Here is a 53,231-nt window from a genome sequence, read left to right as displayed (position 1 = left end):
TGCGTCTTCTTCAGCTCGCGGAATCGTGGTGATTCCTCGACAGCGATGTAGTCGATCGCTCCCGGCGAATCTGCCGTCGGATGGTCGGTCATGGGGCCTCCTTGCCTCATGTTCTGCGGCTCGCCCCGCATTGCCAGGCGAATGATAGGGTCGACGCTACGAAACGGGGACACAGCGCCGTCACCCCCGAAAGTAGGTAGTCGTGAGCACATCGACCGAGATGGAATCAGAGACCGAGCTCGTCGCCAGAGCAGTGCGCGAGCTCGCGCAGCGCACCCGGTTCCCGGTCGCCTTCGGCGGCCTGATCGACGAGGGCGTGGTCAGCGTCACCAGCATCGTCGGAAACCGCACGCACAGCCTCGACGGGTTGCGCGTCAGACCCGAACGCGGTCTCGGCGGACGGGCGATGATGGAGCTGCGCCCTCGCATGACGAGCGACTACGGGTCATCGCAGCAGATCACGCACGACTATGACGTGTTCGTGCTCGGCGAGGGCCTCAGGACTCTACTGGCCCTGCCGATCGTCGTGAGCGGCCGTCCCCGAGGAGTCCTGTACGCGGGGGCCTGGGACCGGACACCCGTCGGCGGCGTGACCACGGCGCCGGCGATGCAGGTCGCACAGTCCGTCGCAGAGGAGCTCCGAGTTCGCGACGAGGTGGAACGTCGCCTTCGCTCGGTCACGCCGTCGTCCGCATCCGTCCCCCCGCGCCATCGCGAAGAGCTGCGGGAGAGCTTCGCCGAGCTTCGCAGCATCGCGGCATCCGTCGATGATGCGGATCTTCGGGCGCGCATCGCACAGGTGGAGCAGCGCCTCGTGATGCTCGCGGACGACGCGGTCTCCACCGGCACCGGGCCGATCCCGACGGTTCATCTCTCCCGCCGCGAGACCGATGTGCTCGCCTGCGCCGCCCTCGGCGCGACGAATGCGGAGATCGGCGGGCAGCTCGGCCTTCGCGAGGGCACCGTCAAGGCGTATCTCGGCACGGCGATGTCCAAGCTCGACGCCTCGACCCGCCATGCGGCCGTGGCCAAGGCGCGGCGGGCCGGACTGCTCCCCTGAGTCACGCGCGGCGCTCCGCGGCACAGCGTTGCACAGGCCCTGCCCAGCGCTCAGGGCTATCGTGGATACTGGTCGGTGAACCCCGGCCCCGGACGAGGCAGACCAGTACCCGGTGAGCGAAAAGACTGGTCCGAAAGGACCGTCATGTCGTGGATCGTGCTTATCGTCTCCGGAGTCCTCGAAGCTGTATGGGCGACTGCGCTCGGCAAATCCGAGGGATTCACCAAGCTGTGGCCGAGCATCATATTCGCGGGCGGTCTGATCCTCTCGATGCTCGGGCTCGCATTCGCCATGCGTGATATCGCCACCGGCACCGCCTATGCGGTGTGGGTCGGCATCGGCGCGACTCTGACAGTGGTGTGGGCGATGATCACCGGCGACAGCGACATCTCCTGGCCGCGGATTCTGCTGCTCCTCGGCCTCGTCGGGTGCATCGTCGGCCTGAAATTGATCGACCCTGGTCACGAATAGCACTGCGGGCTCGGATATTCGGCAGTACTGTATTCCCATGGCAAGAAGAATTGTGCACCAGCTGGTTGACGACATCGACGGAAGCATCCTGGAAGTGGGCGAAGGCGAAACGGTCCATTTCTCGCTGAATGGCACTTCTTACGAGATCGATCTGAATTCCGCGCACGCAGAAGAACTGCGCGCGGCATTGGAACCGTATATCTCGGCTGGACGACGGGCCGGCTCGGCGGCCTCGTCGCGGTCAGCAGCACCCCGGAAGCGCGCGGGTCGCAATCCCGAGGTCGCGGCGATCCGCGCCTGGGCGAACGACAACGGCTACACGCTCTCAGAGCGGGGCCGCATTCCCGCCCCGGTCGTCGAGGCGTACAACGCCGCGCACTGACTCAGTCTGAGGTCGCGACTCCGGGTTGAGCCCACGGCTCATCCCGGAGCGTGATCTCCTGGGCCATGTCGGACAGGAACCGGATGACGACGTCACGCTCGTCCGGAGTGAGTCGCGCCGCCGAGTAGAAGCGCTTGGCCTGCTGACGACCCACCGTCTCCATGGCCGCCTGCCGCGTCTCCGGCGTGATGGTGATCGCGAGAGCGCGCCGGTCCGTCGGATGCGGCGCCCGCCGGATATGTCCGCCCTTCTCGAGGCGGTCGAGCAGCTTCGTCGTCGACGCCGTCGATATGCCGAGGTGCGTCGCGATCCCCCCGGGAGTGGCCGTGGCCCCGCGGTTCGCGCACACGATCAGGTAATGCAGTGCGCGCATGTCCGTGTCGTTCAGGCGCATGTAGCGCCGTGAGGCGAGTGACAGCTTCTGCTCCGCGTCGCGGAGCTCACCGAGGGCGCCCATGACGAGCGCGATCTGGCGCAGGTCCTCGGGGTCGACACCTGATCGATCGATCAGAGTGCTCCGCGGATCCGCCGACTCGACGTCGTAGATCGCCGCGTGCGCGAGGCCATCCGGAGAGATCGGGTCCTTGCGAGACAGCACATCGGACGCACCGCTTCCGCGGGGGGTGGCGTCCGGTCCGTCGTGCATGCCATCATGCTACACACGATTGTTTCGTGTTATGTTGATTATTAGCTAAGCTAGCGAAAATCGAGGAGGTTCCCCGTTGGATGAGGTCACCCTCCTCTCTGCAGACGGAGTCGCGATAGGCGTGTTCGCGAAAGACGCGGTACACACCACCGATACTCCTCTTCACCTGGCCTTCTCCTGCCATGTCTTCGACCGGCAGGGGCGTCTTCTCGTGACGCGGCGAGCGCTGACGAAGCGCACCTGGCCCGGCGTCTGGACCAACAGCTTCTGCGGTCACCCCCGCCCGGGTGAGGACATGACACAGGCAGTGCATCGACGCGCGCAGGACGAGCTCGGACTCCGTCTCACCGACATCTCCCTGGTGCTGCCTGACTACCGCTATCGCGCGGTCGACGCGAGCGGGATCGTCGAGAACGAGATCTGCCCCGTGCACGTCGCCATCGCAGACGGCCCCCTCTCCCCCGATCCCGACGAGGTCGCCGAGTGGGCCTGGGTCGATCCGGCCGAGTTCGCCGACGCCGTCATCGGCGCCCCCTTCGCGTACAGCCCCTGGCTCGTGGAGCAGCTGCCCCGGCTGCGCGACCTCGGGGTGGTGTGATCATGACCGCGACCGTGACGCAGACCGCGCCGCGAGAGGACATGAGCACCCGTGTCGAAGAGGTGCTCCGACAGCGCTTCGCCATTCACTGCGAGAACGCCGAGGTGTACGGAGCCGAGTTCGCCGCCCTCTGGCGCGCGACCGCCGACCACGCTCTCGGCGGCAAGCTCGTGCGCCCGCGGCTGCTGCTCGACATCCACCGCGCGCTCGTCCCGACCGCAGGCGAGGACGCGATGATCGGGGCCGTCGACATAGCGACCCATATCGAGCTCCTTCACTATGCCTTCCTCCTTCACGACGACGTCATCGACGGAGACCTGACCCGCCGCAAGCGACCCAACCTGATCGGGCAGCTCGCCGCCGGCACACCCGGCGCCTCCGAGCAGGACGCGCTGCACTGGGCCAGGTCCAGCGCGATCCTGATGGGCGATCTGATGCTCTCGGCCGCGATCATGGGCTTCGCCCGGGCGGATGTGCCGGCGCACACACGAGGACGCCTCCTCGACCTGGTCGAGCAGACGATCCTCGAGACGGTGGCCGGCGAGCACACCGACGTCGCATTGAGCCACGGGATCATCGCCTCCGACGTCGACACCGTCCTGTCGATGAGCGTCTACAAGACGGCCACCTATTCGTTCTCGCTCCCGCTGCGCGCCGCGGCGCTCCTCGCCGACTCCTCCACCTCGGCCGAGAAGACGCTGCAGGCCGTCGGCCGCCACCTGGGTCTCGCCTATCAGCTTCAGGACGACCTGCTCTGCATCTTCGGCGACCACCGGACGCACGGCAAGGACCCCTTCTCCGACCTGAGAGAGGGCAAGGAGACGGCCATCATCGCCTTCGCACGGTCGACGAGCGCCTGGCACGACATCGAACCGCGATTCGGTTCGGCGGATCTCAGCCTGGAGGACGCCACCTCGATGCGCGATCTGCTGCGCGAGTGCGGAGCGGAGCGATTCGTGATCGGCCTCATCGGCGGTCAGCTCGACGCGGTCTACGCGCTGCTGTCCGAGGCGGAGCTCGCCGGCGAGATCAGCTCGGATGCCGCACGGTCGATCCTCGTCTCCACCTCCCGCCTCGAAGGGCGTCACGCATGACCCCGAACCCTCACGACGCATCGGGTGCGAGTCTGGGGCGGTTCAACCGCGCCGCCGACACCGCATCCACCGAGGTCATCCGCACATATTCGACATCCTTCGGACTCGCGACGCGCCTGCTCGGCGAGAGACACCGTCAGCACGTGCGCAACATCTACGCGATGGTGCGCATCGCAGACGAGATCGTCGACGGAGTCGCCGCCCAGGCGGGGCTCGACGAGTCGGCGCAGAGCGGAGCGCTCGCGTCGTACGTCTCGGAGACGCACCGGGCGATGCGCGTGGGGTACAGCACGGACCTCGTCCTGCACGCCTTCGCGCGAACGGCGAGGGAGTGCGGGATCGGCGAAGATCTCACGCAGCCGTTCTTCGACTCGATGGCCGCCGACATCGCTGCGGAGTCGCACTTCACGTCCTACGACGCGGCGGCTCATGAGCGCTACGTCTACGGCTCTGCCGAGGTGGTCGGCTTGATGTGCCTGCGCGTCTTCCTGCGGGACGAGCGGCGCACCGACAGAGAGCTCGAGACCCTGACGCACGGAGCACGGCAGCTCGGTGCGGCATTTCAGAACGTGAACTTCCTGCGCGACCTCGCGGATGACACGGATCGCCTGCAGCGCGGTTACCTCGGCGACGGCGGCCGTCTCACCGACGGCGATCGGGACGAGTGGGTGCGCACGATCACGGCGCAGCTCGATGATGCGGCACGCTCGATCCCGCTGCTGCCCAAGGACTCTCGCGCCGCGGTCCGCAGCGCACTCGCGCTGTTCGCCGCTCTCACGCGCCGGGTCGCGAAGACTCCGGCCTCGAGTCTCTACGAGCAGCGGGTGCGCGTACCCGATCCGGTGAAGGCGATGCTGGCCGCGCGCTCGGTGCTCGTGACCGCGATGGAGCGGAGCCGATGAGCCGGGTAGCGGTCATCGGCGCAGGCGTCGCCGGTCTCGCCGTCGCCGGCCTGCTCGCCCGTGACGGCCACGATGTGACCGTCTACGAGAAGAACGGCCGTGTCGGTGGTCGTGCAGGCACCATCGAACGCGACGGCTTCCGCTTCGACTCCGGGCCCTCGTGGTACCTCATGCCCGAGGTGTTCGATCACTTCTTCGAGATGATGGGCACCTCGACCCAGGAGCAGCTCGATCTGACCCTCCTCGATCCCGGGTATCGCGTATTCCGGGCGCCGCTCGCGGACGGGCGCACGGCGCCGTCCGTCACGGTTCCCACCGGTCGTGACGCGGTCTCGCGCCTCTTCGAGTCGCGCGAGCCCGGCGCCGCACAGGCCCTGGATGCCTACCTCGACTCGGCGCACGACGCCCGTGTGATGGCCGAGCGCTATTTCCTCTACAACCCGTTCACGAGGCTGCGCACGCTGATGACGCCGGAGGTGCTGCGTGCACTCCCCCGTCTCTTCAGCCTGCTGGGCACGCGCCTGCAGTCGTTCGCGGCGCGGCGTTTCCGTGACCCGGTCATCCGGCAGCTGCTCGGGTACCCCGCCGTGTTCCTCGGCACGGACCCCCGCACCGCACCGGCGATGTACCACCTCATGAGCGCTCTCGACCTCGATGAGGGCGTCAGCTACCCCCAGGGCGGATTCTGGCGCGTCGTCGAGCGCATCGCGGAGCTCGCGGAGGCGGCCGGAGCCGAGATCGTGCTGGATGCCGATGTCACGGCGATCAGCACCGGCGTCCGGTCGGGTGCTCCGACCGTCACGGGCATCGAGTGGCGCGACGCCGACGGAATCGCGCACCGGGCCGAGGCGGACATCGTGGTGTCCGGCGCCGATCTCCACCACACCGAGACGGCGCTGCTGCCGCCGCACCTGCGCACCTACCCCGATTCCTGGTGGCAGCAGCGCACGAGCGGTCCCGGCGCCGTGCTGGTGATGCTCGGCATCCGTGGTTCCGTGCCCGAGCTGCCGCATCATTCCCTGTTCTTCACGGAGGACTGGGATGCGAACTTCGACGCGATCTTCGGCGAGGACCCCGAGATCCCCGCACCCGCATCGATCTATGTCTGCCGCCCGAGCGCGACCGACCGCACCGTGGCCCCCGAGGGCCACGAGAACCTGTTCGTGCTCGTGCCGATCCCCGCCGACACGGCGTTGGGAGCGGGCGGCTCCGACGGTGCAGGCTCCGCCGCGATCGAGGAGGCCGCGGATGCGGCGATCGACCAGATCGCGAGCTGGGCCGGCATCCACGACCTGCGTGAGCGCATCGTGGTGCGCGAGACCAAGGGCCCCGCGGACTTCCTCGAGGACTACAACTCGTGGCGCGGCGGGATGCTGGGGCCGGCGCACATCCTGTCCCAGAGCGCGATGTTCCGTGCTCAGAACGAGTCGCGCCAGGTGTCGCGCCTGTACTACGCGGGTGCCACGACCGCGCCGGGCGTGGGGGTCCCGATGTGCCTCATCAGCGCGGAGATCGTCCTCAAGCGCATCCGCGGCGACCATTCCAGCGGCCCTCTCGATGTCGCGGCCCCGGCAGGGTCCACCCGCGGGGAATCCTGATGGGCTTCCTGTACCTCGCGCTCCTGCTCATCACGCTCGGCTGCATGCTGCTGCTCGACCGGCGGTTCCGGCTCTTCTTCTGGAGCGACGCGGTGACCGCGGCGATCGTCACGGCGATCGGATTCGCCTTCTTCCTCGCGTGGGACGTCGCCGGCATCGTCGGAGGGATCTTCTTCCGGGGCGAGGCCGCCGTCGCGACGGGGATCGTCCTCGCCCCCGAGCTCCCCATCGAAGAACCTGTCTTCCTGCTCTTCCTTGTCGTCTGCACCATGGTCGTCTACACCGGGGCTGTGCGGATCCTCACCCGACTGCGCCGACGCCCGGTGGAGGTCGCATCGTGACCTACATCGAGCTCTCCGCATGGTTCGTCGGCGTCGCCGTCGTGGCGGCCGTCGTTCTCTCCGTGGTCGCTGGTCGGAACAGAGCCCTTCTCGGCGCGATCGCCGCGACCGTCGTCGTGCTCTTCCTCCTCACCGCCGTCTTCGACACCGTCATGATCGCCACCGGACTGTTCCACTACTCCCCCGATCACCTCCTCGGGGTGCACATCGGTCTCGCACCGCTCGAGGACTTCGCCTATCCGCTCGCAGGGGCCGTGCTGCTGCCGACCCTGTGGGCAGCGCTGCGCGCACGTCGACGCGGGCGCGCCGGCCTCCGAGGCGCCGAGGAGGATCCCTCGTGAGCTCCTCGACCCGCGGATCCACCGGTCGCGACGCCCGGCAGATCGTCCTCTCCTCCCGCCCCATCAGCTGGATCAACACGGCATTCCCCTTCGCGGCCGCCTACCTCCTCAGCACGCGCGAGATCGACCTGACGCTGATCATCGGCACCCTCTACTTCCTCGTGCCGTACAACCTGGCCATGTACGGCATCAACGACGTGTTCGATTACGCGTCCGACCTCGCCAACCCGCGCAAGGGCGGGATCGAGGGCGCGCTTCTCGCCCCCCGCATACACCGCGCGACCCTGTGGGCGGCGGTCGTGACGAACGTCCCGTTCCTGGTCTACCTCGTGGCGGTCGGGAATCCCGCATCCTGGCTCTGGCTCGCGATCAGCGTGTTCGCGGTGATCGCCTACTCCGCACCCGGGCTCCGGTTCAAAGAGCGGCCGTTCCTGGATTCGACGACCTCGAGCCTGCACTTCGTCACTCCGGCGATCGTGGGGCTGACCCTCGCCGAGGGAGCCGTCACCTCGACAGCGGTCATCGTGCTGCTCGCGTTCTTCCTGTGGGGCATGGCGGCGCACGCCTTCGGAGCGGTGCAGGACATCGCACCCGACCGCGAAGGGGGCATCGGCTCGATCGCGACCGTGATCGGAGCACGGGCGACCGTTCGGCTGTCGATCGCACTGTGGGCACTCGCCGGCATCGCCATGCTGTTCACGTCCTGGCCGGCACCCTTGGGCGCCGCACTCGCGCTGCCGTACATCGTCAACGCCGCACCCTGGTGGAACGTCACCGACGACACATCGGCGGGGACCAACCGCGCGTGGCGGCGCTTCATCTTCCTCAACTACTTCGCCGGGTTCCTCGCGACGATGATCCTCATCCTCGCCTGGGTCTCCTGACGCACCCCGATCCCCTGCACCTTCCGAGAGGAATCTGATGTCCACCCCTGAGCACGCGCCCACCCCGCCGACCCGAGAGCGCACGCGTCGGCACTCCTGGGCGCGCGTCTTCATCCCCGTCGCCCTCATCCTCATCTGGCTGGTGGGCGCAGGGCTCGGCGGCCCGCTGTTCGGCAAGGTCGACGAGGTCTCATCGAACGATCAGACGAGCTACCTGCCTGAGTCGGCCGATGCGACGCAGGTGCAGAAGCTCCTCGGCGAGTTCAACGACAGCGATGCCATTCCGGCGATCGCGGTGTTCGTCGCCGATGACGAGCTGTCGGAGTCAGACCTCCAGACCATCTCGGATGCGGTGGCCGACGCGCCCTCCGTCGAGGGCGTCAGCGAAGACGTCTCTCCCGCTCTGACGTCGGACGACGGCAAGGCCGTCCAGGCGTTCATCCCGATCGAGGGCGACGCGGAACTCGCCGACGCGATCGATGCACTCGGCACTCAGCTGCGGGATGCCGCGCCTGACGGCGTCACCGTCTACATCACGGGTCCCGCAGGATTCAGCGCCGACCTCGTCGCCGGGTTCGCCGGCATCGACGGCCTCCTCCTGGGCGTGGCCCTGCTCGCGGTGCTCGTCATCCTCGTGCTGGTCTACCGCTCGTTCCTGCTGCCGATCGTCGTGCTCTCGACGAGCCTCTTCGCACTCTGCGTCGCGCTCCTCGTGGTCTGGTGGCTGGCGAAGTTCGAGGTGCTGCTGCTCAGCGGCCAGACCCAGGGCATCCTCTTCATCCTGGTCATCGGAGCGGCCACCGACTACGCGCTGCTCTTCGTGGCGCGGTTCCGCGAAGAGCTGCGCGTCACCCGAGACAAGGGGGCCGCCGTGCTGGCGGCCTGGAAGGGCTCCTTCGAGCCGATCGTGGCCTCCGGCGGGACTGTCATCGCCGGACTGCTCTGTCTGCTGCTCAGCGACCTCAAGTCGAACAGCACCCTCGGTCCGGTGGCCGCCATCGGCATCGTGTTCGCGATGCTCGCCGCGCTCACACTGCTGCCGGCTCTCCTGCTGTTGTTCGGCCGCGCGGTGTTCTGGCCCCGTCGCCCGAAGTTCGAGCCCGAGGTCGTCGCTGACGAGCACGGCATGCGCAAGACGGGCCTGTGGGCACGGCTCGCGAACCTCATCACCCGCCGCCCTCGCGTCATCTGGATCGTGACGACCCTGGTGCTGCTCGCCGGCGCTTCGGGCGTCCTGCAGCTGAACGCCGTCGGCGTGCCCCAGTCCGATCTCGTGCTCGGCGCGTCCGAGGCGCGCGACGGTCAGGTGGCTCTGGGCGAGCACTTCCCCGGCGGCTCCGGCAGTCCCGTGTACGTGGTCGTCGCGGAGGACGAGCTGCAGGATGCCGCCGACGTGCTGCTGGCCGACGATGGAATCGACGGGGTCTCTGTCACGGCCGCTGACTCGCCGAGCGGTTCGGCGCCGGTCACGGAAGACGGCCTGGTCGCCGTCGGCCCTCCCGGGACCCCGGTGCCCGAGCCCACCGTCGTCGACGGAGACGTTCTTCTTCAGGGCACTCTGACCGACGCGGCCGACTCTGACGCGGCTGCCGCGACGGTGCGGGATCTGCGCACCCAGCTGGACGAGCTCGATGCTCTGGTCGGCGGAGTGACGGCGACCGCGATCGACACGAACGACGCCTCGATCCATGACCGCAACCTGATCATCCCGGTCGTCCTGGTCGTGATCATGCTGATCCTGATGCTGCTGCTGCGGTCGATCCTCGCGCCGGTGCTGCTCATCATCACCACGGTGCTGTCGTTCGGCACGGCGATGGGCGTCTCGGCACTGGTCTTCAACGGAGTGTTCGACTTCCCCGGTGCCGATCCTGCGGTTCCGCTCTACGGATTCGTGTTCCTCGTGGCACTCGGCATCGACTACAACATCTTCCTGATGACGAGGGTGCGCGAGGAGTCGCTCGAGCACGGCACACGCGAAGGCGTGCTTCGCGGACTCTCGATCACCGGCGGCGTGATCACGTCTGCGGGTCTCGTGCTCGCAGCGACCTTCGCCGCCCTGTCGGTGATCCCGATCCTGTTCCTCGCGCAGCTCGCGTTCATCGTCGCGTTCGGAGTGCTGCTCGACACCTTCGTGGTGCGCTCGCTGCTCGTGCCGGCACTCGCCTACGACCTGGGTCGAGTGATCTGGTGGCCATCGAAGCTGTGGCGCAACGGCCGTGACTGAGATGTGCCCTCGACTGGATTCGAACCAGCGACCTGCCCTTTAGGAGAGGGCTGCTCTATCCTGCTGAGCTACGGGGGCGAGGATTCCATTCTAGAGGAAGCCCCGCCCCCGCCTTCCGTTCACGCGGCGAGTGCCAGGTACGGCTCCCATCGCGGGTCGCTCCGCTCCGTGCCGCGGACCGTCCACGCCGTCCCGTGCGGAGGACGAGGTGCGAACCTCAGTTCCCAGCGCATCTCCTGCGGCGTGCGGTCGCTCTTGGTGTTGTTGCAGCGCAGGCAGCACGCGACGAGGTTCTCCCACGAATCAGCCCCTCCCCGCGAACGCGGCATCACGTGGTCGATGGTCGAGGCGGCCTTGCCGCAGTAGCCGCAGCGGTGGTTGTCACGGCGGAGGACGCCCCGCCGTGTGACCGGGACGCGTCTGCTGATCGGAATGCGCACATACCGCGAGAGGACGATGACGGCAGGACGGTCGTAGACGCCGTGACTGCCCCAGACGGGGTCGTCCTCGACACGTTCGATGACCGTCGCCTTGTCGTTCATGACCAGGACCAGGGCTCTCTTGAACGACACGATCGCGAGCGGTTCGTATCCTGCGTTCAGTACAAGTGTGCGCATCGTCATCCTCTCGATCCGCCGGGACGGCTTCCCGGCACTCTCGACTCACACGAAGCCGCACAGGACGGAAGCGTTCGCGGGGATGAAAAAAGGCGCTGTCTACAGACAGCGCCTCATGCGCACGGCAAGACCGTGGCGTCCCTGCGGACGATGCAGAAGGACGTGACGACCGAGGGCATCCATGGTTCGGATGTTCGGTATTCGCTCCATCAGCTTCTCCCGACTATGCGACAACGGGTTCAGGCTAACCCATCAGCAGCACAGGAGGGTCAAACTGCGGGTGAACGCACGAAGGCGTGTCCGCGAGAGAAAGATGGAGGTGCGAGCAATCAGCCCGCGTTGGCGCCGAGCCAGGCGATCGGCTCCATGAGGCCGCCGTTGACCCAGACCTCGAAGTGCAGGTGGTTGGCGGTCGAGCGTCCGGTGCTGCCGACGAAGCCGATGAGCTGTCCGGCGGCGACGGTCTGCCCCGCCTGGACCTGACGCGAACCGTAGATCATGTGACCATAGGTCGTCTGCACGCGCTGACCGCCCACGACGCTGTCGAGCATGACGGCGACGCCGTATCCGCCGATGCTCTCGGCAGAGGCACGGACGACGCCCGCAGCCGCAGCGTAGATCGGGGTTCCGGCCGGGGCGAGCATGTCGGCACCCTGGTGGGCGCCGCCGACGGTGCGGCTGACGTTGTAGGAACCCTGGGGAAGCGGGTACCGGACCTCGCCGGAACCGGGCGACACCAGCGCGTAGCGACCGATGTCGAAGCTGGTGTTCGACGCAGAGGCGACGGAGGCTGCAGCGGCGGCCGCGCGGGCCTTTGCGGCCTCTTCGGCCTTCTTCTTCTCGATCTCGTCCGGAGTCGTGGCGCTGAAGGTACCGCGACTCAGCGGAGCGGCGGTCGCGTCGGACGCGACGACCAGAGACTGGGCGTCGACAGCAGCGAGCTGCTGGACGGTCGCCGCGGTCTCTGCCGGCTTCGATGCGGCGTAGGCGGGAAGAGCGACAGCAGCGACGAGAGCACCGACGGCCCCGAAGATGGCGATCGAACGCAAGGGCTTAACGACCTTGCGAGCGTCGACGCGGCTGCGAGAGCTGCGGGCGACTGCTCGATCTTCAGTTGTCTTCTCGGGCGATTCGATGTCTTTGGCCAAAACTTAGTCCTCCTGCGCCTGCACGCTCGGGAAGCGCTGGCTCGTCGGCACTCTGCTCTCGTGGCACGTATGTAGCTCGGGTACGTTGTGCGGTCTGACCGGGAGGTCGACGAGCCTGGAAGGCGAATCCTCTCGGGTGTCGTCAGCGGGCTTCTTCGACGACTCGTCCGAGGTTACCGGAAGATAACGATCCTGTCACCCTGCGAACCTGGCAATCCTCGGAGAGGCGGAATCACGCGGATGTCGGGCCCTTCGGCCTCGAAGTTCAGGCGGGCTCGCCGACCAGGAAGATGTGCGAGGCGAGTTCGACGGGGAGCTCCAGACCGTCTTCCTTGCCCTCCATCTGGATGAGCACGTAGCCCTCGTTGAAGCGATAGTCGCCCTTCGCACCGGGAACCACGCCTGCGTCTCGCAGCTGCTCGAGCAGCTCCGGGTCGACCTGAGCGGGCTCGGCGAGACGGCGGACGGTGCCATCGATCGGAGCGCCGGCGGCGTTCAGCTTCTGCACGAGCCCGATGACGCCCTCGTCGAACGTGCGCGCAGGCGCGTCGCCGAGCTGGTCGAGGCCCGGGATCGGGTTGCCGTACGGGGACTCCGTGGGGTGGCCGAGCAACTCGACGAGACGACGCTCGACCTGCTCGCTCATCACGTGCTCCCAGCGGCACGCCTCTTCGTGGACGAACGCCCAGTCGAGGCCGATCACGTCGGAGAGGAGGCGCTCGGCGAGGCGGTGCTTGCGCATGACGTTGACCGCCTTGCGACGACCGGCGTCGGTGAGTTCGAGGGTGCGGTCTTCGGAGACGACGACGAGGCCGTCGCGCTCCATGCGCCCGACCGTCTGCGAGACCGTCGGACCCGAGTGGCCGAGCCGCTCGGAGATACGCGCACGCAGCGGCACGATGTTCTCCTCCTCGAGTTCGAGGATGGTGCGGAGGTACATCTCCGTGGTGTCGATCAAGTCCGTCATGTGGCCCTCCGGGTCTTCTTAGGCAAGCCTACATTCCCGCGCGGACATCAGGGCGTCATGCGGTGAAGGACCCGGGGGCCCACGCCGTAGAATCAACGCATGGCGATCGAGATTCCCCGTGACCTCCTGCCCGCTGACGGCCGCTTCGGCTGCGGTCCCTCGAAGGTGCGCACCGAGCAGCTCGATGCGCTGCTCGCCGCAGGTCCGACGTTGCTCGGCACCTCGCACCGACAGGCACCCGTCAAGAACCTGGTGGGCAGCGTCCGCGAGCAGCTCGCAGCACTCTTCCGCCTTCCCGAGGGATACGAGATCATCGTCGGCAACGGCGGCTCGACGGCGTTCTGGGACGCCGCCGCCTTCGGCCTGATCGAGCGCCGCAGCCAGAATCTGGTGTTCGGGGAGTTCGGCGGCAAGTTCGCCGCCGCCGCTGCCGCACCGTGGCTCGAGGCGCCGGATGTGCGCAAGTCCGAGCCGGGCTCGCGCACCGCTGCAGAGGTCGTCGACGGCATCGACGTCTACGCCTGGCCGCACAACGAGACGTCGACCGGCGTCTCGGCACCGATCGAGCGCGTGGTCGCCGACGGCGCTCTGACCGTCATCGACGCGACCAGCGCGGCCGGTGGCATCGACTTCGACGCCTCTCAGGCGGACGTCTACTACTTCGCGCCGCAGAAGAACCTCGGCTCCGACGGGGGCCTGTGGTTCGCCGCGGTGTCGCCCGCCGCCGTCGACCGCATCGAGCGCATCGCCGCTTCGGGTCGGTACATCCCGGAGTTCCTCAGCTTGAAGAACGCCGTCGACAACTCCCGACTCAACCAGACGCTGAACACTCCCGCACTGACGACGCTGCACCTGCTCGACAGCCAGCTCAGCTGGATCCTGTCGAACGGCGGCCTCGCCTGGGCCGGCGCCCGCACGGCGGAGTCGTCCGGCATCCTCTACGACTGGGCGGCCGCCTCCACGGTGGCGACCCCGTTCGTCACGGACGCGGCGCACCGGTCACCGGTCGTCGTGACCATCGACTTCGACGACCGCGTCGATGCGGCGGCGGTCGCCAAGACCCTGCGCGCCAACGGCATCGTCGACACCGAGCCGTACCGCAAGCTCGGTCGCAACCAGCTGCGCGTCGCGACCTTCGTCTCGATCGAACCGGACGACATCCGACAGCTCACCCGCTCTCTCGACTACGTCCTCGGGCAGCAGGGCGCCTGACACCCACCGACGAAGACGAAAGGGGCCGCGTGCGAACGCGGCCCCTTTTCTCATTCGTCCCGTGGACGATCATTCCTCGTCGTCGGAGTCCTCGTCGTCGTCGGAGTCGTCGGAGTCGTCGGAGTCGTCGGAGTCGTCATCCTCGTCGTCGGAGTCGTCATCCTCGTCGGAGACGTCGTCCTCGTCGTCATCCGACTCGTCCTCGTCGTCGTCGTCCGCGTCGTCGTCGTCCGCGGCGGCGGAGTCGTCGAGCTCGTCGATGTCGACTCCGTCGAGGTCACCGGCGTGCAGCTCTCGCGGCTCCGCGGCCAGTTCGTCCTCATCGATGTCGTCATCGTCGTCGTCGTCGAGTTCATCGTCGTCGAGGTCATCGCCGTCGAGATCGTCATCGGAGTCGTCGTCCTCGACCGATGCGGCATCCTCGTCGTCCGCGGCGGCCGCGGCCGCCTGCTCCGCGAGCTCCACCTGGTGGGCGCGGTACTCGGCGAGGCGTTCGGCCCACGGCACCCATTCGGGTGCGAGCAGGGCGCCGTCGCCCGGCAGCAGCTCGAGCTCGAGCACCGTCGGCTCCTCATCATCGACGCGAGCGACCGTGACGGTCCAGAACCAGCCGGGGTATCCGGGGAGTCGGTTCTCGAAGCGCAGCGAGACCGAGCCGTCCTCCTCGGGGAGATAGTCGGCTGCGGGTCCGACGGTCGACGCCGGAGTGATCTCGTGCAGGGCGGCGAGCGCGAGATCGTGAGCGTCGATCAGACGCTGGTCCGCCTCAGGCTTCGAGGTCATCGGCTACCTTGCGCAGAACTGCCGCGATCTTGCGGCCTTGTGCAGACGAGGGGTAGCGGCCGCGACGCAGGTCGCCGCCCATTCCGTCGAGGAGCTTCACGAGATCCTCGACGATGATCGCCATGTCGTCCGCGGGCTTGCGCTTCGCCTTCGCGAGGCTCGGCGGCGCTTCGAGCACCCGGACGGACAGCGCCTGGAGGCCGCGCTTGCCGTCGGCGACACCGAACTCCACGCGTGCACCCGCCTTCACAGCGGCGCCGGCCGGCAGAGCGGAGGCGTGCAGGAAGACGTCCTGGCCGTCATCGGCGGCGATGAAGCCGAAACCCTTGTCTTCGTCGTAGAACCTGACCTTGCCGGTGGGCATGGAAGAAACCTCGCTGAGTCGGTGTGGAGCTGGATGGGACGCACGTGTGCGGCCACCCCCAGCCTACCGGTCGCCGGGCACGGAATCCGTAGGTCACGATGCGGAACCGTGCCACCCCGCAACGACTAGGCTGAGACGGATGAGCACCAAGAGTCCCGAACCTGAGGTTCCCGTTCGCCGCATCGATCGCATTCTGGCGTTCACGGCACTCGGACTCGCTGCGGCGTCCATCATCTGCTTCTTCGCGATCATCATCGGCACAGCGGTCGGCATGCAGCAGGAGGACTTCGGTTCAGGCGCATGGCCGTTCATCGCCGCGATCCCCTACTGGGGGCTCCCCGCCGCCTTCGTCATGATCATCGTGCTCCTCGCCATGAGCTTCATCCGCAAGGGGCGCGCGGCATCGCGGCCCTGAGGTATCCGGCATGAGCACGCACGCCCGACCGCTGGCCGAATGGCTGTCCGCGGCGAGCGACGAGCAGCTCAGCACCCTCTTCACGGCACGGCGCGTGCGCCCGGACGTCAACTGGCAGGACTTCTTCGACGCCGCCGAAGCGCTTCTCGATCCCGCGTCGCTCGCTCGGGTCCTCCCCACCCTGACGCGCGACGAGGCCGCAGCCCTTCTCGCGTTCGCAGCGAGTCCCGCGTCGGAACACTCCGCGCAGCGCGAGACCCTCGAAAGCCTCGCGCTGCTGCGCCCGGACGGGGCGCCCTTCCCGCCGGTGGTCACCGCCGTCGCAGATCGTGCGGAGCCGAGTGCGCCCAGCGACACCGTGCCGGAACCCACGACCGACACCGAGACGGCCCACGCTGCCGAGCGCGCCTTCACCACCGTCTCGGCCCTGGCCGATCTGCTCCTGCTCGCCCGCGAGAAGCCCTTCACCCTGCTGGCCGGCGGCAACGTCAGCGCCGGCGAGAAGCGACAGCTCGGCGAGTCGGGCGTCGTGGCCGAATCGATCGACGCGCTGATCGCCATCGCCGTCGACTCGCGCCTCGTCGCACCGGACGCCCGCAGACTGCGCACGACGCCACAGACCGAGGAATGGCTGCGATCGTCCGTGGCCGATCGGTGGAGCACCCTGGTCGAAGGCTTCCGCGACGCTCTCCCCCGCGGTCTGCGCACCACGGAGGGCGGGTGGATACCCCCGAGCGACTGGGCCGACGCTCACCCCTGGGACCCTGCCTGGGCAGAGCAGAGCACGGCTCTGCTGGAGCGCGCCCGCCTGCTCGGGCTCATCGCCGATGAGGGCCGTGAGCCCGCATGGGCGGCGGCGATCCGGCGCGGCGCGAGCGTCGATGCCACTCCCCTCACGGCACTCCTCCCGAGCGAGGTCGATCGCATCTTCCTCCAGAACGATCTGAGCGCGATCTCCCCCGGCCCGCTGGCCCCCGGTCTGGACGTGCGGCTGCGCACGATCGCCGCGCGCGAGTCCGCCGCTCAGGCCTCCACCTATCGGTTCACTCCCGAATCGATCGCCCACGCACTCGTCGCCGGCGAGACGGAGCAGTCGATCCTCGAGTTCCTCGAGTCGCTCTCGCTCACCGGCATCCCCCAGCCGCTCCGGTATCTCGTCACCCAGACCGCCCAACGGCACGGCCTGGTGCGGGTGTCGACAGACGCCGAGACCGGGCGAACGCGCATCGAGAGCAGCGACCAGCATCTGATCGAGGCCATGTCCGTCGACCAGGGGCTGCGGCCGCTCGCCCTCACGAAGCACGTCGCCTCGCTCACGACCCGCGTCGGGCGCGACACCGTGTACTGGGCGCTCACGGATGCCCGCTACCCGGCGACGCTCGTCGACGAAGACGGACACGCGGTGGCCGGCGAACGGAACCCGGTCTCCGAGGCGACGCCCGACCCGGCGCCGGACTACTCGGGCCTCATCGCCGCGCTGCGCTCGCGCCAGGGTCCCGACGCCGACGCGGCCTGGCTCGACCGCGAGCTCGAGGCCGCCGTGCGCGCGAAGGCCGTGCTGCGGGTCAGCGTGGGCATGCCGGACGGATCGACCAGGGAGCTGATCCTCGAGGCGACCGGGCTGGGCGGAGGCCGGCTGCGCGGGCGCGACCGGGCAGCCGACGTCGAGCGCACGCTTCCGGTGTCGAGCATCCGCGCCGCCACCGTGATCGCACAGTAAACTGGACAGCTATGTCTGATGGCCCCCTGATCGTCCAGAGCGATCGCACCGTGCTGCTCGAAGTCGCCCACGCCGATGCCGAGAGCGCCCGCCACGAGCTGGCGATCTTCGCGGAGCTCGAACGCGCGCCGGAGCACATCCACACCTACCGGATCACGCGGCTCGGCCTGTGGAACGCCCGCGCCGCCGGGCACACCGCCGAGGACATGCTCGACACGCTGGACCGCTGGTCCCGGTTCCCCGTGCCTCCGTCGGTGGCCGTCGACCTGCGCGAGACCGTGAACCGCTATGGGCGCCTCGTCATCGAACGCGACGACGAGGGCACCCTGATCCTGCGTTCGACCGACCCCGCCGTGCTCGCACAGGTGGCGAACAACAAGCGCATCCAGCCGCTGCTGATCGGCCACCCGGCTCCCGACACGTTCATCGTCGATGCCTGGGCGCGCGGTCAGATCAAGCAGGAGCTCCTGAAGATCGGCTGGCCTGCAGAAGACCTCGCCGGCTACACCCCCGGCACCCCGCACGAGATCGAACTGGCAGAGGACGGATGGGCGATCCGCCCCTACCAGCAGGATGCCGTCGACGCCTTCTCGAAGGACGGCTCGGGCGTCGTCGTCCTCCCCTGCGGCGCCGGCAAGACGATCGTCGGCGCCGGCGCGATGGCCGCGACGAAGACCACGACCCTCATCCTCGTCACCAACACGGTCTCGGCTCGGCAGTGGCGCGACGAACTGCTCAAGCGCACGAGCCTCACGCCCGAGGAGATCGGCGAGTACTCGGGGCAGGCCAAAGAGGTCAAGCCGGTGACGATCGCGACCTACCAGATCCTCACGGCCAAGAGGAAGGGCGAGTACGCCCACCTCGCCCTGCTGGATGCTCTCGACTGGGGCCTCATCGTCTACGACGAGGTTCACCTGCTCCCCGCACCGGTGTTCAAGCTGACCGCCGACCTCCAGGCGCGTCGCCGGATCGGCCTCACCGCCACGCTGGTCCGCGAGGACGGACGCGAGGGAGACGTGTTCAGCCTGATCGGGCCCAAGCGGTTCGACGCCCCGTGGAAGCAGATCGAGGCGCAGGGTTTCATCTCCCCCGCCGTCTGCTACGAAGTTCGGGTCGACCTCCCGCCGGACGACCGGCTCGAATACGCCGCCGCGACCGACGACGAGCGCTACCGCCTCGCCGCCTCCGCCCCGGCGAAGATCGACGCCGTGCGCGAGCTCATCGCGAAGCACAAGGACGAGCGGATCCTCGTGATCGGTCAGTACCTCGACCAGCTGGACTCCCTGTCGCAGTCGTTGAACGCGCCGCAGATCACCGGCGCGACGCCCATCGACGAGCGTGAGGAGCTCTACCGCGCGTTCCGCGAGGGCGAGATCTCGCTGCTCGTGGTGTCGAAGGTCGCGAACTTCTCGATCGACCTCCCCGAGGCGTCCGTCGCCATTCAGGTGTCGGGTTCGTTCGGTTCCCGCCAGGAGGAGGCTCAGCGCCTCGGCAGGCTCCTGCGCCCCAAGCAGTCGGGCCGCACGGCGAGCTTCTACACGCTCGTCGCACGCGACACGATCGACCAGGACTACGCCCAGAATCGCCAGCGGTTCCTCGCCGAACAGGGATACAGCTACACGATCATGGATGCCGACGCGATCGCGGCCTGACCGTCTTCACTCCCTCGGAACAGCGCCGCTACGCGGAGGGCGAAAGCGCCGCTCCGAAGGATAGTCAGCATCCGCATGGCCGAAGTCACCATAATGGGGACATGACTGATGCGCGCATCCTGGTCGTCGACGACGAACCCAACATCCGCGACCTGCTCTCGACGGGTCTCAGCTTCGCCGGGTTCCAGGTGAAGACCGTCGCCAACGGCGCCGCCACGATCTCGGCGGTGCTCGAGGAGGAGCCGGACCTCATCATCCTCGACGTGATGCTTCCGGACATGAACGGCTTCAGCGTGACCAAGCGTCTTCGCGGCGCCGGTTTCACTGCGCCGATCCTGTTCCTCACGGCGAAGGACGGCACGGACGACAAGATCGAGGGGCTCAACGCCGGCGGCGACGACTATGTCACCAAGCCGTTCAGCCTCGACGAGATCGTCGCCCGCGCTCAGGCCATCCTGCGCCGCACGATGCAGGCCGACGAGGAGTCGATCATCCGGGCCGGCGAGCTGTCGATGGATCAGGACACCCACGACGTGCAGGTGGGCAAGGAGTCGATCGAGCTGAGCCCGACCGAGTTCAAGCTGCTGCGCTATCTGATGCTGAACCCGAATCGCGTGCTGTCGAAGGCCCAGATCCTCGACCACGTGTGGGAGTACGACTTCAACGGCGATGCCGGCATCGTCGAGAGCTACATCTCGTACCTCCGCCGCAAGATCGACCCGCACACCGAGGAGTCGGTGATCCAGACGAAGCGCGGCTTCGGATACATGCTCAAGGTCGGCAAGTAGTCCGGCACACCGCCGCACGCTGACGCCGCACAGCATCCGTCTCCAGGGAGGTCCGCATGGCGCACAAGCCTGACGCGATCACCCGGTGGTGGCGGTCGATCAGCCTGCGCGCCAAGGTGACGGGCGTCACGGTCGCGGTGCTCGCGCTGGGTCTTCTCGCTGCGGGCATCGGCACCGTGCCGATCCTGCGCAACTCCCTCATCAGCAACATCGATGCGCAGCTTCCGGCCCTGGTGTCGGCGGATCTCGCGAGCCGCTACTTCGAGGTGACGGTCGAGGACGGCGAGACCGTCTACACCCCCACCGACTCGCCGCGAGACTTCTTCGTCGCGATCTACGACGCCGAGGGCGTGCTGCAGACGACCACCGGGAACTCCGCCAACGGACAGCCGCTCTTCCCCGCGACCTATTCGCCTCTCGACGTGCAGGCGAACGAGGACACGCCGTTCACGATGGAGGGGACCGAAGGGTCGAGCTTCCGCGCCGCTGTCGCGCGGGTGCCCGGAGAGGGCGACGGATCGCTGCGTATCCAGATCGTCGCGATGCCGCTCGAGTACGCGGATCGCATCATCAGCCAGTACTTCGGCATCTACATCACGGTCGCGTTCGTCACGATCTTCCTGGCCGCTCTGCTGACCCGCGGTCTGGTGACGCTGACATTCCGTCGGCTCGGGCAGGTCGAGTCGACCGCCATGTCGATCGCCGCCGGCGATTTCACCCAGCGTCTCACCGATCTCGAGCCCACGACCGAGGTCGGCCGCCTGAACAGCGCGATCAACACGATGCTCGACCGCGTCGACGCGTCGCTCGCGCAGCGAGATCGCACCGTGCAGCACATGCGGCGCTTCATCGGAGATGCCAGCCACGAGCTGCGCACTCCCCTGGTGAGCGTGCGTGGATACGCCGAGCTCTACCGCATGGGCGCGATCAAGGGCGAGGAAGACACCGCACGCGCGATGGAGCGGATCGAGAAGGAGGCGATCCGCATGGGCGTCCTGGTCGAGGACCTCCTCGCTCTTGCGCGCCTCGACGAGGAGCGGGAGCCCGAGATCGAAGCCCTCGATCTTCGACCGATCGCGCGGGACGCCGCTCTCGACCTGCGCGCGGCGGCTCCGGCGCGCACCGTGACCGTGGTCGATCGCACCGTCGAGGCTCCGCTGATCGATGTCACCACGCGCTCCACACCCGTCGTTCCCTCCGCTCCGGAGACGCCAGCACCCCGTGGGCTCTCACGCGGAACGCTCGCGCGCCTGCGCCGTCGCCCCCGGAACTCCGGTGCAGCCGTGCCGGCGATCGACTTCACCGAAGCGGCGGACATCCCCGTGCGCACGCCGCCGATCGTGCTCGGCGAGGAGAACAAGGTCCGCCAGGTCGTCACGAACCTGCTGGGCAATGCGCGACGCTTCTCGGCGGAGGAGAGTCCGATCGAGATCGTGGTCGACGCAGATCGTGTGCGAGGCACGGGGAGCATCGCGATCGTCGATCACGGTGAGGGGATCCCGCCGCAGATCCGCGAGCAGATCTTCGAGCGCTTCTGGCGCGCCGACACCTCGCGCGCTCGCGAGACGGGAGGGTCGGGCCTGGGTCTCGCGATCGTCTCGTCCATCGTGAAGGCGCTGCACGGAAGCGTCGCGGTGTCGGAGACGCCCGGCGGCGGAGCGACGTTCACCGTCACCCTCCCCCTCGCACCTTCACGCGCGACACCTGCGCATCTTCTCGAGGACACCCAGCCGATCGAGCCGCTCGACATCTGACGGCTCCTGCTGCACGGAGAATCCTCCGCGCAGGTTCTCCACAGCGGCTGCGGGCGATCGCGCCGCACCGGCATCCGGCAGTCGCCCCTCCCCTACCGTCGGAGAACCGAACGAGAGGAGTTCCCATGTCCGTCATCACCGTCGACACCGAAGCAGTAGGTGCCGCCCAAGGAGCCGCATTGGCCACGATGGAGCGTCTGCAGACCGAGTCTGCGACGCTCATGTCCCAGCTGACGCAGCTGCAGGCATCGTGGGTCGGCACCGCCTCAGCCGCGTTCCAGTCATGCGCTGAAGAGTGGCGAGGAGCCCAGCTGCACGTCGAGCAGGTGCTCGAGTCCATCGGGCACTCGCTGGGCAGTGCGGCGACGCAGTACGCGGATGCCGATCAGTACTCGGCGAGCCTGTTCCGCTGACTCGCCGGTTCGACCGCCCGCGAACGCAGAAACGCCCCGACCGAGGTCGGGGCGTTTCTGTTCAGCAGTGATGGATCAGAAGTCCATGCCACCAGACGGGTCACCCATCGGGGCCGGAGCCTTCTCGGGCTTGTCAGCCACGACGACCTCGGTGGTGAGGAAGAGAGCCGCGATCGATGCTGCGTTCTGCAGCGCCGAGCGGGTCACCTTCGCCGGGTCGATGATGCCCGCTGCGAACATGTCGACGTACTCACCGGTAGCCGCGTTGAGGCCCTGACCCGAGGGAAGCTCGGAGACCTTGTTCGCGACCACACCCGGCTCGAGGCCGGCGTTGAGGGCGATCTGCTTCAGCGGAGCCTCGATCGCGACACGAACGATGTTCGCACCGGTCGCCTCGTCGCCCGAGAGCGAGAGAGCGTCGAGAGCCTTGGTGCCGGACTGGATCAGCGCGACGCCACCACCGGGGACGATGCCCTCCTCGACGGCTGCCTTCGCGTTGCGGACGGCGTCCTCGATGCGGTGCTTGCGCTCCTTGAGCTCGACCTCGGTTGCCGCGCCCGCCTTGATGACGGCGACGCCACCTGCAAGCTTGGCGAGGCGCTCCTGCAGCTTCTCGCGGTCGTAGTCGCTGTCGGTGTTCTCGATCTCGCGACGGATCTGCGTGACGCGACCCTCGATCTGGTCTGCCTCTCCGGCACCCTCGACGATCGTGGTCTCGTCCTTGGTGACGATGACCTTGCGAGCGCGACCCAGCAGGTCGAGCGTGGCGTTCTCGAGCTTCAGGCCGACCTCTTCGGTGATGACCTGACCACCGGTGAGGATCGCGATGTCCTGCAGCTGCGCCTTGCGGCGGTCGCCGAAGCCGGGTGCCTTGACGGCGACCGACTTGAAGATGCCCTTGAGCTTGTTGAGCACGAGAGTCGCGAGAGCCTCGCCCTCGACGTCCTCGGCGATGATGACGAGCTCCTTGCCGTCCTGGATCACCTTGTCGACGATGGGCAGAAGGTCCTTGATGTTCGAGATCTTCTGATTCGCGATGAGGATGTAGGCGTCTTCGAAGACAGCCTCCTGGCGCTCCGGGTCCGTCACGAAGTACGGGTTCAGGTAGCCCTTGTCGAAGCGCATGCCCTCGGTGAGCTCGAGCTCGGTGCCGAAGGTCTGCGACTCCTCGACGGTGACGACGCCCTCCTTGCCGACCTTGTCGATCGCCTCGGCGATGAGCTCGCCGATGGCGGGGTCAGCAGCCGAGATCGAAGCGGTCGCAGCGATCTGCTCCTTGGAGTCGATCTCCTTCGCGCTGGCGAGGAGCTCCTCGGTGATGGCCGCGACGGCCTTCTCGATGCCGCGCTTCAGCGAGATCGGGTCTGCGCCGGCTGCGACGTTGCGCAGACCCTCGCGGACCAGAGCCTGGGCGAGCACCGTGGCGGTGGTGGTTCCGTCACCGGCGACGTCGTCGGTCTTCTTGGCGACCTCCTTGACGAGCTCCGCACCGATCTTCTCGTACGGGTCGTCGAGCTCGATCTCCTTGGCGATGGAGACGCCGTCGTTCGTGATCGTGGGGGCGCCCCACTTCTTCTCCAGCACGACGTTGCGACCGCGCGGGCCGAGCGTCACCTTGACGGCGTCGGCGAGAATGTTGAGGCCGCGCTCGAGGCCGCGGCGGGCCTCCTCATCGAAAGCGATGATCTTTGCCATGAGTTTTGTCGTCCCTCCTGGACGTAGACGTTGGGTTTAGCACTCAGAGTGAGAGAGTGCTAACGCCATTCTGGCACTCGACCCCATCGAGTGCAAGCTGCGGGGAGGGACCGCGCGGCGCTCTACGGGGCAGGGGTGTCTGCGGGAGTCTCGGGAGCGGTGGTCGCGCGATCGAGTCCGATGACCACCGTGAGCTGCTTCGCGCCGGTGTCGTTCAGATCGGTGTAGAAATCGCTCTGCTCCACCTGCGCTCCGCCGATGAGGTTCGCGAGGCCGATGGCCGCGAGCTCGTCCTCGTCGGCGACGTAGTAGACCGTCGTCGTCGAGAAGTCCTGGCTCGCACTGTCGGTCGCGAACACGACGTCCGCTGCCCAGCCGTTGTTGATCAGGACGTCGCGCATCTGCTCGTCGAGCCCCTCGTCCGGGGATGCGTTGAGGATCATCACCGAGTAGGTGACGTCGACGACTCCGGTCTCGACGGGTGCAGGACTGGCCGTGGGGACGGCCTCCGGGAAGAGGCTGATGCGCCCCATCACCACCAGCGAGCCGAAGATGCCGCCGATGATGAGAACCAGAGCGGCCACGAAAGACCAGAGGAGCACGACCCAGCCGTTCATCCCCGGGGCTTCGGCGCGATGCGCTCCGACGCGTCCGGATGATCGGGGGACGTCGTCGAATCGATCTCGGCTGGGCTTTGACACCCCTCGATGCTAACGGCACCGACCTCTGTATCCGCATCGAGCGCCGTCGGCGCGTGGCGGACGCGCGAGTCAGCCGACGAAACCGGGCGTGCGAGCGGCTCTCTGGAATGATCTCGAGTCGCGGATGCGCCGCAGCCGACGCACCAGCATCGGGTCGTACTCGAGGGCGGCCTCCGACTCGATCAGACGCCCGAGGAGCTGGTAGTAGCGCGCGGCGCTCATACCCAGCTGGGCGCGGATGGTCTCCTCCTTCGCGCCGCCGTGCCGCGGCCACGCGGTCTCCAGCGCGAGGATCGCACGATCGCGCTCGCTCAGCTCTCCCAGCATGAGATCAGATTAGGTCGCCGCCCCGCCGATTCCGGCACGCCACTCCCACCATCGCCCGAGTGGGTCGGCGGCTGCGCGCACCTGCCCGTCGAGCGCCACGACGAAACCGGGCCACTCCGCGGCGACGACGGGCGGATCCCAGGCGTCGAGGAGCGCGGGAGGGTCGATGGTCAGCCAGCGCGCGCCGAGTCCCCGGATGCGGTCGACGAGGGCTTCACGGGCCTCCCGGGGAATGTGCACCAGCACGCCGGGAGTCGTGACGACGAGGGCGGCGTCGCGGGGCGCCTCGGCGGCGAGCTCGTCGATCTGCTCGAGCGCGTCGCCTGCGACGAGGTGGGGAGGGGCGGATGCCGCGATGTCGAGCGCCGCCGACACCCGTTGCTCGCGCCCCTCCTCCCCCGGCCACACCAGACCCAGCAGCCAGCGCCGGTCACGCTCGTCTCGCGCGTCGAGCGGCGCGAGGTCGATGCCGGCTCGCCACACCACATCGGGCATCCGCATCGGCGGAAGGGCTCCGTCGACACGGCTCTCGAGGATCACGGTGGAGGGGCCGTCCGCGGGGTCGAGCGACGCGCGCAGCCGCCCGTCCGCGCCCACGAAGCGATACGAGTACCTGTCCGGATAGAGGCACAGTCCTGCGGAGGCTCCGACCTCGAGCAGCGCGATCGGGCCGTCGATCTCCGACAGCGCTGGCAGAAGCGGCGCGAGACGCAGAGGTTCGTTCGTCTGCAGGCGCCGGCCGCTGCACTCGGCCACGATCTCATCGGCGCGCGCGATCACGAACGACCGCCAGGCGCCGTAGCCGACGAGGCCGGCGCCCAGCATCCGTGTCACCGCGAACACGAGCGGGGGCTGCCGTCTGTTCTCCGGAATCCGCGCGAGCACGCCCTGTACCTCGGAGTCGGCGGCGACACCGTCGGCCCACTCGACATACAGGTCGCTGCGCCCCGGCGCCTCCTGCTCGGCGAAACGCGCGTAGCGCTGCTGCACGGCATCCGTCATGAATCCATTGTCTCGTGGCGCCGAGCGCCTCTGAACGCGAGAGAATGGATCAGACCCCCAGGAGGACCGATGTCGTACAGCGTGGACAAGACCGAAGAAGAGTGGCGCGAGGAGCTCGGCGAGGAGCAGTACGCCGTGCTGCGCGAAGCCGCCACCGAGCGCGCCTGGACGGGCGAGCTTCTCGACGAGGGCCGAGCGGGCCTCTACACCTGCGGCGCCTGCGGTGCCGAGCTGTTCAAGAGCGGCACGAAGTTCGACTCCGGATGCGGCTGGCCGAGCTTCTACGAGTCGATCCGCCCTGACGCGGTGCAGCTCATCGAGGACACGACGCTCGGCATGGTGCGCACCGAGGTGCGCTGCGCGAGCTGCGGCTCTCACCTGGGTCACGTCTTCCCCGACGGATTCGGCACGCCCACCGGCGACCGCTACTGCATGAACTCGATCGCCCTGAACTTCACACCCGAAGAGTCGTGAACGCCCTCGAGGCGGTCCGGGCACGGCAGTCCTGGTCGAAGGTCACCGACGACGCGCCGTCGCGCGATGAGCTGCTGACGCTCGTCGCCGCAGCGGGTCGTGTGGCCGATCATTCGTCGCTGCGCCCGTGGCGTCTCATCGAGCTCCGCGGGTCCGACCGCGAGGTGCTCGGCGCGGCGATCGCGAAGGCGGAGGGTGACAAGTCCCCGTCGACCAAGCCTCTTCGCGCTCCGCTGCTGATCGCCGTGGTCGCCAGCTATCGCAAGAGCGACAAGGTTCCCCGGTGGGAGCAGGAGGCGGTCGCGTCAGGCGTCGCCCATATGCTCAGCCTGCTGCTCGACGAGGCCGGCTGGGGCGTGCTGTGGCGCACCGGTCGGTACACGCGCTCGAAGGCCATCGCGAAGGCTCACGGCATCGGCAAGAACGAAGAGCTGCTCGGCTGGCTGTATGTCGGCGGCAAGCCGCAGGGCAAGAAGCCGGGCCGCCGCAAGCCGGTCGACGCCCGGGCACTCGTGACGCGGATGCCGCAGCCGAAGAAGAAGTAGGGCGCTCAGCTGCGTCGACGCCGCGGGAGTGCGACGACCACGGATGCCACGGCGACGATCACCATGCCGACGATCTGCCAGAGCGCCGGCCCCGCGGCCGCGGGCCAGATGAGGTCGATGATCACCGACGTGGCGAGCTGACCGAGCACCGAGCCGAGGCCCATCAGCAGCACGCCGGTATGCGCGACGATGAAGGCGCCGAGCAGGATGTACGCCGCGCCGAGGAATCCTCCGAGGTACAGCCACGGCTCGGTCGGCAGCGCATCGGGCACTCCTCGCACGGCGATGCTGATGCCCGCTGCGGCCAGCAGCGCGACGGTGCCGGCGATGAAGCTCATGAAGGTGGCCGCGAGGGGCGACCTCACGCGCTGAGCCAGCCTGCCGTTGGTCGCCGCCTGCCAGGCGATGCCGACACCCGCGGCGAACGGCAGCAGCAGCATCCAGAGCGGTGCCGTGGCCAGCACGTCCCCGCTCAGGGAGATGCCCACTGCGGCGAGCGCGAACGCGCCGCCCAGCACGCGTCCCGGCGTGATCGCGACGACTCCCGCCGGGCCGAACCCGATCCTGTCGAGGACGAGGCCGTGCAGCGTCTGTCCCGCCACCACGCCGACCGTGAACAGCGAGACGCCGAGCACGCCGGCGGTGATCCCCTGGGTCGATACGGTGAGTGCGCCGCAGGCGCCGCCGAGCAGCATCCAGAACGGGATGGTCCGATCGCGGATGCCGCCGCGCAGTCGTCCGACGCCTCGACGAGCCGAGGGAAGGCAGACGATCACGATCGCCAGGGCTGCGAGTCCCACGGAGAACGAGATGAGACCGGCCGCGATGCCGTTGTCGATCTCGACGCCCAGCACCCCGTTGATCCGCGCCTGGACAGCCGTCATGACGCCGATCGCGACCGCTCCGCCGAGCGCGAGGGGCGGGGAGAGACGACGAACCTGGGTCACCCGTCGACCCTAGCCGAGCGAGGATCCTCCTCCCGCAGCGTGCACGATGTCCGTGGCCGGGCGTACCCTGACGGCATGTGCGCGAGCTACGGACTTGACCCCCGGTTCACCGACACCGAACTCCTCGCAGCGGCCGACGAGGCCGTGCTCGACGGGCTCCGGGAGTGGGCTGAGCAGAATGCCCGCGAGACCGTTCGCCCCACCGGCAAGAACCTCCGCAATCTCAATCCGATCGTGGTCCAGCCCGACACCGCTCCGACGCTCGAGCCGGCGTGGTGGGGATTCCTCATCAACGGGGAGCCGTCGAAGTTCCCGTCGATCAACACCCGCTCCGAGCGGCTGCAGGAGCGCCCCGGCGGATTGAAGAGTCGCGCGCTCGTCCCTGCGACCAGCTGGTACGAGATGAAGAAGCCCGAGCGCGTGTGGCACGAGTTCCTCGTCGACGAGGGGGCCCTCTTCGGGATGGCCGCGGTCACCCAGAGAGGTCGCACCGCCGACGGCGAGTCCTTCACCTGCTACTCGATCGTGATGCGCCCGGCTCCTCCGCACCTCGCGGACGTGCACGACCGGATGCCGCTGCTGATCCCCGCGTCCCTGAGTGAGGAGTGGCTCACCGCCGAGCCCACGAAGGACATCATCGACGAGGCGCTGCTCGCCGCTGTGACGCTCGACGAGCGCGTGCACGCCGCGCCGCGCGCGAGCGACAAGGGCGCGGATCGGCTGTTCTGAGCTCATGGATTCGACGGATCTCGTCGCCACCGCGGCGGAGCGTGCAGAGGAGCTGCCGGGCGCGGCGCGGGAGAACCCGTTCGGTCCCGAGTGGGACGTGTACAAGGTGCGCGGACGCGTGTTCCTGCTGATCCCTCTCGACCAGACCGGGAGGGTCACGCTCAAGTCGCATCCCGACGACTCGGTCGCATTGCGCGAGACCTTCGCCGACATCGTCCCGGGGTACCACATGAACAAGAAGCACTGGATCACCCTGATGCCGGGGCCGTCACTCGACGAGGAACTCGTGTCCGAGCTGGTCACGGAGTCGTACCGTCTGGTGGTCGAGAAGCTCCCACGCGCCCAGCGGCCCGTGGATCCCGACCTGTTCGGGCGCCCCTCGTCCTGACGATTCCGCACCGGCCATCCACCGTGAGGATGACCCGCTGCCTCCGGGGAACGGTACCCAGGGAGGACGCGCGGGCTGCGGCGCCGTCGATAGCGTCGTAGACATGATCACAGCAGAAGGCCTCACGAAGAGATTCGGAGACAAGACAGCCGTCCAGGACGTGTCGTTCACGGTCAAGCCGGGCACGGTCACCGGGTTCCTCGGTCCGAACGGCGCGGGAAAATCCACCACGATGCGCATGATCGTCGGCCTCGACCGGCCGACGTCTGGCATCGCGACCGTCGCCGGCCGGGAGTACCGGAAGCTTCGCGCCCCGCTCACCGAGGTGGGGGTGCTTCTCGACGCGAAGGCGGTGCACACCGGCCGCACCGCTCGCAATCATCTGCGTGCGATGGCGGCGACCCACGGCATCCCCGCGTCGCGCGTCGACGAGGTCATCGACCTTGCGGGCATCGCGCCCGTCGCCCGCAAGCGCGCCGGGAAGTTCTCACTCGGCATGGGGCAGCGGCTCGGAATCGCCTCGGCCCTGCTCGGGGATCCGCACACGCTGATCCTCGATGAGCCTGTCAACGGCCTCGACCCCGAGGGGGTGCGATGGGTGCGACAGTTCGTGCGCCATGCGGCGTCCGAGGGGCGCACGGTCCTGCTGTCCAGCCACCTGATGAGCGAGATGGCGCAGACCGCCGATCACGTGATCGTGATGGGCCGGGGCAGAGTGCTCGCCGACGCTCCACTCGAAGAACTCGTCCGCGCCTGGACGACGAACACCGTGCGCGTCCGCACGCCCCGCGCAGCGGATCTGGCCACAGCGGTCGGCGGCCCGTCGGTCGAGATCGTGAGCTCGGCTCCCGATCTTCTCGACATCGTCGGCCTGCCGGCCTCCCGCATCGGCGACCTCGCCGCTCGACACGGCATCCCCCTGCACGAGCTCACCCCGACCACCGGGTCGCTCGAAGACGCCTATCTGGCGCTCACCGGCGACTCGGTCGAGTACCGCACGAAGGAGATCTCATGACCGTCCAGGCTCCTGCCCGCACGCGCCAGCACGTCGACACCGGACACCGCCTCACGTTCGTCCGCGCGATCCGCGGCGAGTGGATCAAGCTCTCCACGCTTCGCTCCACCTGGTGGTCCATCGGCATCGCCGCAGTGCTCACCGTCGGCATCGCGGTGCTCATCGCTCAGGCGATCGACCTGCCGGGCTTCGACCCCATTCAAGCCGTGGTCATGCCGATCCAGTTCACGATGCTGCTCGCGGGCATCCTCGGTGCGATCTCCGTGACGGGTGAGTACTCGACCGGAATGATCCGCTCGACGCTGGCAGCCAACCCGAAGCGCGGCTCCGTGCTCGCCGCCAAGGCCGTCGTGATCGCGGTCTTCCTGTTCGTGTCGTCTCTGGTGATCTTCTCAGCCGCAGCTGTCGCCGTCTCCGCGGTCGTCGCGTCGCGCGATCAGAGCATCGACTGGTCCGATCCGGCGGCATCGCTCCTTCCGATCGTCGTGTCGTCGCTTGCCATGTCCGTCTTCGCTCTCATCGGCGTCGCATTCGGCTTCATCCTGCGCTCGGGCGCCGGAGCCATCGCCGCGACCGTCGGCCTGCTGTTCGTCCTGCCGATCGTCGCGAGCTTCTTCACGATCGCCGGCGACGCGTGGACGTGGCTCCTCGAGACCGCGAACTACCTGCCGGTCGCCGCCGCTCAGAGTGCGATCCTTCCCGAGGGAGCCGCCCTCGAGGGCCCGGTCGCGTATCTCACGCTGGCCGGCTGGGTGGCCGCGGGCATGCTCGCCGCGTGGGGCGTGCTCCGCACCCGCGACGCATGACCGAGAGCCGACCGATGACCGATCCGCGTAGAGTCGGCCGGTGACCACCCCGATCAGCCGCAGCACCTCAGTCCGCGAGGACGAGGGGCTGCGGCTGCCGCGTCCCCCGGGCGTCCTGCGCCGTTTCTGGGCGCGGCATCCGGTGGTCGCCGACGTCGTCATCACGATCCTGTGCCTGCTCCTCTCGCTCGTTCCCGCTGGTGCGATCACCCGCGATCTTCCGATGCCTCTCGCCATCGGCGTGGCGATCCTGGTCCCCGCCGCCGTGGTCGGCACGTGCGCGACTCTGCTCTGGCGGCGCAGGCACCCGCTGGTGCCGTTCGTGGCATCTTTCGCACTCGAAGCCCTGTTCCTCTTCGCGCTTCAGCCGATCGGCGCTCCTGTCCTGCTGGTCAGCTGCTACTCGCTCGCCGTGTACCGCTCGTCGCGGGCGGCGTGGACCGGCTTCGGCATCGCGATCGCATCGCTCGCCGCGCTCGCCGGTGCGCTCACCCTCACCGGCGTCATCACTCTGCAGATCGCCGCGAACGCCGTCGTGATGTCGCTGGTCCTCGGACTCATCGGCACTTTGATCGGTGTGAATGTCGGAGGACGCAAACGCTACCTGGCTGCGGTGATCGACCGCTCCCGCCAGCTGCTCGTGGAACGCGATCAGCAGGCCCAGCTGGCCGCAGCAGGCGAACGCGCCCGCATCGCCCGCGAGATGCACGACATCGTCTCGCACTCGCTCACGGTGATCGTCGCCCTGTCCGAGGGCGCAGCCGCGACACCGGATCCCGTGCAGGCACGAACGGCGGCGTCCTCCGCCGCCGAGACGGCTCGCAGCGCGCTCACCGAGATGCGCGCGATGCTCGGAGTCCTCCGCGCCGATGATTCGCCACTCCCCCTGGCACCTCTCGAGCCGACGCCACCGCAGGAGACGGTCGCAGTGGCGCAGCGCGCCGGTTTTCCGGTGACGCTCTCCGTCACAGGCACCGCCTCGATCTCCACCGCTCTGTCGCATGCGCTCGGCCGCATCGTGCAGGAAGGCGTCACGAACGCCATGAGGCACGCGCCGATGGCGACGTCGATCGAGGTCAGACTGATCTACGCCTCGGATTCGGTGATCGTCGAGATCGTCAACGACGGCGTCTCCGGCCCTGTCGGCACGACCGGGTTCGGCCTGCGCGGGCTCGTGGAACGTGCCGCGCACTCGGGCGGCACGATCACCTCTGAACCCGTCGAACGCGGTCGGTGGATGCTGCGCGCCGAGCTGCCTGTGTCGCCCGCCGATCCTGCTGACCTCGAACCGAAGGATGCACCATGACCGAGCCGATCAGGCTTCTCCTCGTCGACGATCAGGCTCTCATCCGCGTCGGCTTCCGGATGGTGCTCGACGCCGAGGCCGACATGGTCGTGGTCGGCGAGGCCGCGGACGGGCATGACGCGATCGTCCAGGCGTCCGGACTCCGTCCCGACCTCGTGCTGATGGACATCCGGATGCCGGGGCTCGACGGGATCGCGGCGACCGCGGCCATCGTCCGCGAGAATCCCGACACCCGTGTTCTGGTGCTCACGACGTTCGATCTCGACGAGTACGCCTTCGGCGCGATCCGCGCCGGCGCGAGCGGATTCCTCCTGAAGGACGCGCAGAGGCACGAGATGATCTCGGCGATCCGAGCCATCCACCGCGGTGACGCGGCCCTCTCACCGCGGGTCACGCGGATGCTGCTGGAGCATGTGACCCCGACGCTCGGCGCGACACCTGCAGCGTCCGCCACTGTGACCGAGGACCTGACGGCAGACCTCACCGACCGCGAGCGCGACGTCTTCGTCGAGATCGCGCGCGGCCTCACGAACGCGGAGATCGCTCAGGCGCTGTTCGTCAGCGAATCCACCGTGAAGACGCATGTCGGCAGGATCCTGTCGAAGCTGGGATCCCGCGACCGCATCCACCTGGTCATCCTGGCTCACAGGATGGGTCTGGTCGACGGCGGCCTGTCCTCGGACTCTTAGCAAGGGCGGAGGACAGGCCGACAGCCTCAGGCCTTCGCCGGTGTCCACTCGGAGACGCGGTTCAGCGTCTCGATCTCGTCCTCGCGCAGTTCCAATCGCGCTCCGGCGAGAAGGTCAGGAACCTGCTCGACCGTCCGCGCACTCGCGATCGGGGCGGCGACCGTCGTCTGAGCACGCAGCCACGCCAACGAGGTCGCCGCGATCGAGGCGCCGTGGGCGTCGCCGATCTCCTCGAGAGCGTCGATGATGCGCAGCCCCGCCTCCGTCGCGTATTTGGCCGCACCGGAGGCGCGCGGCGAGGTCTGACCCTCGACGGCCGTCGAACGGTACTTGCCGGTGAGGAATCCGCTCGCGAGCGAGTAGTAGGGCACCAGGCTCAGACCGAACTCCTGCGCCACCGGGATGATCGTCTCCTCGACGTCGTTGCGGTGAACGAGGTTGTAGTGGGGCTGCACGGCGACGGGCGACGCCGATCCCGTGCGACGGGCGATCTCCACCCACTCACGGATGCGCTGCGCCGTGTAGTTCGACACCGCGACGTTGCGTACGAGGCCGTCTGAGACGAGCTCGCCGAATGCGGTGACCGTCTCCTCCAGCGGCACGGTCTCATCGTCGAAGTGCGCGTAGTAGAGATCGATGGCGTCGACGCCCAGTCGGGCGAGCGATGCCTCGGCGGCCCTGCGCACGTTCGACGCCGACAGCCCGGAGAACTCCGGGTGCTGGCTCACCTTGGTCGCCACGATGACGCCTTCGGGCTTGCGTGACGCGAGCCACTCACCGATGATCGTCTCGCTCTCGCCGCCCGAGTTGCCCGGCACCCACGAGCTGTACCCGTCTGCGGTGTCGATGAAATCGCCACCACCCGCCACGAAGGCGTCGAGCACGGCGAAGGAGGCATCACGGTCGGCTGTCCAGCCGAACACGTTGCCTCCGAGCGAGAGCGGGAAGACGTCTAGGTCACTGTTTCCGATACGAGTCATACCGGGGAGAACGTGTGCTCTGCTCGCACTATTTCCCGTGTGACGATCTGTGTCGTCGAGGGAGGCGCGGATGCGATCCGCTGGACGGTGCCGACTACAGGACTCGAACCTGCAACCCCCGTTTGAAGGATGCGGTGTCCATGCGTGTACTTTTCTGGACTCTCTGCGCGATTCCGCGTGGTCAGTACAACCATGTACAGGTTGGTACGCCTCGAAAACCATGACTAAACCATGGATACGACGAGCATCAGCGAGGGGTTACGCCGCGGTCCTGCGCGCCCGCGCAGCAGCGCGGATCGCCATCTGTTCACGGGCGCCGAGCGGTGATCGCGTCGGCTGCCATCCCCTCGGCCGAGCTGGCGGCACGCCTGAGCAGCACGAAGTATCTGATCGGGGTGATGCCGAGCTCGCGGCGGATGCGCTCGGCTCGGGTCGGCGTGTGGTGCGGGTTGGCGGCCTCGAAAGCGAGGATGTCAGCAGGCGTCACGGTTCCGATCATCCCTCCAACCACCGACGTCGGCACGGCGACGTAGACTCATCATCTCGGCCGGAGGAAGGACACCCGGCCATGCCTCGAAGGCTCTCCCCCGACGTGATGCTCAGCATCGAACTCGACGCCATCTGCTCACCCAACAGGTACACCAGCGACCCGGGCCCTGTGATCGCCGAGCTCTACGCGACTGCCGGCGACCGGCTCGATATCCTCACCGAGTCCGTCGGCCTCTGGGTCGGGTTCTTCGAAGAGGCCCACATCATCACCCTGTGCACCGCACTGCGCGAGCTGCCCGGACTCGAGCCGTGGATCGCGATCGGCGCGAACCGCCGCGCGCAGCCCGACCACCGGACGCCGACCGCGCACGCAGGTGCGTCGTGGCCAGAACGCGGCAGGTGACCCGTTCGCTACAGTTGGCCTAATGAGGGGATACGCGGAACGCTTCGACTTCGGCAAGCAGACCATCAGGGGCTGGGTGTACGACGAAGAGGCGGAAGACAACCGGGATGTGCGCGTGGTCGCGACCTTCGACGGCGAGATCGTCGGGGAAACGAGACCGAGCGCAACTCGTAACGACCTGCAGAAGATCACGACCCAAGATGCGTGGTTCTCCCTCGAGTGCTCCCGTGCCTTCACCGCTCTCGATGTCGTATCCGGACGGTTCCAGGTCAAGGCTCTGAGTGATGGTCGAGAAGCAGCTCTGAGCCTCGGAGCCGACGGTCTAGCCACTCTGAAGAAGACCGCCGTCGAAGAACTGAATGGTGAGTCGTCGTCGTCGACGACCCTCTGGTCTTCGGAAGAGCGGAACGCGGTGAAGCACCAGGTCGAGGCGGGCAACCTGTCCCCCATGCTCATGCCGGCCGGGTTGCCGTCGATGGATGGGTCAGCGGTCATCGGTCTGCGCGGGCATCTCTTCCTCACCGAGGGCAGCAACTCCCTGCTGTCGCTGTACGCCGAGCCTGTCGACGATGCACTCATGTCGCGAGTTGACCGGTGGATGGATGTGCTCGCCCAGCGAGGAGAAGGCTGCGAGGCACGTGGGACGCGCTTCGTGCAGACCATCATCCCGGAGAAGCTGACCGTCCTGCGCGACGATGCCCCTGTCGACATTGAGGGTCCGAGCCCCGTGCTCCAAGAGATCGAGAGCAGGCTGCGCGACGCCGACTTCTACGTCAGCGGCCTGTCCCCCTTCGAGCAGTGGAGCGACGTCGACGATCCATTCCTGATGGCGGACACGCACTTCTCAGCCGTCGGCGCTCAGCGAATGTTCTCCGCCCTCGCCGCGCAAATCGACTCCCAGCTCGTGCCCATCGTCGACGCCGTTCGCATGTACCAGTTCCGGTATGCAGTCGGTGACCTCACCGGCCGTTTCAAGTTGCCTCTCTACTCACGGATCGTCGAACCGAGCGACGATGAACTTGCCGCCTACGCGGACGGCATCACGATGATCGAGAACCACTTCCCTGCCGATGGCGGAATGAGGGGCCGGCGTTTCAGGTGGACCAACAGCACCGCGCCGAGCCCGCTCAAGGTGCTCATCTTCGGCAACTCCTTCTTCGGAACCGGTGACTTCGCCGGATACCTCTCCTGGTGGGGAAAGCACCTCTTCAGCGAATTCCACTTCCACTGGGGGCCCGACTTCGACTGGGATCTAGTCGATCAGTTGAAGCCTGACGTAGTCGTGGGGCAGACGGTCGAGAGATTCCTCAACAGAGTCGCCGCGATCTAACGCACCACAACGACGAAAGACCCCCACCCGGCCCGAAGGCTAGGTGGGGGTCTTCTGTGTCCGTGCAGGGCTCAGCGAAGATCGCGGCGCAGAAGCGCGCGCGGAGTCGGCACGTTCGGCACGGTCACCGCGAGGCCGAACAGGCTCGACAGGTAGAGGTAGCCGGCGGTGATCGGGGTCGTGATCTCGGTGATGTCGAACGCGGCCGTCGCGCCGTCGACGACAACTGCCGTGCCGAGGATGATGCCAGCGGCGCCGAGGACGATGCCAGGGGCCTTGCGGACGGTGGGGTTCTGGACGACGACGTTCGGCGTCTGTGTGGGCGTGCTCATGGTGACCTCCTAGGTCTTGGGGTTGAGGGGTTGAGTGGGCCAGTCGTCGCCGACCATGTGGCCGAGGCCGAGGCGTCGAAGGATGGGCTCGGGGAGCATGGGAAGGTCGCCGGGGCGGCCGCGGTGATTCCAGAGCCAGAGCTGTGTCTCGCGAGCTCGGACAGCGTCATGCATCTCGTGCGACTCGGCGCCGACGGTCTTGAGCTTCTCCCGCATCTCCTCAAGCTGCGTAACCAGCTGAGCGGTGCGCTCGTCGACGCGCTCGTCGATGTACCGCATGAGCGCGTCGGCGTCCTTGAATCGGCCGGAGATCGTGCCTTCCTCGACCTGCTGAGCGTCGGCGCGGTCCTTGCGTCGAAACCGCCAGAACGCGATCAGCGCGAGTAGCACCCCCGACAGCAGCGCGATGACGGAGACGATGATGCCGGTATCAGTCACGCGCGACCTCCAACGGCTTCCGCCTCTCCACCGCCCGTCGGTCGGCCCACTCGGTCGCGAGCAGGTCCAGACGGAAGAGAGGCAGCGGCAGCGGCAGGAGCAGGATCACCGACACGAACCACGACGGCGCTTCCTGCTGCGCGATTTGCTCCGGCGACGGGGAAACGATGATCGCGATCGCCTACTACCGGGACTCCGATGGCGTCACCCGTTTGATGCAGCGACAGGGGCGCACCGCCCCGGAGGCAGAGCGCATGCTGATCAAGGCGCTGAAGAAGCGTCTCGCGCCGGCGAGCGAGATGCTCACGTCAGCCTCGACCGTGAGCGACCTCGCGACGATGTGGCTCGACTCGAAGGCGCGGCTCGCCGAGGGATCGATTCGGATCTACAAGAACGCGATCGAGAAGCACATCTCCCCCGGCCTCGGCGCGGTGCGGCTCAGTGAGATCAGCGTGCCGCGGCTCGACCGATTCATCACCGCGCTCACGAAGTCCTCGGGCCCCGGCACCGCGACTACGACGCACGTCGTGCTGCGCGGTATGTTCACGCTCGCTGCGCGCCACGGCGCCGTGCGCCCGAACCCGATGACCGACGTTCCAGCACCGGAGAAGCGGAAGCGCACGACCAGGCGCGCCGCCCCGAACCTCGAGGTCGTGCGGGCGATGCGTGCCCGCTTCGAGGAGTGGGACGCCGGAACCGAGCGGAGGCCCGCCGACGACCGGCGACGCCGGCGGCCGCGCGCGAGTGAGCTGCTCGACACGACGGACATGATCATCGGCACCGGAGTCCGTACCGGCGAGCTGCTCGCGCTGCAGTGGGATCAGCTCGACCTCGACGCGAAGCTCGCCACGATCCGGCGCACGATCGCGCAGGACCGTGACGGGAAGTTCTTCGTCCAGGAGTTCACGAAGACGGACGCCGGATACCGCGAGCTCGAGCTGCCCGATCATCTCGTCGACATGCTGATGCGTCGGCGCGTGGCGTCCTATTCGGCGTTCGTCTTCGCGTCCAGCGTGGGGACGTTCCGTCACCCGAACAACTATCGGACCTCCTGGCGCGACGCGCTGCGCGACACGGACTGGAAGGGCACGACGCCGAAGAGCTTCCGCAAGACCGTCGCGACCGTGCTGCGCGACGAGCTCGGCGTCGAAGCGGCAAAGGATCAGCTCGGCCACGAGTCGGGGCGCACGACGCTGAAGCACTACGCCGACGAGGTGCACCGCGGCCCGGCTGCCGGACTTGTTCTGTCGAAGTTGTTCGTCCGAAAACCATGAGTAAACAACGAACCGCCCCGATTCCGAAACGGAACCGGGGCGGTTTTCTTCGCTATGAACTGGGATTTCTTGTGCCGACTACAGGACTTGAACCTGCAACCCCCGTATTACAAGTACGGTGCGCTACCAATTGCGCCAAGTCGGCGGACACCACCCAGCTTAGCGATGGGCGGCGGGCACCGACGAACTACGGCGCCGGGGTCTCCGCAGGTGCAGGCTCCGTGGTCTCGGTCGGCGCGGGAGTCGGAGTCTCGGTGGCGTAGTACGCGTCACTTGCGACCGTGAGCACGAACTGGGAGAACTCGCTCGGGTCGTCGAGGGCGCCGACGTAGGCCTCGCCGTTCACGACGATCATGGGCGCGGCAGTCAGCACGAGGTCGTCCGAACCGACGAGCGGGCCCTCCAGCGCACGGGACGTGGCTTCCTTCGCCCAGGTGACGTAGTCCTGATCCTCGATGCACGACCGGACGCTCTTGACGTTGTCCGAGCCGACCGCGCCGGCGATGTCGGCCAGCTGAGAATCGGAGAAGCCGTCGGTGTTCACCTCGGGCTGGTCATCGAGCAGGTCGTGGTTGAACGCGTAGAACTGTGCCGGCGAGTGCGTAGCGACACAGGCCGCGGCCGCCGCCGAACGCAGGGAGTACTTGGTGCCGTTCGAGCTCGCGGTGAGCAGCGCGACCGGGTGGTAGGTGACCGTCGCCGCACCCTCCGAGATCCAGTTGACGAGCTGGCGCGCGTTGGCACGCTCGAATTCACCGGCATCCGGCGACAGGTAGTCGACGTAGATGTGGATGTCGACCGTGCTCGACGTGGTGGGCTCCGGGGTCGGCGTCGTCTCGCCACCCGCCTCGGTCTCCTCCGGGCTCGGAGGCGCGACCGTCTCGTCGGACATCGCGGACGCGCTGATGTCGGAGACGAGGATGCCGTCGTCGCTCATCCCGCCCGGGGTGAGCTGCGGCTTCGAGACCTGTGCAGAGACGGCGAGCGTGATCGCGGTGCCGATGGCGCCGACGGCGACGACGGCGATCGCGCCGAGGATGATTCGTCGCATCACGCGCGCCCTCGACTGCTGGGCATGCACCTTCTGTGCCTTCTCCCGCACGACCTCACGCGAATTGCGAGGGCTGGGGACGTTCGGCGTCTCGTCGCTCGACATCGTTCCTCTAGACAGTCTCAGGGGGGCAGGGTGGCCCCGGACGCCACTCGGGCGGCGAACGCCGCGTTAAGCGGCCGAGATCGATGTTAACCAGCCAGGCTGAGAAATACCCAGATGCACGGGCATCTGCCATACTGATCCCGACCCGATGAGGGGTCACGGCGGATCACTCCGCCGCTCTATCACTACGGATCGTCCGGCACGTACCTGCCGGTGAAGGAGAAACACAATGGCATCTGTGACTTTCGACGAGGCCACCCGCCTCTACCCCGGCGGAACCCGCCCGGCTGTCGACAAGCTCAACCTCGAGGTCGCTGACGGCGAGTTCCTCGTTCTCGTCGGCCCCTCCGGCTGCGGAAAGTCCACATCGCTGCGTATGCTCGCCGGCCTCGAAGAGGTCAACGCCGGCCGCATCCTCATCGGTGACCGCGACGTCACCGACGTGCCGCCGAAGGACCGCGACATCGCGATGGTGTTCCAGAACTACGCGCTGTACCCGCACATGACGGTCGCCGAGAACATGGGCTTCGCGCTCAAGATCGCCGGCGTCGGCAAGGAAGAGCGCGCCAGCCGCGTGCTCGAGGCCGCGAAGCTGCTCGACCTCGAGGAGTACCTGACCCGCAAGCCGAAGGCCCTCTCGGGTGGTCAGCGTCAGCGTGTCGCGATGGGTCGCGCGATCGTCCGTCAGCCCCAGGTCTTCCTCATGGACGAGCCGCTGTCGAACCTCGACGCCAAGCTCCGCGTCCAGACGCGCACGCAGATCGCGTCGCTGCAGCGCCGCCTCGGCGTCACCACGGTCTACGTCACGCACGACCAGACCGAGGCTCTGACCATGGGCGACCGCATCGCCGTGCTGAAGGACGGACTCCTCCAGCAGGTCGGTTCGCCGCGTGACCTGTACGAGAAGCCCGAGAACGTCTTCGTCGCCGGGTTCATCGGCTCGCCCGCGATGAACCTGTTCAGCGCAGACCTGGCAGACGGCGGCGTGCGCTTCGGCACCGAGGTCGTCCCGCTCGACCGCGACACCGTGGGCCGCGCCAACGGCTCGCAGGTCACCGTCGGCGTCCGCCCCGAGGACATCACCGTCGGCCCCGCCGACGGCAAGGGCCTCTCGGTCGTCGTCGACCTCGTCGAGGAGCTCGGCGCTGACGGCTACCTCTACGGTCACACCGAGATCAACGGCAAGCGCGCCGACCTGGTCGCACGTGTCGACGGTCGCAGCCACCCCAACGCCGGTGAGACCGTCACCCTCGCGGCGAACGCGGGCCACGTGCACGCGTTCGACATCGAGTCGGGCGTTCGTCTGAACGACAAGCCGATCGTCTCCGCCTGATCGGACCCACTGACGCGGCGCGGGCTGACTTCGGTCGCCCGCGCCGCTTCTTCTTTTCCGCCCCGACCCACTGGAGAGACATGCAGGATGCGCTGCGGATCACGGCGAGCTCGATCGACCCGGCCCTGCTCGCCCTCCCCTGGTCGACCCCCTCGGCAAGTGGCCGTCCGAACAGATCGTGTCGCTTCCCAAGGGGCTGTCACGGCATCTGGTGCGCTTCGCCGACCTCTCGGGCAAGGTCGTCGCGGTCAAAGAGACGACCGATGAGATGGCGAGGCGCGAGTACGAGATGCTCGGCAACCTGGCCAGGCTCGATGTGCCCTGCGTCGACCGCGTCGCCGTGATCGCGGGGCGATCGGATGCCGCCGGCGAACCGCTCCCCGCCGCGCTCGTCACCTCGCACCTGCGCTTCTCCATGCCGTATCGCGCCCTCTTCACCCGGGTGCTGCGCCCCGACACGGCGAATCGCCTGGTCGACGCCCTCGCGGTGCTCCTGGTGCGCTTGCACAACGTCGGCTTCTACTGGGGTGACGTCTCGCTCTCGAACACGCTCTTCCGCCGGGACGCCGGCGCTTTCGCGGCCTACCTCGTCGACGCCGAGACCGGTGAACTGCACGAGGAGGGGCTCACCGACGGGCAGCGCCTCTACGACCTCGACCTCGCCCGCACCAACATCGCCGGGGAGATCATGGATCTCGCGGCCGGCGGACGGCTCGAGCACGGCGTCGACGCGGTCGCGATCGCCGACGGCATCGTCTCGTCGTACCACTCGCTGTGGGCGGAGCTGACGGTGCAGGAGTCCTTCGCCGCGGCGGAGACCTGGCGCATCACGGAGCGCGTCGAACGCCTCAACGCCCTCGGATTCGACATCGACGAGATGTCGATGTCGACGACCTCCGACGGCACGGTCGTCGAGATCCAGCCGAAGGTGGTGGATGCCGGACACCACCAGCGCCGCCTGATCCGCCTCACGGGCCTGGACGTCGAGGAGAACCAGGCCCGCCGCCTGCTCAACGATCTCGACGAGTTCCGTGCCCGTTCGACCAAGCAGTGGGTCGACGAGGAGATGTACGCGCACGAATGGCTGACCCGCGTGTTCGAGCCCGTTGTGCGTGCGATCCCCTGGGAGCTGCGCGCCAAGCTCGAACCCGCAGAGGTGTTCCACCAGGTGCTCGAGCACCGGTGGTATCTCTCTCAGGCGCAGGGACGCTCAGTCCCGCTCGCCGAGGTCCTCACGAGCTACATCAACGAGGTGCTGCGCCACCGCCGCGACGAGGCGACCATCATGGGCCCGCCCACCGAGACGATGAGCCTGCCCGTCATCACAGGCACGCACTCCGTCGCCGATGACGACGACGAGGTCGACTGGCGCGACCTCGTCTGAGGTCAGTACCCGACCGTGAAGCGTCCGCGACGGTGCACCGGGCGCTCGATCTCGTCGACCACCGCGACCGCGAAGTCCGCCCCCGAGATGAAGGACTTGCCCTCGGCGTCACGCACGAGCACATCTCCACCATCGCGATAGTGACCGGTGCGCTCACCCTCGGCCCAGGGTCCGAAGACCTCGGCCGGGTGGATGAAGAACCAGTCCAGCGACCGGTCCGTGCTCTGGAGCAGTGCGAGCGAGTCGATGCCGACCTGTGCCTCGTGCTTATACTCCTCAGGGAAGTCGAGGTCGAAGAGGCGCGGGCCATCCGGGGCGACCAGGCTTCCACCGGCGCCGCCGACCACGCCGAGACGGGTGCTCGTATCGGCGAGCTCCGCAATGACGTTCGTCAGCGCCTCGAGCACGCGGTCCGCCATGTCGCCACGCGGCGAGAGGGCCGAGACGACGGCATCCGCTCCGTCGAAGGCGTTCGCGAGCGACGAGGCGTCCAGCGCCGAGCCCTGCACGTACGAGGCGCCGTCGACAGCATCGGTCGGCGTGCTGCGTGAGATCGCTATCACGTCATGGCCGCGGCTCACCGCCTCGGACACGATGTGGCGTCCGGCGTAGCCGGTTCCTCCGAGCACGACGATCCGAGCCATGACTTCTCCCCTACTTCTTCGCGTTACGGATGGACGACACCTGGTAGAGCGCGACCGAGGTCGCGATGCCGGCGTTGAGCGATTCGGTCACGGCCGAGATCGGGATCGACACGATCTGATCGCAGGTCTCGGCGACCAGACGCGAGAGGCCCTTGCCCTCTGAACCGGTCACGATCACGACGGGGCGGTCGGCCAGCTGCAGCTCGGGCAGCAGGACGTCGCCGTCGCCGTCGAGGCCGAGCACGAAGACGCCCTGCTTCTTGAACTCCTTGAGCTGCGTGGTGAGGTTGGTCGCCAGCGCGACCGGCACGCGTGCCGCAGCACCGGCACTCGTCTTCCAGGCTGCCGAGTTCACACCGGCCGAACGGCGCTGCGGCAGGATGATGCCGTGTCCGCCGAACGCACCGGTCGAGCGGATGATCGCGCCGAGGTTGCGGGGGTCGGTGATGCCGTCGAGGGCGACGAACAGCGGGACCTCGCCCTTGTCGATGACGGCCTCGAGGAGGTCCTGCGGGTGCGCGTACTCGTACGGCGGCACCTTGACGGCGACGCCCTGGTGGACTCCGTCGAAGCCGGCCATGCGGTCGAGCTCCTGACGCGTGACCTCGAGCACCGGGATTCCGCGGTGGGTGGCGATCGACAGCATCTCCTTGACGCGGTCGTCCATCTCGACGCGCTGCGCGATGTAGAACGCCGACGCGGGGATCTTCGCCCGGAGAGCCTCGAGCACCGAGTTGCGGCCGGTGACGACCTCGACCTCAGTGGTGTTGTCCTTCGCGCGGGCCGAGCGGTTCGGGTTTCCGCCGGACGTCTGACGCTGCCCCGGCTTGCCCTTTCCGCCCGATGCCGCATAGCGCTCGGCCGCGGCCTTGCGCTTGCCGGCCGGGTGCCAGGCGCGGTCCTCCGCCTTCGGGGTCGGTCCGCGGCCCTCGAGGGACTTGCGTCCGAGTCCGCCGGTGCCCTTGGTGGGGCCCTTCTTCTTGCCGTTGCTTGCGCCGGGGCGCTGTGGCTTAGCCATCGATACTCCAATGAGTTCCGGCCGGAGAGTCCTCCAGCGTGATTCCTGCCGCGGCGATCGCATCACGGATGCGATCGGCCGCCGCCCAGTCCTTGTCAGCGCGCGCCTGCGCGCGCTGGGTGATCATCGTCTGCACGAGCGCGTCGAGAGCAGAGGCCTGCGCATCGCCCGTCGACGCGACACCCGCGCGCTCGAATCCGAGGACGTCGAGCATCGCGAGCACCTCGCTCCTCGCCGTCCCGGCGCCGTCGGCATCACCGGCGTCGAGCGCCGCATTGCCCGCGCGCACGGTGTCGTGCAGGACTCCGAGCGCCTGCGGGATGCCGAGGTCGTCATCCATCGCGGTGGCGAACGCCTCGGGCAGCGGCGTGCGCTCCCCCCAGCCGAAGGTCTTCGGAAGCATGCGTTCAGCGCGCTCGACGAACGTGCGGATGCGGCCGAGTGCCGCCTCTGCCTCGGTCCACGACGACTCCGAGAGGTCGAGGCTCGAGCGATAGTGCGCGGCGGCGAGTGCGTAGCGCACCACCTGCGGATCCCGCTCCGAGAGCACATCGCTCGCCAGGGTGAAGTTGCCCAGAGACTTCGACATCTTCTGTCCGCCGACCGTCACGAGGCCGTTGTGCACCCAGTAGCGTGCGAAGCCGTCTCCGGCCGCGGTCGACTGGGCGAGCTCGTTCTCATGATGGGGGAAGCGCAGGTCGAGGCCTCCGCCGTGGATGTCGAACTCGGATCCGAGGTAGCGCTTGGACATCGCCGAGCATTCGATGTGCCAGCCGGGGCGACCTGCGCCCCAGGGCGACTGCCACACGGCATCCGCCTGCTCGTCGGGCTTGGCACCCTTCCACAGCGCGAAGTCCTGCGGGTTGCGCTTGCCGCGAGGGTCGGCATCCTCCGCCGCCTCCATCGCGTCGACGGACTGGTTCGTCAGCGACCCGTACTCCGTCCAGGAGCGGACGTCGAAGTAGACGTCGCCGGAACCGTCCGGTGCAGGGTACGCGTGGCCGCGCTCGATGAGGATCGCGATCAGCTCCTGCATCTGCGGGACGGACGCCGTCGCGCGCGGCTCATAAGTCGGGGACAGGATGCCGATGCCGGCATACGCTGCGGTGAACTCCTGCTCCATGCGGTATGCGAGCGCCCACCACGGCTCGACGTCCGTCGCGTTGACGAGCACCTTGTCGTCGATGTCGGTGATGTTGCGCAAGAACGTGACGCGGCCGTAGCGGTGAGTCAGCCAGCGCCGCAGGAGGTCGAAGCTCAGCGCCGCTCGGACGTGACCGATGTGAGGGCCGGACTGCACGGTGGCTCCACAGACGTACATCGTGATGTTCTCGGGATCGAGAGGCACGAAGTCGCGCAGCTGCTGTGCACGGGTGTCGTAGAGGCGGAGAGTCACCGCACAAGCTTACCGGGCGGCGCAATCCGAAGACTGGGTGTGACCCCGGCCCTGCCGCCGCTCAGTCGACCGGGTAGACCTGCCCGGTCTGCACGCCGAGCACGCTCTTCGCGAAGGCCTGCCCCACGCGGTGCGACGACACGGGCACGAAGCCGGGGAACGACGAGTGATACGACGGCGCATCCGCGAGCACCGACGGGCTCACGGCGTTGATGCGGATGCCGCGGGGCAGCTCGGTCGCCGCGGCGACGACGAAGGACTCGATGGCTCCGTTCGCGAGCGACGCCGCGGCGCCGGTGGCGATCGGCTCGCGCGAGAGGATGCCGGAGGTCAGCGTGATCGAGCCGCCGTCGCGCACATACGACGTGCCGATGCGCACGACGTCGAGCTGCGACAGCACCTTGCCGCGGAAAGCCGCTTCGTAGTCGCTCCGGCTCAGCTCGTCGAGCGAGCGGAAGGGCACCTCTCCCACGGCGACGATCACGGCATCGATCTGTCCGACCGAGGCGAAGAGGTGCTCCACCGACGCCGAGTCGGTGACATCGACGGACGGCTCGCTGCTGCGCGACGCCGAGATGACCTCGTGTCCGGCCAACGCGTCGACGGCCGTGCGGCCGACCTGTCCACTGGCTCCGATGACCAGGATCCTCATGCTGCCTCCTCCGGATCGCGCGACGATCGCACGACGTTCTCCGACAACGAGCGCGGATGCTGAGACATTCCCGCGCAATCCGCGACGCCTGTCAGACCGCATGCACCATCGCGACTGCCGTCACCGCGATCCCCTCGCCTCGCCCGGGAAACCCGAGTCCGTCGGTCGTGGTCGCCGTGACGGAGACCGGCGCGCCACCGAGCGCGGTGGACAGGACCTGCTCCGCCTCCGCGCGTCGCGTGCTGAAGCGCGGTCGATTGCTTTGGAACTGCGCCGAGACATTGCCGATCGCGAAGCCGGCCTCGGCGAGGATCTCCCGGGTGCGGGCGAGGAAGACGTCCGCGTGTGCGCCGGCGTACTCGGGGTGTGCGGTGCCGAAGTGCTCGCCGATGTCTCCGAGCCCTGCAGCGCCGAGCAGCGCGTCCACGATCGCGTGAGCGACGGCGTCGCCGTCGGAGTGCCCGGAGAGCGCCGGCTCCCCCGGCCACTGCAGGCCGGCGAGCCACAGGTTCCCGTCTCCGCCGAATGCATGCACGTCGGTGCCGAGGCCGACCCGGGGTCCCGTCCACGTCGGGGCGAGCTCGGGTGCCGGAATGGCGACAGCCGCCAGCAGCTGGCGGGCGCGCTCGAGGTCGGCGGGCGTGGTGATCTTGAATCCGCTGGGCGATCCCGGGATCTGGCGCACGAGATGTCCGGCGGCGGCGAACAGCGCCGCATCATCGGTGTACTCGACGTCCGAGCCGCTCGCAGCATCGTAGGCGGCCTCGAGAAGGGCGCGCGGAAAGCCCTGCGGCGTCTGCGCTGCCACGAGCTCGGAGCGGTCCACCGGCGCGATGACCGCGTCTCCGTCGACCCGCTTGAGCGTGTCGACGACGGGGAGCGTCGGGATGACCCCTGTCTCGCCGTCGATCGCCCGGGCCACGGCGTCGATCACTTCCGGCGGCATCAGCGCGCGCGCCGCGTCATGCACGAGAACTCGCGTGATGTCTCCCCACAGGGCCTTCAGACCGGCGGCGACCGACTGCTGCCTGGTCTCTCCGCCCGTCACGACCCTGCCGAGGTCGACGCGATCGCCGGCCGCAGCACGCACCTCGGTCTCCGCGTCGCCCTCGAACCCTGAGGGGGCGACCACGATGACCTGCGCGGGCGCCGCCGCGAAGACGCCGTCGAGCGCGTGGCGGAGGATCGAATGGCTGTCGATGCCGACGAACGCCTTGGGCGCTCCGGCATCCAGTCGCGTGCCGGAGCCGGCGGCGACGACGATGATCGCGGTGTCAGGGACGGGAAGCATGCTCACCAGGTTCACGTTACCGGCGCGCACGAAAAAAGGCGGATGCCGAAGCACCCGCCTTGTCTCGATCCGCTTAGGAAGCGAGGACCTCGTCGAGCAGCGCGCTCGCCTTGTCCTCGTCGGTCTTCTCCGCCAGAGCCAGCTCCGAGATGAGGATCTGACGAGCCTTCGCCAGCATCCGCTTCTCACCGGCCGACAGACCGCGGTCCTGATCCCGACGCCACAGGTCGCGGACGACCTCGCTCACCTTGATCACGTCGCCGGAGGCGAGCTTCTCGAGGTTCGCCTTGTAACGACGAGACCAGTTCGTGGGCTCTTCGGTGAACGGAGCGCGGAGCACCTCGAACACGTTGTCGAGCCCCTCCCGGCCGATGACATCGCGGACCCCGACCAGATCGACGTTCTCCGCAGGCACCTCGATGATGAGGTCCCCCTGGGTCACGTTGAGCTTCAGGTATTTCTTCGCCTCACCCTTGATGATGCGCTCCTTGACCTCGATGATGGTCGCAGCGCCATGGTGCGGATAGACGACAGTTTCGCCAACCTCAAAAAGCATAAAAACTTGTCCTTTCGGCAACCTCAAGGATACCACAGGGGACATGCGCTAAGGTTCGCGCCGCCGCGTCCTCGGGCGGTGCCCCGCATGCGCATAGAATGGGACGCGGATATCCCGTCGTACCTCAGGAGGACCCGTGAAATCGCGCCTTGTTGCGTCTGCCGCCATCAGCGCCCTCGTTCTTCTGGGCGCGACGGGCTGCACGTTCATCTCGCCGCAGGCGACGACGATCGAATACTCCGCCTCCGACGGCGTCAACGTCTCGGACTCCGACGGTCCCATCGACGTGCGCAATGCCTTCATCGTCGCGAACCAAGACGGATCGGTCGGCAACTTCATCGGCGCCGTGGTCAACCCGACCGCCGACAAGGCGACGCTCACGATGACCGTGTCGGGCTCCGATGAACCGTTCACCGTCTCCGTGCCCGCGGGCAAGACCGTCAGCTTCGGTGCCGACGAGGAGCCGCTGCGCATCGACGGACTCGACACCATGCCCGGCGCGACCATCGAGATCCACTTCCAGTCGGGCGACGGTGCCGGCACGAAGACTCAGGTTCCCGTTCTCGACGGCACCCTGCCGTACTACGCCGACCTCGTGCCCACGGAGCAGAAGTCGACACCGACGCCCGAGCCGGTCCCCACGGACACGGCTGCCCCCGCTCCGGCGGAGTGAGCCGGCGCATACGCTGGACGAAGAGGCCGACACCCTGCGGGGTGCCGGCCTCTTCTCCGTCATGGGGGCGGGCGTGCCGTCCGACGAGTGCGTCAGCCCTCGAAGCGGTACCCGAGACCGCGAACCGTGACGAGCATGACGGGCTCCCCCGGGTTCTCCTCGATGCGGGAGCGGATCCGCTTGATGTGCACGTCGAGCGTCTTCGTGTCTCCGAAGTAGTCGCTCCCCCACACGCGGTCGATCAGCTGACCGCGCGTGAGCACTCGACCTGAATTGCGCATCAGCACCTCGAGGAGCTCGAATTCCTTCAGGGGCATGTTGATCTGCTGTCCGGCGACCGAGACGGTGTGGCGATCGATGTCGAGCGAGACGCGTCCCCCGTCGAGCACGCGCTCGTCGAGCTCGCTGTCGGCCTGCACCACGCGACGAAGGACCGCGCGCATCCGGGCGAGCAGCTCGCGGGACGAGTACGGCTTTGTGACGTAGTCGTCGGCGCCGAGCTCGAGTCCGACGACGATGTCCACCTCCGAGTCCTTGGCCGTGACCATGATGATCGGCACAGCCGAGGTCGAGCGGATCTGCCGGCACACCTCGGTGCCCGGCATGCCGGGCAGCATCAGGTCGAGGAGCACGACGTCGGCGCCACGCTCGCGGAAGGCGGCCAGCGCCCCTGGACCGTCCTCGGCGATCTCGACCTCGTACCCCTCTCGGCGCAGGAGGTAGGCGAGCGGGTCGGCGAGGTCGGGCTCGTCTTCGACGAGAAGGATGCGGGTCATGCGTTCTCTCCGTTTCGGACGCGAGCAGCGGCCTTGGCCGCTTTGCGCTCGCGCTTCTTCTTGTTCTTCTGGTCCTTGTCGATGCTCGGGGGAGCGTCGATCCTCGGAAGCCTGATGGTGAAGGTCGAGCCTCGTCCGGGGCGCGACCAGAGGCGTACTTCGCCGCCGTGGCGCTGTGTCGCATGCTTGACGATCGAGAGTCCGAGCCCCGTTCCGCCGGTCCGGCGGGACCGCGCCTCGTCCGCCCGGTAGAAGCGCTCGAAGATCCGCTCCCGATCCGCCTCCGCGATCCCGATGCCCTGGTCCGAGACCGCCACTTCGACCACCCCTTCATCGGCCTTCACACCGATGCCGACGCGCGATCCCTTCGGGGAGTAGACGATCGCGTTGGCGATGAGGTTGCCGAAGGCCTCGATGAGGATCTGCGAGTCGCCGCGCACCCAGACTCCGCGATCGCCGCCGCGGGCGAGTTCGACCCCGGCGGAGTCGGCCTGCACGACGTGCGCCTCGAGCGCGGTGGCGAGAACCTCGTCGATCGAGACGGGCCGCACATCGGACAGCGCATCGTCGGTCTGCAGTCTCGAGAGACTCATGATCCGACCGGTCAGCTGACCGAGACGAGCGGCTTCGGCCGAGATCCGGGTGGCGAAGTGGCGCACCTGAGCAGGGTCGTCGGCCGCCGATTCGATCGCCTCGGCGAGCAGAGTGACGGCTCCCACAGGGGTCTTGAGCTCGTGGCTGGTGTTCGCCACGAAGTCTCGGCGCATCTGATCGAGGCGCTCCTGCTCCGTGACGTCGCGGATGATCAGCAGCGTCATGCGCGGACTGATGGCGCTCGCCCGAGCCGACACGAGCCGTGGATCGAGGCTGAGCCCGCCGCGCGTGATGCGCAGCGACTCGGTCGCCGAACTGCCCTCGATGCGTCCGCCACGCACGAGCTGACGCAGCTCGGGGTTCTCCAGGGGTGCGCCCACCTCGATGCCGAACCTGGTCGCCGCCTTCGAGACGGCGAGCACGAGTCCGGACGAGTCGACCACGCATGCCGCATCGTCCATGCTGCCGAGCACGGCGGTCACACCCTCCGGGACCACGAGCGAGGTCTCATCGGCCACGCGCGCCCGCGCACGATATGCCCAGGCCACGAGAAGGGAGAGGCCGACGCCGATCACGAGGCCGACGGCCAACGCGAGCAGCGCGATCTGCGGCAAGGTCATAACCCCAGCGTAGAGTGCGTTCACCCGCGGATCGGCGGGTTCGCCCGCCCCTGAGCCACGGCGAGAAGTACTATTCACGTGCTGGGCACCGTTCGTTAACCTTCGGAGCAGACAATCGCTTTCGGGCCTGTGCGGGAGCGCTGTGCTCTCCTCTCGTGCGAGCGGCCCGGCCGTCTCGCGTTGACACCACAGCCGAGACCCGAACGAAAGGTTGCGCCGACATGCGCGAAGTCTTCCATCAGTCCCTCGAGGACCTGCAGTCCCAGCTCGTGGAGATCGCCGACCTCGTCACGGTCTCCATCGACAAGGCCACCCGCTCCTTCGCCACGAGCGATGTCGAGCTGGCCGAAGAGGTCATCGCCGATGACGCCAAGATCGATGCGCTGGCCGTGGCGCTCGACGAGCAGGCCATCGAGATCCTCGCCCGCCAGCAGCCGGTCGCGCGAGACCTGCGCGTCGTCGTCACCGCGCTGCGCGTGAGCGCCTCGCTCGAGCGCATGGGCGACATGTCCGAGCACATCGCCCAGCTCGCGCGCCTGCGCTTCCCCGAGCGCGCGATCCCGAAGGGCCTCAAGGGCACCTTCACGAAGATGGGCGAGCTGGACGTCGAGATCTCGCGCACGCTCTCCGAGCTGCTGCGAACCCAGGACCTGAAGCTGGCCGACACCATCCGCAACACCGACGACGACATCGACGAGCTGCACGCCAGCGTCTTCGAGAAGGTGCTCAGCGACAACTGGAAGGGCGAGGCCACGGCGACGGTCGACGCGACGCTCGCCAGCCGCTACCACGAGCGCTTCGCAGACCACGCGGTCGCGGTCGCCAAGAAGGTCATCTACCTGGCGACCGGCGACTGGCGCATCGAGGAGGAGGACATCGCCCTCGCGGTCGAGCAGCAGCAGGAGCTCGGCCACGCCTGAGCGCCGATGACACGACGAAGGGGGCGGATGCTGTCAGCATTCGCCCCCTTCGTCTGCGGTGTTACTTCTTGCCCTGCGCTGCCACGGCGGCAGCACCGGCGGCGGCAGCCTCGGGGTCGAGGTAGCGGCCGGGACCGGTGGGGACGTTGTTCTCATCGAGCTCGTACACGAGCGGGATGCCGGTGGGGATGTTCAGCTCGGCGATGTCATCGTCGCTGATGCCCTCGAGGTGCTTCACGAGGCCGCGCAGCGAGTTGCCGTGCGCGGTGACGAGGACCGTCTTGCCTGCTTCGAGGTCGGGGACGATCGCGTCGTCCCAGTACGGCAGCAGGCGATCGATGACGAGCTTCAGCGACTCCGTCCGCGGCACCTCGCCGTCGATGTCGGCGTAGCGCACGTCATTCACCTGGCTGAACTCGCTGTCGTCGTCGAGCACGGGCGGCGGCACGTCGAACGAACGGCGCCACAGCTGGAACTGCTCCGGACCGAACTCCTCGAGCGTCTGCGCCTTGTCCTTGCCCTGCAGAGCGCCGTAGTGACGCTCGTTGAGGCGCCACGAGCGCGTGACCGGGATCCACAGACGGTCGGCCGCGTCGAGCGCGATGTTCGCGGTCTGGATCGCACGGCTGAGCAGCGAGGTGTGCAGCACGTCGGGCAGGATGCCCGCCTCGGCCAGGAGCTCGCCGCCTCGGCGGGCCTCGTTCCGGCCCTGCTCGTTCAGGCGGACGTCCACCCATCCGGTGAAGAGGTTCAGTTCGTTCCACTCGCTCCGGCCGTGACGGAGCAGGATCAGGGTGCGCTTCGAAGTCATGGCCCCAGTTTATCGGCGCAGCCGGACGCGTCCACGCCCATGCCCTGCGAGGATTGACGCATGGCGTCATCTCCCCTCGGTCGGCCGACCCGCGGCACCACCGGGACGAACAGGCTGCGCCGCAACGACCGCTGGATCGCGGTGAGCCCCGCGTTCCGCCGCGCCGCGGATCCGCTCGTCATCGACCTCGGCTACGGCGCCAGCGGGGTGACCGCCTTCGAGCTCGCCACCCGACTGCAGCGCGTGCGAGCGGATGCCGAGGTGCGCGGCCTCGAGATCGATCCGGTCAGAGTCGCGACCGCGACTCAGCAGCTGGTCGAGGTGCAGGCAGGGAACACCGCCTTCTCGCCCGATCTGCGCGTCTCCTTCGCCCGCGGTGGATTCGAGGTGCCTCTGCCTGCCGGGCGGCGCCCCGCGGTGATCCGCGCGATGAACGTGCTCCGCCAGTACGACGAGTCCGATGTCGCCGCGGCCTGGAGCACGATGGCCGGGCGCCTCGCTCCCGAGGGCCTGCTCGTCGAGGGCACCTGCGACGAGATCGGTCGGGTGTCGAGCTGGGTCGACGTCGACCCGACCGGATCGCCGCTCCGGTTCACGATCTCCCTGCGTCTCGCGGATCTCGAGCGTCCGAGCATCGTCGCCGAGCGGCTGCCGAAAGCGCTGATCCACCGCAACGTGCCCGGCGAGCGCGTGCACGCCCTGCTCGTCGACCTCGATCGCGAGTGGAGCCGTGCGGCGCCGTTGTCGACCTTCGGAGCGACGCAGAGATTCCTGGGCGCGGTCGCCGCTCTGCGCGATCAGGGCTGGCCCGTGCTCGGCGTCAAGAGCCGGTGGCGACTCGGTGAGCTCACGCTCCCCTGGGATGCGGTCGCGCCGCTCCCGTGAAGGGCACTGCTCGCCCCGCGAGTCAGCCCGCCTGGCGCGGATCCGGTGCGCTCGGGCGTCGGGACAGTCGGGTGATACGAGGGATGTCGGCCGTGGCACCGGCATCCGCCGGCACGATCACCTGCTGCGTCGCGGCGATGTCGGCCCCCTCGGCGCGGACGACGAGATCGCCGACCGGCGTGCGACGCGACAGGATCGCGAGCGCGATCGGTCCGTCTTCATGGTGCCGGGCGACCGACGTGATGTGACCGACCTCGTCGTCGCCCGCGAGCACCGCA

The 53,231-nt window shown here is 68.1% G+C and carries 60 protein-coding genes, 2 tRNA genes, 1 pseudogene and 1 riboswitch (2 of these 64 running past the window's edge); of the genes and pseudogenes, 34 read left to right on the top strand and 29 right to left on the bottom strand.

Annotated features, from left to right (window positions below):
• On the bottom strand, window positions 1-92 hold the 5' end (the start) of the coding sequence (locus tag ACZZZQ_RS13235) for a DUF485 domain-containing protein (protein WP_053097216.1). The gene continues 256 nt to the left of window position 1, outside the view; the window shows 92 of its 348 coding nt (coding positions 1-92); its start codon is at window positions 90-92; its stop codon lies beyond the left edge, outside the window.
• Between the two features lie 110 nt (window positions 93-202).
• Between ACZZZQ_RS13235 and ACZZZQ_RS13230 the strand changes: the two genes are divergently transcribed.
• From ACZZZQ_RS13230 to ACZZZQ_RS13220, 3 genes are all read left to right on the top strand, one after another.
• Window positions 203-1,060 (top strand): LuxR C-terminal-related transcriptional regulator, encoded by an 858-nt coding sequence (locus tag ACZZZQ_RS13230; protein WP_053097217.1) that lies wholly within the window; start codon window positions 203-205, stop codon window positions 1,058-1,060.
• Window positions 1,061-1,126: 66 nt separating this feature from the next.
• Window positions 1,127-1,194: riboswitch (guanidine-III (ykkC-III) riboswitch) on the top strand.
• Window positions 1,195-1,204: 10 nt separating this feature from the next.
• Window positions 1,205-1,531, top strand: coding sequence for a DMT family transporter (locus ACZZZQ_RS13225; protein WP_053097219.1), 327 nt, complete (start codon window positions 1,205-1,207; stop codon window positions 1,529-1,531).
• A gap of 37 nt (window positions 1,532-1,568) precedes the next feature.
• Window positions 1,569-1,913, top strand: a complete 345-nt coding sequence (locus tag ACZZZQ_RS13220) for a histone-like nucleoid-structuring protein Lsr2 (RefSeq protein ID WP_053097221.1) — start codon at window positions 1,569-1,571, stop codon at window positions 1,911-1,913.
• Window position 1,914: 1 nt separating this feature from the next.
• On the opposite strand, the gene ACZZZQ_RS13215 is transcribed toward ACZZZQ_RS13220, so the two are convergent.
• Window positions 1,915-2,559, bottom strand: coding sequence for a MarR family winged helix-turn-helix transcriptional regulator (locus ACZZZQ_RS13215; protein ID WP_082297860.1), 645 nt, complete (start codon window positions 2,557-2,559; stop codon window positions 1,915-1,917).
• Window positions 2,560-2,635: 76 nt separating this feature from the next.
• Here ACZZZQ_RS13215 and idi point away from each other — a divergent pair, with 76 nt between their 5' ends.
• The 8 genes from idi to ACZZZQ_RS13175 are packed head-to-tail and all read left to right on the top strand — an operon-like array spanning window position 2,636 to window position 10,541.
• A complete protein-coding gene (gene idi / locus ACZZZQ_RS13210) occupies window positions 2,636-3,157 on the top strand; it encodes an isopentenyl-diphosphate Delta-isomerase (RefSeq protein ID WP_056279923.1) in 522 nt (173 codons plus the stop codon).
• Window positions 3,158-3,159: 2 nt separating this feature from the next.
• A complete protein-coding gene (locus ACZZZQ_RS13205; protein ID WP_463507728.1) occupies window positions 3,160-4,251 on the top strand; it encodes a polyprenyl synthetase family protein in 1,092 nt (363 codons plus the stop codon).
• Entirely contained in the window at window positions 4,248-5,153 is a 906-nt protein-coding gene (locus ACZZZQ_RS13200) for a phytoene/squalene synthase family protein (protein ID WP_363521423.1), read from the top strand. Before ACZZZQ_RS13205 ends, ACZZZQ_RS13200 begins: the two co-directional genes overlap by 4 nt.
• Window positions 5,150-6,751, top strand: coding sequence for a phytoene desaturase family protein (gene crtI, locus ACZZZQ_RS13195; RefSeq protein ID WP_463507727.1), 1,602 nt, complete (start codon window positions 5,150-5,152; stop codon window positions 6,749-6,751). Before ACZZZQ_RS13200 ends, crtI begins: the two co-directional genes overlap by 4 nt.
• Complete coding sequence (locus ACZZZQ_RS13190) at window positions 6,751-7,092, top strand: lycopene cyclase domain-containing protein (protein WP_295104009.1); 342 nt, start codon at window positions 6,751-6,753, stop codon at window positions 7,090-7,092. Before crtI ends, ACZZZQ_RS13190 begins: the two co-directional genes overlap by 1 nt.
• Window positions 7,089-7,433, top strand: a complete 345-nt coding sequence (locus ACZZZQ_RS13185) for a lycopene cyclase domain-containing protein (protein WP_463507726.1) — start codon at window positions 7,089-7,091, stop codon at window positions 7,431-7,433. Before ACZZZQ_RS13190 ends, ACZZZQ_RS13185 begins: the two co-directional genes overlap by 4 nt.
• Window positions 7,430-8,317 carry a prenyltransferase gene (locus ACZZZQ_RS13180; protein ID WP_056279918.1) on the top strand — a complete coding sequence of 296 codons (888 nt, stop codon included), beginning with the start codon at window positions 7,430-7,432 and terminating at the stop codon, window positions 8,315-8,317. Before ACZZZQ_RS13185 ends, ACZZZQ_RS13180 begins: the two co-directional genes overlap by 4 nt.
• A gap of 37 nt (window positions 8,318-8,354) precedes the next feature.
• Window positions 8,355-10,541: an MMPL family transporter gene (locus ACZZZQ_RS13175; protein ID WP_053097235.1), complete on the top strand. Its 2,187-nt coding sequence runs from the start codon at window positions 8,355-8,357 to the stop codon at window positions 10,539-10,541.
• A 4-nt stretch (window positions 10,542-10,545) separates the two neighbouring features.
• Here ACZZZQ_RS13175 and ACZZZQ_RS13170 read toward each other — a convergent pair.
• From ACZZZQ_RS13170 to ACZZZQ_RS13155, 4 genes are all read right to left on the bottom strand, one after another.
• Window positions 10,546-10,619: transfer RNA gene (locus ACZZZQ_RS13170), tRNA-Arg, on the bottom strand.
• A gap of 41 nt (window positions 10,620-10,660) precedes the next feature.
• Window positions 10,661-11,158, bottom strand: coding sequence for an HNH endonuclease (locus ACZZZQ_RS13165; protein WP_053099198.1), 498 nt, complete (start codon window positions 11,156-11,158; stop codon window positions 10,661-10,663).
• Window positions 11,159-11,487: 329 nt separating this feature from the next.
• A complete protein-coding gene (locus ACZZZQ_RS13160) occupies window positions 11,488-12,207 on the bottom strand; it encodes a M23 family metallopeptidase (RefSeq protein WP_053099199.1) in 720 nt (239 codons plus the stop codon).
• A gap of 364 nt (window positions 12,208-12,571) precedes the next feature.
• On the bottom strand, window positions 12,572-13,273 hold the full coding sequence (locus ACZZZQ_RS13155; protein ID WP_053097237.1) for a metal-dependent transcriptional regulator: 702 nt from the start codon (window positions 13,271-13,273) through the stop codon (window positions 12,572-12,574).
• A 99-nt stretch (window positions 13,274-13,372) separates the two neighbouring features.
• Between ACZZZQ_RS13155 and serC the strand changes: the two genes are divergently transcribed.
• Window positions 13,373-14,485: a phosphoserine transaminase gene (gene serC, locus ACZZZQ_RS13150; RefSeq protein ID WP_463507725.1), complete on the top strand. Its 1,113-nt coding sequence runs from the start codon at window positions 13,373-13,375 to the stop codon at window positions 14,483-14,485.
• A gap of 69 nt (window positions 14,486-14,554) precedes the next feature.
• Here serC and ACZZZQ_RS13145 read toward each other — a convergent pair whose 3' ends face one another.
• Window positions 14,555-15,268 (bottom strand): DUF3027 domain-containing protein, encoded by a 714-nt coding sequence (locus ACZZZQ_RS13145; protein ID WP_463507724.1) that lies wholly within the window; start codon window positions 15,266-15,268, stop codon window positions 14,555-14,557.
• On the bottom strand, window positions 15,252-15,632 hold the full coding sequence (locus ACZZZQ_RS13140) for a cold-shock protein (protein WP_053097241.1): 381 nt from the start codon (window positions 15,630-15,632) through the stop codon (window positions 15,252-15,254). The genes ACZZZQ_RS13145 and ACZZZQ_RS13140 overlap by 17 nt, the downstream gene beginning before the upstream one ends.
• 139 nt (window positions 15,633-15,771) lie before the next feature.
• Here ACZZZQ_RS13140 and ACZZZQ_RS13135 point away from each other — a divergent pair, with 139 nt between their 5' ends.
• The 6 genes from ACZZZQ_RS13135 (at window position 15,772) to ACZZZQ_RS13110 (ending at window position 22,374) form a co-directional block, all read left to right on the top strand.
• A complete protein-coding gene (locus tag ACZZZQ_RS13135) occupies window positions 15,772-16,047 on the top strand; it encodes a hypothetical protein (RefSeq protein ID WP_053097244.1) in 276 nt (91 codons plus the stop codon).
• 10 nt (window positions 16,048-16,057) lie between these two features.
• Complete coding sequence (locus ACZZZQ_RS13130; RefSeq protein WP_372984228.1) at window positions 16,058-17,767, top strand: helicase-associated domain-containing protein; 1,710 nt, start codon at window positions 16,058-16,060, stop codon at window positions 17,765-17,767.
• Between the two features lie 11 nt (window positions 17,768-17,778).
• A complete protein-coding gene (locus ACZZZQ_RS13125; protein ID WP_187250556.1) occupies window positions 17,779-19,419 on the top strand; it encodes a DNA repair helicase XPB in 1,641 nt (546 codons plus the stop codon).
• A 101-nt stretch (window positions 19,420-19,520) separates the two neighbouring features.
• Window positions 19,521-20,207, top strand: a complete 687-nt coding sequence (locus ACZZZQ_RS13120; RefSeq protein WP_053097249.1) for a response regulator transcription factor — start codon at window positions 19,521-19,523, stop codon at window positions 20,205-20,207.
• A gap of 56 nt (window positions 20,208-20,263) precedes the next feature.
• On the top strand, window positions 20,264-21,961 hold the full coding sequence (locus ACZZZQ_RS13115) for a sensor histidine kinase (RefSeq protein ID WP_072591604.1): 1,698 nt from the start codon (window positions 20,264-20,266) through the stop codon (window positions 21,959-21,961).
• 125 nt (window positions 21,962-22,086) lie between these two features.
• A complete protein-coding gene (locus ACZZZQ_RS13110; protein ID WP_056279906.1) occupies window positions 22,087-22,374 on the top strand; it encodes a WXG100 family type VII secretion target in 288 nt (95 codons plus the stop codon).
• 75 nt (window positions 22,375-22,449) lie between these two features.
• Here the strand turns inward: ACZZZQ_RS13110 and groL are convergent, their stop codons facing one another.
• The 4 genes from groL to ACZZZQ_RS13090 form a co-directional block, all read right to left on the bottom strand.
• Complete coding sequence (groL, locus tag ACZZZQ_RS13105; RefSeq protein WP_053097253.1) at window positions 22,450-24,069, bottom strand: chaperonin GroEL; 1,620 nt, start codon at window positions 24,067-24,069, stop codon at window positions 22,450-22,452.
• Between the two features lie 122 nt (window positions 24,070-24,191).
• Entirely contained in the window at window positions 24,192-24,770 is a 579-nt protein-coding gene (locus tag ACZZZQ_RS13100; RefSeq protein ID WP_230100374.1) for a LytR C-terminal domain-containing protein, read from the bottom strand.
• A 69-nt stretch (window positions 24,771-24,839) separates the two neighbouring features.
• Window positions 24,840-25,097 (bottom strand): DUF3263 domain-containing protein, encoded by a 258-nt coding sequence (locus ACZZZQ_RS13095; protein WP_053097256.1) that lies wholly within the window; start codon window positions 25,095-25,097, stop codon window positions 24,840-24,842.
• A gap of 9 nt (window positions 25,098-25,106) precedes the next feature.
• Complete coding sequence (locus ACZZZQ_RS13090; RefSeq protein ID WP_053097259.1) at window positions 25,107-26,099, bottom strand: DUF2332 domain-containing protein; 993 nt, start codon at window positions 26,097-26,099, stop codon at window positions 25,107-25,109.
• A gap of 69 nt (window positions 26,100-26,168) precedes the next feature.
• Here ACZZZQ_RS13090 and msrB point away from each other — a divergent pair, with 69 nt between their 5' ends.
• Both msrB and ACZZZQ_RS13080 read left to right on the top strand, forming a co-directional pair.
• A complete protein-coding gene (gene msrB, locus ACZZZQ_RS13085; RefSeq protein WP_285364169.1) occupies window positions 26,169-26,573 on the top strand; it encodes a peptide-methionine (R)-S-oxide reductase MsrB in 405 nt (134 codons plus the stop codon).
• Window positions 26,570-27,118 (top strand): nitroreductase family protein, encoded by a 549-nt coding sequence (locus tag ACZZZQ_RS13080; RefSeq protein ID WP_053097263.1) that lies wholly within the window; start codon window positions 26,570-26,572, stop codon window positions 27,116-27,118. The genes msrB and ACZZZQ_RS13080 overlap by 4 nt, the downstream gene beginning before the upstream one ends.
• A 5-nt stretch (window positions 27,119-27,123) precedes the next feature.
• Here ACZZZQ_RS13080 and ACZZZQ_RS13075 read toward each other — a convergent pair whose 3' ends face one another.
• The gene (locus tag ACZZZQ_RS13075; RefSeq protein WP_056279900.1) at window positions 27,124-28,065 is read right to left on the bottom strand and encodes a DMT family transporter; all 942 of its coding nucleotides are present in this window, start codon (window positions 28,063-28,065) and stop codon (window positions 27,124-27,126) included.
• Window positions 28,066-28,140: 75 nt separating this feature from the next.
• Here ACZZZQ_RS13075 and ACZZZQ_RS13070 point away from each other — a divergent pair, with 75 nt between their 5' ends.
• The 6 genes from ACZZZQ_RS13070 (at window position 28,141) to ACZZZQ_RS13045 (ending at window position 32,998) form a co-directional block, all read left to right on the top strand.
• Complete coding sequence (locus ACZZZQ_RS13070; RefSeq protein WP_447647942.1) at window positions 28,141-28,794, top strand: SOS response-associated peptidase family protein; 654 nt, start codon at window positions 28,141-28,143, stop codon at window positions 28,792-28,794.
• Between the two features lie 4 nt (window positions 28,795-28,798).
• On the top strand, window positions 28,799-29,182 hold the full coding sequence (locus ACZZZQ_RS13065; RefSeq protein WP_285364164.1) for an MmcQ/YjbR family DNA-binding protein: 384 nt from the start codon (window positions 28,799-28,801) through the stop codon (window positions 29,180-29,182).
• Between the two features lie 103 nt (window positions 29,183-29,285).
• A complete protein-coding gene (locus ACZZZQ_RS13060; protein WP_053097271.1) occupies window positions 29,286-30,197 on the top strand; it encodes an ABC transporter ATP-binding protein in 912 nt (303 codons plus the stop codon).
• Window positions 30,194-31,003 carry an ABC transporter permease gene (locus tag ACZZZQ_RS13055; protein WP_053097273.1) on the top strand — a complete coding sequence of 270 codons (810 nt, stop codon included), beginning with the start codon at window positions 30,194-30,196 and terminating at the stop codon, window positions 31,001-31,003. The genes ACZZZQ_RS13060 and ACZZZQ_RS13055 overlap by 4 nt, the downstream gene beginning before the upstream one ends.
• Window positions 31,004-31,043: 40 nt before the next feature.
• Window positions 31,044-32,309, top strand: a complete 1,266-nt coding sequence (locus ACZZZQ_RS13050) for a sensor histidine kinase (protein WP_463507723.1) — start codon at window positions 31,044-31,046, stop codon at window positions 32,307-32,309.
• Entirely contained in the window at window positions 32,306-32,998 is a 693-nt protein-coding gene (locus ACZZZQ_RS13045; protein WP_463507722.1) for a response regulator, read from the top strand. Before ACZZZQ_RS13050 ends, ACZZZQ_RS13045 begins: the two co-directional genes overlap by 4 nt.
• Before the next feature lie 26 nt (window positions 32,999-33,024).
• Here the strand turns inward: ACZZZQ_RS13045 and ACZZZQ_RS13040 are convergent, their stop codons facing one another.
• Together ACZZZQ_RS13040 and ACZZZQ_RS13035 are read right to left on the bottom strand one after the other, a co-directional pair.
• The gene (locus ACZZZQ_RS13040) at window positions 33,025-33,978 is read right to left on the bottom strand and encodes an aldo/keto reductase (protein ID WP_463507721.1); all 954 of its coding nucleotides are present in this window, start codon (window positions 33,976-33,978) and stop codon (window positions 33,025-33,027) included.
• Between the two features lie 307 nt (window positions 33,979-34,285).
• The gene (locus tag ACZZZQ_RS13035) at window positions 34,286-34,477 is read right to left on the bottom strand and encodes a DUF3263 domain-containing protein (RefSeq protein ID WP_463499701.1); all 192 of its coding nucleotides are present in this window, start codon (window positions 34,475-34,477) and stop codon (window positions 34,286-34,288) included.
• Between the two features lie 69 nt (window positions 34,478-34,546).
• Between ACZZZQ_RS13035 and ACZZZQ_RS13030 the strand changes: the two genes are divergently transcribed.
• Both ACZZZQ_RS13030 and ACZZZQ_RS13025 read left to right on the top strand, forming a co-directional pair.
• A complete protein-coding gene (locus ACZZZQ_RS13030) occupies window positions 34,547-34,870 on the top strand; it encodes a hypothetical protein (protein WP_053097283.1) in 324 nt (107 codons plus the stop codon).
• Window positions 34,871-34,892: 22 nt separating this feature from the next.
• On the top strand, window positions 34,893-36,200 hold the full coding sequence (locus ACZZZQ_RS13025) for a hypothetical protein (protein WP_463499699.1): 1,308 nt from the start codon (window positions 34,893-34,895) through the stop codon (window positions 36,198-36,200).
• Window positions 36,201-36,271: 71 nt separating this feature from the next.
• On the opposite strand, the gene ACZZZQ_RS13020 is transcribed toward ACZZZQ_RS13025, so the two are convergent.
• Both ACZZZQ_RS13020 and ACZZZQ_RS13015 read right to left on the bottom strand, forming a co-directional pair.
• Window positions 36,272-36,532 carry a hypothetical protein gene (locus ACZZZQ_RS13020; RefSeq protein WP_463507720.1) on the bottom strand — a complete coding sequence of 87 codons (261 nt, stop codon included), beginning with the start codon at window positions 36,530-36,532 and terminating at the stop codon, window positions 36,272-36,274.
• Window positions 36,533-36,541: 9 nt separating this feature from the next.
• A complete protein-coding gene (locus tag ACZZZQ_RS13015) occupies window positions 36,542-36,970 on the bottom strand; it encodes a hypothetical protein (protein WP_400341901.1) in 429 nt (142 codons plus the stop codon).
• Window positions 36,971-37,137: 167 nt separating this feature from the next.
• On the opposite strand from ACZZZQ_RS13015, the gene ACZZZQ_RS13010 reads away from it, so the two are divergent.
• Window positions 37,138-38,244 carry a tyrosine-type recombinase/integrase gene (locus ACZZZQ_RS13010; RefSeq protein WP_463507719.1) on the top strand — a complete coding sequence of 369 codons (1,107 nt, stop codon included), beginning with the start codon at window positions 37,138-37,140 and terminating at the stop codon, window positions 38,242-38,244.
• A gap of 72 nt (window positions 38,245-38,316) precedes the next feature.
• Here the strand turns inward: ACZZZQ_RS13010 and ACZZZQ_RS13005 are convergent.
• Window positions 38,317-38,389 (bottom strand) — tRNA-Thr (locus ACZZZQ_RS13005).
• A 42-nt stretch (window positions 38,390-38,431) separates the two neighbouring features.
• Window positions 38,432-39,400: a DsbA family protein gene (locus tag ACZZZQ_RS13000; protein WP_463507718.1), complete on the bottom strand. Its 969-nt coding sequence runs from the start codon at window positions 39,398-39,400 to the stop codon at window positions 38,432-38,434.
• Window positions 39,401-39,629: 229 nt separating this feature from the next.
• Between ACZZZQ_RS13000 and ACZZZQ_RS12995 the strand changes: the two genes are divergently transcribed.
• Together ACZZZQ_RS12995 and ACZZZQ_RS12990 are read left to right on the top strand one after the other, a co-directional pair.
• Window positions 39,630-40,733 carry an ABC transporter ATP-binding protein gene (locus ACZZZQ_RS12995; RefSeq protein ID WP_053097292.1) on the top strand — a complete coding sequence of 368 codons (1,104 nt, stop codon included), beginning with the start codon at window positions 39,630-39,632 and terminating at the stop codon, window positions 40,731-40,733.
• An 80-nt stretch (window positions 40,734-40,813) separates the two neighbouring features.
• A pseudogene (locus ACZZZQ_RS12990) lies at window positions 40,814-42,117 on the top strand (DUF4032 domain-containing protein).
• Window positions 42,118-42,119: 2 nt separating this feature from the next.
• Here ACZZZQ_RS12990 and ACZZZQ_RS12985 read toward each other — a convergent pair.
• From ACZZZQ_RS12985 to ACZZZQ_RS12960, 6 genes are all read right to left on the bottom strand, one after another.
• Window positions 42,120-42,761, bottom strand: a complete 642-nt coding sequence (locus ACZZZQ_RS12985; RefSeq protein WP_363521387.1) for an NAD(P)-dependent oxidoreductase — start codon at window positions 42,759-42,761, stop codon at window positions 42,120-42,122.
• 10 nt (window positions 42,762-42,771) lie between these two features.
• Complete coding sequence (rlmB, locus tag ACZZZQ_RS12980) at window positions 42,772-43,779, bottom strand: 23S rRNA (guanosine(2251)-2'-O)-methyltransferase RlmB (protein ID WP_053097298.1); 1,008 nt, start codon at window positions 43,777-43,779, stop codon at window positions 42,772-42,774.
• Window positions 43,772-45,175: a cysteine--tRNA ligase gene (gene cysS / locus ACZZZQ_RS12975; protein ID WP_463507717.1), complete on the bottom strand. Its 1,404-nt coding sequence runs from the start codon at window positions 45,173-45,175 to the stop codon at window positions 43,772-43,774. The genes rlmB and cysS overlap by 8 nt, the downstream gene beginning before the upstream one ends.
• Window positions 45,176-45,236: 61 nt before the next feature.
• Window positions 45,237-45,827, bottom strand: a complete 591-nt coding sequence (locus ACZZZQ_RS12970) for a short chain dehydrogenase (protein WP_056279884.1) — start codon at window positions 45,825-45,827, stop codon at window positions 45,237-45,239.
• 91 nt (window positions 45,828-45,918) lie between these two features.
• Window positions 45,919-47,118 (bottom strand): 2-C-methyl-D-erythritol 4-phosphate cytidylyltransferase, encoded by a 1,200-nt coding sequence (gene ispD, locus ACZZZQ_RS12965; RefSeq protein WP_463508098.1) that lies wholly within the window; start codon window positions 47,116-47,118, stop codon window positions 45,919-45,921.
• Between the two features lie 73 nt (window positions 47,119-47,191).
• A complete protein-coding gene (locus ACZZZQ_RS12960) occupies window positions 47,192-47,674 on the bottom strand; it encodes a CarD family transcriptional regulator (RefSeq protein ID WP_053097304.1) in 483 nt (160 codons plus the stop codon).
• A gap of 136 nt (window positions 47,675-47,810) precedes the next feature.
• Here ACZZZQ_RS12960 and ACZZZQ_RS12955 point away from each other — a divergent pair, with 136 nt between their 5' ends.
• Window positions 47,811-48,347, top strand: coding sequence for a DNA modification methylase (locus ACZZZQ_RS12955; RefSeq protein ID WP_463507716.1), 537 nt, complete (start codon window positions 47,811-47,813; stop codon window positions 48,345-48,347).
• 92 nt (window positions 48,348-48,439) lie between these two features.
• Here ACZZZQ_RS12955 and ACZZZQ_RS12950 read toward each other — a convergent pair whose 3' ends face one another.
• A complete protein-coding gene (locus ACZZZQ_RS12950; protein WP_053097307.1) occupies window positions 48,440-49,123 on the bottom strand; it encodes a response regulator transcription factor in 684 nt (227 codons plus the stop codon).
• A complete protein-coding gene (locus tag ACZZZQ_RS12945) occupies window positions 49,120-50,337 on the bottom strand; it encodes a sensor histidine kinase (protein ID WP_072591611.1) in 1,218 nt (405 codons plus the stop codon). The genes ACZZZQ_RS12950 and ACZZZQ_RS12945 overlap by 4 nt, the downstream gene beginning before the upstream one ends.
• Before the next feature lie 221 nt (window positions 50,338-50,558).
• Here ACZZZQ_RS12945 and phoU point away from each other — a divergent pair, with 221 nt between their 5' ends.
• Window positions 50,559-51,257 (top strand): phosphate signaling complex protein PhoU, encoded by a 699-nt coding sequence (gene phoU, locus ACZZZQ_RS12940; protein ID WP_053097311.1) that lies wholly within the window; start codon window positions 50,559-50,561, stop codon window positions 51,255-51,257.
• 61 nt (window positions 51,258-51,318) lie between these two features.
• Here phoU and ACZZZQ_RS12935 read toward each other — a convergent pair whose 3' ends face one another.
• The gene (locus tag ACZZZQ_RS12935) at window positions 51,319-52,068 is read right to left on the bottom strand and encodes a phosphoglyceromutase (protein WP_187250566.1); all 750 of its coding nucleotides are present in this window, start codon (window positions 52,066-52,068) and stop codon (window positions 51,319-51,321) included.
• A gap of 60 nt (window positions 52,069-52,128) precedes the next feature.
• Here ACZZZQ_RS12935 and ACZZZQ_RS12930 point away from each other — a divergent pair, with 60 nt between their 5' ends.
• Window positions 52,129-52,953 (top strand): methyltransferase domain-containing protein, encoded by an 825-nt coding sequence (locus tag ACZZZQ_RS12930; protein WP_053097315.1) that lies wholly within the window; start codon window positions 52,129-52,131, stop codon window positions 52,951-52,953.
• Between the two features lie 22 nt (window positions 52,954-52,975).
• Here the strand turns inward: ACZZZQ_RS12930 and ygfZ are convergent, their stop codons facing one another.
• Window positions 52,976-53,231 carry the 3' end of a CAF17-like 4Fe-4S cluster assembly/insertion protein YgfZ gene (gene ygfZ / locus ACZZZQ_RS12925; RefSeq protein ID WP_463507715.1) on the bottom strand. 866 nt of this gene lie beyond the right edge of the window, so 256 of the gene's 1,122 nt are visible here — the last part of the coding sequence; the start codon falls outside the window, past its right edge; it ends in the stop codon at window positions 52,976-52,978.

Source organism: Microbacterium sp. AC132 (assembly GCF_979258525.1).
Note: the sequence above shows the minus strand (reverse complement) of the source record. Positions and strands in the feature narration are given on the sequence as shown.

What these genes read in the sequence shown, in the direction of transcription:
- ACZZZQ_RS13225 (WP_053097219.1), top strand. Translation starts at nt 1,205, where the DNA reads ATGTCGTGGATCGTGCTTATCGTCTCCGGAGTCCTCGAAGCTGTATGG.
- ACZZZQ_RS13220 (WP_053097221.1), top strand. Translation starts at nt 1,569, where the DNA reads ATGGCAAGAAGAATTGTGCACCAGCTGGTTGACGACATCGACGGAAGC.
- ACZZZQ_RS13215 (WP_082297860.1), bottom strand. Translation starts at nt 2,559, where the DNA reads ATGCACGACGGACCGGACGCCACCCCCCGCGGAAGCGGTGCGTCCGAT.
- ACZZZQ_RS13205 (WP_463507728.1), top strand. Translation starts at nt 3,160, where the DNA reads ATGACCGCGACCGTGACGCAGACCGCGCCGCGAGAGGACATGAGCACC.
- ACZZZQ_RS13200 (WP_363521423.1), top strand. Translation starts at nt 4,248, where the DNA reads ATGACCCCGAACCCTCACGACGCATCGGGTGCGAGTCTGGGGCGGTTC.
- crtI (WP_463507727.1), top strand. Translation starts at nt 5,150, where the DNA reads ATGAGCCGGGTAGCGGTCATCGGCGCAGGCGTCGCCGGTCTCGCCGTC.
- ACZZZQ_RS13190 (WP_295104009.1), top strand. Translation starts at nt 6,751, where the DNA reads ATGGGCTTCCTGTACCTCGCGCTCCTGCTCATCACGCTCGGCTGCATG.
- ACZZZQ_RS13175 (WP_053097235.1), top strand. Translation starts at nt 8,355, where the DNA reads ATGTCCACCCCTGAGCACGCGCCCACCCCGCCGACCCGAGAGCGCACG.
- ACZZZQ_RS13165 (WP_053099198.1), bottom strand. Translation starts at nt 11,158, where the DNA reads ATGCGCACACTTGTACTGAACGCAGGATACGAACCGCTCGCGATCGTG.
- ACZZZQ_RS13155 (WP_053097237.1), bottom strand. Translation starts at nt 13,273, where the DNA reads ATGACGGACTTGATCGACACCACGGAGATGTACCTCCGCACCATCCTC.
- serC (WP_463507725.1), top strand. Translation starts at nt 13,373, where the DNA reads ATGGCGATCGAGATTCCCCGTGACCTCCTGCCCGCTGACGGCCGCTTC.
- ACZZZQ_RS13145 (WP_463507724.1), bottom strand. Translation starts at nt 15,268, where the DNA reads ATGACCTCGAAGCCTGAGGCGGACCAGCGTCTGATCGACGCTCACGAT.
- ACZZZQ_RS13140 (WP_053097241.1), bottom strand. Translation starts at nt 15,632, where the DNA reads ATGCCCACCGGCAAGGTCAGGTTCTACGACGAAGACAAGGGTTTCGGC.
- ACZZZQ_RS13135 (WP_053097244.1), top strand. Translation starts at nt 15,772, where the DNA reads ATGAGCACCAAGAGTCCCGAACCTGAGGTTCCCGTTCGCCGCATCGAT.
- ACZZZQ_RS13130 (WP_372984228.1), top strand. Translation starts at nt 16,058, where the DNA reads ATGAGCACGCACGCCCGACCGCTGGCCGAATGGCTGTCCGCGGCGAGC.
- ACZZZQ_RS13125 (WP_187250556.1), top strand. Translation starts at nt 17,779, where the DNA reads ATGTCTGATGGCCCCCTGATCGTCCAGAGCGATCGCACCGTGCTGCTC.
- ACZZZQ_RS13120 (WP_053097249.1), top strand. Translation starts at nt 19,521, where the DNA reads ATGACTGATGCGCGCATCCTGGTCGTCGACGACGAACCCAACATCCGC.
- ACZZZQ_RS13115 (WP_072591604.1), top strand. Translation starts at nt 20,264, where the DNA reads ATGGCGCACAAGCCTGACGCGATCACCCGGTGGTGGCGGTCGATCAGC.
- ACZZZQ_RS13110 (WP_056279906.1), top strand. Translation starts at nt 22,087, where the DNA reads ATGTCCGTCATCACCGTCGACACCGAAGCAGTAGGTGCCGCCCAAGGA.
- groL (WP_053097253.1), bottom strand. Translation starts at nt 24,069, where the DNA reads ATGGCAAAGATCATCGCTTTCGATGAGGAGGCCCGCCGCGGCCTCGAG.
- ACZZZQ_RS13095 (WP_053097256.1), bottom strand. Translation starts at nt 25,097, where the DNA reads ATGCTGGGAGAGCTGAGCGAGCGCGATCGTGCGATCCTCGCGCTGGAG.
- ACZZZQ_RS13090 (WP_053097259.1), bottom strand. Translation starts at nt 26,099, where the DNA reads ATGACGGATGCCGTGCAGCAGCGCTACGCGCGTTTCGCCGAGCAGGAG.
- msrB (WP_285364169.1), top strand. Translation starts at nt 26,169, where the DNA reads ATGTCGTACAGCGTGGACAAGACCGAAGAAGAGTGGCGCGAGGAGCTC.
- ACZZZQ_RS13070 (WP_447647942.1), top strand. Translation starts at nt 28,141, where the DNA reads ATGTGCGCGAGCTACGGACTTGACCCCCGGTTCACCGACACCGAACTC.
- ACZZZQ_RS13065 (WP_285364164.1), top strand. Translation starts at nt 28,799, where the DNA reads ATGGATTCGACGGATCTCGTCGCCACCGCGGCGGAGCGTGCAGAGGAG.
- ACZZZQ_RS13060 (WP_053097271.1), top strand. Translation starts at nt 29,286, where the DNA reads ATGATCACAGCAGAAGGCCTCACGAAGAGATTCGGAGACAAGACAGCC.
- ACZZZQ_RS13055 (WP_053097273.1), top strand. Translation starts at nt 30,194, where the DNA reads ATGACCGTCCAGGCTCCTGCCCGCACGCGCCAGCACGTCGACACCGGA.
- ACZZZQ_RS13045 (WP_463507722.1), top strand. Translation starts at nt 32,306, where the DNA reads ATGACCGAGCCGATCAGGCTTCTCCTCGTCGACGATCAGGCTCTCATC.
- ACZZZQ_RS13040 (WP_463507721.1), bottom strand. Translation starts at nt 33,978, where the DNA reads ATGACTCGTATCGGAAACAGTGACCTAGACGTCTTCCCGCTCTCGCTC.
- ACZZZQ_RS13035 (WP_463499701.1), bottom strand. Translation starts at nt 34,477, where the DNA reads ATGATCGGAACCGTGACGCCTGCTGACATCCTCGCTTTCGAGGCCGCC.
- ACZZZQ_RS13030 (WP_053097283.1), top strand. Translation starts at nt 34,547, where the DNA reads ATGCCTCGAAGGCTCTCCCCCGACGTGATGCTCAGCATCGAACTCGAC.
- ACZZZQ_RS13025 (WP_463499699.1), top strand. Translation starts at nt 34,893, where the DNA reads ATGAGGGGATACGCGGAACGCTTCGACTTCGGCAAGCAGACCATCAGG.
- ACZZZQ_RS13020 (WP_463507720.1), bottom strand. Translation starts at nt 36,532, where the DNA reads ATGAGCACGCCCACACAGACGCCGAACGTCGTCGTCCAGAACCCCACC.
- ACZZZQ_RS13010 (WP_463507719.1), top strand. Translation starts at nt 37,138, where the DNA reads ATGATCGCGATCGCCTACTACCGGGACTCCGATGGCGTCACCCGTTTG.
- ACZZZQ_RS13000 (WP_463507718.1), bottom strand. Translation starts at nt 39,400, where the DNA reads ATGTCGAGCGACGAGACGCCGAACGTCCCCAGCCCTCGCAATTCGCGT.
- ACZZZQ_RS12995 (WP_053097292.1), top strand. Translation starts at nt 39,630, where the DNA reads ATGGCATCTGTGACTTTCGACGAGGCCACCCGCCTCTACCCCGGCGGA.
- ACZZZQ_RS12985 (WP_363521387.1), bottom strand. Translation starts at nt 42,761, where the DNA reads ATGGCTCGGATCGTCGTGCTCGGAGGAACCGGCTACGCCGGACGCCAC.
- rlmB (WP_053097298.1), bottom strand. Translation starts at nt 43,779, where the DNA reads ATGGCTAAGCCACAGCGCCCCGGCGCAAGCAACGGCAAGAAGAAGGGC.
- ACZZZQ_RS12970 (WP_056279884.1), bottom strand. Translation starts at nt 45,827, where the DNA reads ATGAGGATCCTGGTCATCGGAGCCAGTGGACAGGTCGGCCGCACGGCC.
- ispD (WP_463508098.1), bottom strand. Translation starts at nt 47,118, where the DNA reads ATGCTTCCCGTCCCTGACACCGCGATCATCGTCGTCGCCGCCGGCTCC.
- ACZZZQ_RS12960 (WP_053097304.1), bottom strand. Translation starts at nt 47,674, where the DNA reads ATGCTTTTTGAGGTTGGCGAAACTGTCGTCTATCCGCACCATGGCGCT.
- ACZZZQ_RS12950 (WP_053097307.1), bottom strand. Translation starts at nt 49,123, where the DNA reads ATGACCCGCATCCTTCTCGTCGAAGACGAGCCCGACCTCGCCGACCCG.
- ACZZZQ_RS12945 (WP_072591611.1), bottom strand. Translation starts at nt 50,337, where the DNA reads ATGACCTTGCCGCAGATCGCGCTGCTCGCGTTGGCCGTCGGCCTCGTG.
- phoU (WP_053097311.1), top strand. Translation starts at nt 50,559, where the DNA reads ATGCGCGAAGTCTTCCATCAGTCCCTCGAGGACCTGCAGTCCCAGCTC.
- ACZZZQ_RS12935 (WP_187250566.1), bottom strand. Translation starts at nt 52,068, where the DNA reads ATGACTTCGAAGCGCACCCTGATCCTGCTCCGTCACGGCCGGAGCGAG.
- ACZZZQ_RS12930 (WP_053097315.1), top strand. Translation starts at nt 52,129, where the DNA reads ATGGCGTCATCTCCCCTCGGTCGGCCGACCCGCGGCACCACCGGGACG.